The organism is Paenibacillus sp. alder61, from assembly GCF_020179875.1.
In the GTDB taxonomy this organism is placed as follows: Bacteria; Bacillota; Bacilli; order Paenibacillales; family Paenibacillaceae; genus Fontibacillus; species Fontibacillus faecis.
In genome coordinates this window covers 57,672-115,342 of sequence record NZ_JAIUDG010000001.1, presented here as the reverse complement: position 1 = coordinate 115,342, position 57,671 = coordinate 57,672, and the positions used below count along the sequence as shown (strand labels likewise).

The 57,671-nt window shown below is 49.3% G+C and carries 43 protein-coding genes (1 of these 43 only partly in view); 30 read left to right on the top strand and 13 right to left on the bottom strand.

Features of this window, described 5'->3' with window-relative positions; all coding sequences use genetic code 11:
- Positions 1-260: the start of a YqhG family protein gene (locus LBW89_RS00430; protein WP_225038168.1), read on the bottom strand. Its footprint begins 673 nt before the window's first position; the window shows 260 of its 933 coding nt (coding positions 1-260); it begins with the start codon at positions 258-260; the stop codon falls past the left edge of the window.
- Positions 261-266: 6 nt separating this feature from the next.
- The gene (locus LBW89_RS00425) at positions 267-2,048 is read right to left on the bottom strand and encodes a DEAD/DEAH box helicase (protein WP_213505075.1); all 1,782 of its coding nucleotides are present in this window, start codon (positions 2,046-2,048) and stop codon (positions 267-269) included.
- 507 nt (positions 2,049-2,555) lie between these two features.
- On the opposite strand from LBW89_RS00425, the gene LBW89_RS00420 reads away from it, so the two are divergent.
- Positions 2,556-5,219 (top strand): adenosylcobalamin-dependent ribonucleoside-diphosphate reductase, encoded by a 2,664-nt coding sequence (locus tag LBW89_RS00420; protein WP_225038167.1) that lies wholly within the window; start codon positions 2,556-2,558, stop codon positions 5,217-5,219.
- Positions 5,220-5,479: 260 nt separating this feature from the next.
- On the opposite strand, the gene LBW89_RS00415 is transcribed toward LBW89_RS00420, so the two are convergent.
- The gene (locus tag LBW89_RS00415; protein ID WP_225038166.1) at positions 5,480-6,922 is read right to left on the bottom strand and encodes a DHA2 family efflux MFS transporter permease subunit; all 1,443 of its coding nucleotides are present in this window, start codon (positions 6,920-6,922) and stop codon (positions 5,480-5,482) included.
- 244 nt (positions 6,923-7,166) lie between these two features.
- Here LBW89_RS00415 and LBW89_RS00410 point away from each other — a divergent pair, with 244 nt between their 5' ends.
- Entirely contained in the window at positions 7,167-8,063 is an 897-nt protein-coding gene (locus LBW89_RS00410) for a TetR/AcrR family transcriptional regulator (protein ID WP_170287005.1), read from the top strand.
- Between the two features lie 159 nt (positions 8,064-8,222).
- Here the strand turns inward: LBW89_RS00410 and LBW89_RS00405 are convergent, their stop codons facing one another.
- Together LBW89_RS00405 and LBW89_RS00400 are read right to left on the bottom strand one after the other, a co-directional pair.
- Positions 8,223-10,319 carry a methyl-accepting chemotaxis protein gene (locus LBW89_RS00405; protein WP_225038165.1) on the bottom strand — a complete coding sequence of 699 codons (2,097 nt, stop codon included), beginning with the start codon at positions 10,317-10,319 and terminating at the stop codon, positions 8,223-8,225.
- Positions 10,320-10,362: 43 nt separating this feature from the next.
- Positions 10,363-12,879: a GH39 family glycosyl hydrolase gene (locus LBW89_RS00400; protein ID WP_225038164.1), complete on the bottom strand. Its 2,517-nt coding sequence runs from the start codon at positions 12,877-12,879 to the stop codon at positions 10,363-10,365.
- 433 nt (positions 12,880-13,312) lie between these two features.
- Between LBW89_RS00400 and LBW89_RS00395 the strand changes: the two genes are divergently transcribed.
- From LBW89_RS00395 to pgmB, 7 genes are read left to right on the top strand one after another with little or no spacing between them, the layout of a single operon-like run.
- The gene (locus LBW89_RS00395) at positions 13,313-14,833 is read left to right on the top strand and encodes a sugar ABC transporter ATP-binding protein (RefSeq protein WP_225038163.1); all 1,521 of its coding nucleotides are present in this window, start codon (positions 13,313-13,315) and stop codon (positions 14,831-14,833) included.
- Between the two features lie 21 nt (positions 14,834-14,854).
- Positions 14,855-15,808 carry an ABC transporter permease gene (locus tag LBW89_RS00390; RefSeq protein WP_213505068.1) on the top strand — a complete coding sequence of 318 codons (954 nt, stop codon included), beginning with the start codon at positions 14,855-14,857 and terminating at the stop codon, positions 15,806-15,808.
- Between the two features lie 31 nt (positions 15,809-15,839).
- Entirely contained in the window at positions 15,840-16,976 is a 1,137-nt protein-coding gene (locus tag LBW89_RS00385) for a sugar ABC transporter substrate-binding protein (protein WP_225038162.1), read from the top strand.
- 53 nt (positions 16,977-17,029) lie between these two features.
- A complete protein-coding gene (locus tag LBW89_RS00380; RefSeq protein WP_225038161.1) occupies positions 17,030-18,022 on the top strand; it encodes an ABC transporter permease in 993 nt (330 codons plus the stop codon).
- 33 nt (positions 18,023-18,055) lie between these two features.
- Positions 18,056-19,759 (top strand): glycoside hydrolase family 3 protein, encoded by a 1,704-nt coding sequence (locus tag LBW89_RS00375; RefSeq protein WP_225038160.1) that lies wholly within the window; start codon positions 18,056-18,058, stop codon positions 19,757-19,759.
- Positions 19,760-19,774: 15 nt separating this feature from the next.
- On the top strand, positions 19,775-20,653 hold the full coding sequence (locus LBW89_RS00370; RefSeq protein ID WP_148450225.1) for an alpha/beta hydrolase: 879 nt from the start codon (positions 19,775-19,777) through the stop codon (positions 20,651-20,653).
- A gap of 7 nt (positions 20,654-20,660) precedes the next feature.
- Positions 20,661-21,332 carry a beta-phosphoglucomutase gene (gene pgmB, locus LBW89_RS00365; protein WP_225038159.1) on the top strand — a complete coding sequence of 224 codons (672 nt, stop codon included), beginning with the start codon at positions 20,661-20,663 and terminating at the stop codon, positions 21,330-21,332.
- 54 nt (positions 21,333-21,386) lie between these two features.
- On the opposite strand, the gene LBW89_RS00360 is transcribed toward pgmB, so the two are convergent.
- The 3 genes from LBW89_RS00360 to LBW89_RS00350 form a co-directional block, all read right to left on the bottom strand.
- A complete protein-coding gene (locus LBW89_RS00360; RefSeq protein WP_148450223.1) occupies positions 21,387-21,599 on the bottom strand; it encodes a GrpB family protein in 213 nt (70 codons plus the stop codon).
- 109 nt (positions 21,600-21,708) lie between these two features.
- Positions 21,709-22,830, bottom strand: coding sequence for an MFS transporter (locus tag LBW89_RS00355; protein ID WP_412066979.1), 1,122 nt, complete (start codon positions 22,828-22,830; stop codon positions 21,709-21,711).
- Between the two features lie 229 nt (positions 22,831-23,059).
- Positions 23,060-23,980 (bottom strand): LysR family transcriptional regulator, encoded by a 921-nt coding sequence (locus tag LBW89_RS00350; protein WP_148450221.1) that lies wholly within the window; start codon positions 23,978-23,980, stop codon positions 23,060-23,062.
- Between the two features lie 325 nt (positions 23,981-24,305).
- Between LBW89_RS00350 and LBW89_RS00345 the strand changes: the two genes are divergently transcribed.
- From LBW89_RS00345 to LBW89_RS00325, 5 genes are read left to right on the top strand one after another with little or no spacing between them, the layout of a single operon-like run.
- Positions 24,306-25,496, top strand: coding sequence for an acetyl-CoA C-acetyltransferase (locus tag LBW89_RS00345; RefSeq protein ID WP_225038157.1), 1,191 nt, complete (start codon positions 24,306-24,308; stop codon positions 25,494-25,496).
- A complete protein-coding gene (locus LBW89_RS00340) occupies positions 25,493-26,146 on the top strand; it encodes a CoA transferase subunit A (protein WP_148450219.1) in 654 nt (217 codons plus the stop codon). Before LBW89_RS00345 ends, LBW89_RS00340 begins: the two co-directional genes overlap by 4 nt.
- 16 nt (positions 26,147-26,162) lie before the next feature.
- The gene (locus tag LBW89_RS00335; RefSeq protein ID WP_412066978.1) at positions 26,163-26,804 is read left to right on the top strand and encodes a 3-oxoacid CoA-transferase subunit B; all 642 of its coding nucleotides are present in this window, start codon (positions 26,163-26,165) and stop codon (positions 26,802-26,804) included.
- 37 nt (positions 26,805-26,841) lie between these two features.
- Complete coding sequence (locus LBW89_RS00330; protein WP_148450217.1) at positions 26,842-27,618, top strand: 3-hydroxybutyrate dehydrogenase; 777 nt, start codon at positions 26,842-26,844, stop codon at positions 27,616-27,618.
- Between the two features lie 34 nt (positions 27,619-27,652).
- Positions 27,653-28,984, top strand: a complete 1,332-nt coding sequence (locus tag LBW89_RS00325) for a GntP family permease (protein ID WP_148450216.1) — start codon at positions 27,653-27,655, stop codon at positions 28,982-28,984.
- Positions 28,985-29,039: 55 nt separating this feature from the next.
- Here the strand turns inward: LBW89_RS00325 and LBW89_RS00320 are convergent, their stop codons facing one another.
- Positions 29,040-30,395, bottom strand: coding sequence for a TolC family protein (locus LBW89_RS00320; RefSeq protein WP_225038155.1), 1,356 nt, complete (start codon positions 30,393-30,395; stop codon positions 29,040-29,042).
- 226 nt (positions 30,396-30,621) lie between these two features.
- Between LBW89_RS00320 and LBW89_RS00315 the strand changes: the two genes are divergently transcribed.
- The 6 genes from LBW89_RS00315 (at position 30,622) to LBW89_RS00290 (ending at position 38,653) form a co-directional block, all read left to right on the top strand.
- Entirely contained in the window at positions 30,622-32,031 is a 1,410-nt protein-coding gene (locus LBW89_RS00315) for an efflux RND transporter periplasmic adaptor subunit (protein ID WP_225038154.1), read from the top strand.
- Entirely contained in the window at positions 32,028-35,192 is a 3,165-nt protein-coding gene (locus tag LBW89_RS00310; RefSeq protein ID WP_225038153.1) for an efflux RND transporter permease subunit, read from the top strand. The genes LBW89_RS00315 and LBW89_RS00310 overlap by 4 nt, the downstream gene beginning before the upstream one ends.
- 45 nt (positions 35,193-35,237) lie before the next feature.
- Complete coding sequence (locus LBW89_RS27815) at positions 35,238-35,393, top strand: helix-turn-helix domain-containing protein (protein WP_148450212.1); 156 nt, start codon at positions 35,238-35,240, stop codon at positions 35,391-35,393.
- A 109-nt stretch (positions 35,394-35,502) separates the two neighbouring features.
- Positions 35,503-36,714: a sensor histidine kinase gene (locus tag LBW89_RS00300; protein WP_225038152.1), complete on the top strand. Its 1,212-nt coding sequence runs from the start codon at positions 35,503-35,505 to the stop codon at positions 36,712-36,714.
- A gap of 2 nt (positions 36,715-36,716) precedes the next feature.
- Positions 36,717-37,370, top strand: coding sequence for a response regulator (locus tag LBW89_RS00295; protein WP_148450211.1), 654 nt, complete (start codon positions 36,717-36,719; stop codon positions 37,368-37,370).
- Between the two features lie 203 nt (positions 37,371-37,573).
- Complete coding sequence (locus tag LBW89_RS00290) at positions 37,574-38,653, top strand: AI-2E family transporter (RefSeq protein ID WP_318249332.1); 1,080 nt, start codon at positions 37,574-37,576, stop codon at positions 38,651-38,653.
- A gap of 1,084 nt (positions 38,654-39,737) precedes the next feature.
- Here the strand turns inward: LBW89_RS00290 and LBW89_RS00285 are convergent.
- The gene (locus LBW89_RS00285) at positions 39,738-40,493 is read right to left on the bottom strand and encodes an alpha/beta hydrolase family protein (RefSeq protein ID WP_211373246.1); all 756 of its coding nucleotides are present in this window, start codon (positions 40,491-40,493) and stop codon (positions 39,738-39,740) included.
- 188 nt (positions 40,494-40,681) lie between these two features.
- Here LBW89_RS00285 and LBW89_RS00280 point away from each other — a divergent pair, with 188 nt between their 5' ends.
- From LBW89_RS00280 to LBW89_RS00250, 7 genes are all read left to right on the top strand, one after another.
- Complete coding sequence (locus LBW89_RS00280; RefSeq protein WP_148450209.1) at positions 40,682-42,517, top strand: sensor histidine kinase; 1,836 nt, start codon at positions 40,682-40,684, stop codon at positions 42,515-42,517.
- Positions 42,505-44,085: a response regulator gene (locus LBW89_RS00275; protein WP_225038151.1), complete on the top strand. Its 1,581-nt coding sequence runs from the start codon at positions 42,505-42,507 to the stop codon at positions 44,083-44,085. The genes LBW89_RS00280 and LBW89_RS00275 overlap by 13 nt, the downstream gene beginning before the upstream one ends.
- A 116-nt stretch (positions 44,086-44,201) precedes the next feature.
- On the top strand, positions 44,202-45,521 hold the full coding sequence (locus tag LBW89_RS00270; protein WP_148450207.1) for an extracellular solute-binding protein: 1,320 nt from the start codon (positions 44,202-44,204) through the stop codon (positions 45,519-45,521).
- 81 nt (positions 45,522-45,602) lie between these two features.
- Entirely contained in the window at positions 45,603-46,472 is an 870-nt protein-coding gene (locus LBW89_RS00265) for a carbohydrate ABC transporter permease (protein ID WP_225038150.1), read from the top strand.
- A 12-nt stretch (positions 46,473-46,484) separates the two neighbouring features.
- Positions 46,485-47,342, top strand: a complete 858-nt coding sequence (locus LBW89_RS00260) for a carbohydrate ABC transporter permease (RefSeq protein WP_211373245.1) — start codon at positions 46,485-46,487, stop codon at positions 47,340-47,342.
- A gap of 23 nt (positions 47,343-47,365) precedes the next feature.
- Positions 47,366-48,850, top strand: a complete 1,485-nt coding sequence (locus LBW89_RS00255) for an alpha-N-arabinofuranosidase (RefSeq protein ID WP_225038149.1) — start codon at positions 47,366-47,368, stop codon at positions 48,848-48,850.
- 13 nt (positions 48,851-48,863) lie between these two features.
- A complete protein-coding gene (locus LBW89_RS00250; protein ID WP_225038148.1) occupies positions 48,864-49,490 on the top strand; it encodes a polysaccharide deacetylase family protein in 627 nt (208 codons plus the stop codon).
- Positions 49,491-49,561: 71 nt separating this feature from the next.
- On the opposite strand, the gene LBW89_RS00245 is transcribed toward LBW89_RS00250, so the two are convergent.
- Both LBW89_RS00245 and LBW89_RS00240 read right to left on the bottom strand, forming a co-directional pair.
- Positions 49,562-50,440, bottom strand: coding sequence for a carbohydrate ABC transporter permease (locus LBW89_RS00245; RefSeq protein WP_213505043.1), 879 nt, complete (start codon positions 50,438-50,440; stop codon positions 49,562-49,564).
- A 20-nt stretch (positions 50,441-50,460) separates the two neighbouring features.
- Positions 50,461-51,318 carry an ABC transporter permease gene (locus LBW89_RS00240; RefSeq protein ID WP_225038301.1) on the bottom strand — a complete coding sequence of 286 codons (858 nt, stop codon included), beginning with the start codon at positions 51,316-51,318 and terminating at the stop codon, positions 50,461-50,463.
- A gap of 327 nt (positions 51,319-51,645) precedes the next feature.
- Here LBW89_RS00240 and LBW89_RS00235 point away from each other — a divergent pair, with 327 nt between their 5' ends.
- The 3 genes from LBW89_RS00235 (at position 51,646) to LBW89_RS00225 (ending at position 56,794) form a co-directional block, all read left to right on the top strand.
- The gene (locus LBW89_RS00235) at positions 51,646-53,322 is read left to right on the top strand and encodes an extracellular solute-binding protein (RefSeq protein ID WP_148450201.1); all 1,677 of its coding nucleotides are present in this window, start codon (positions 51,646-51,648) and stop codon (positions 53,320-53,322) included.
- A gap of 84 nt (positions 53,323-53,406) precedes the next feature.
- The gene (locus LBW89_RS00230; protein ID WP_225038147.1) at positions 53,407-55,149 is read left to right on the top strand and encodes a histidine kinase; all 1,743 of its coding nucleotides are present in this window, start codon (positions 53,407-53,409) and stop codon (positions 55,147-55,149) included.
- 22 nt (positions 55,150-55,171) lie between these two features.
- On the top strand, positions 55,172-56,794 hold the full coding sequence (locus tag LBW89_RS00225) for a response regulator transcription factor (protein WP_225038146.1): 1,623 nt from the start codon (positions 55,172-55,174) through the stop codon (positions 56,792-56,794).
- 63 nt (positions 56,795-56,857) lie between these two features.
- Here LBW89_RS00225 and LBW89_RS00220 read toward each other — a convergent pair whose 3' ends face one another.
- Positions 56,858-57,568, bottom strand: a complete 711-nt coding sequence (locus tag LBW89_RS00220; protein WP_148450195.1) for a GntR family transcriptional regulator — start codon at positions 57,566-57,568, stop codon at positions 56,858-56,860.
- Positions 57,569-57,671: the final 103 nt, after the last annotated feature.

Sequence of the window (57,671 nt, the reverse complement as noted above, 5' to 3'; positions counted from 1 at the left end):
GCGGTCTCACCCCCTCCGGATTCTTCCTGCGTCTCCCGGTGGCGTTCGGGATCGAATATAAACGAGAAGGTCATCGTCTCCGGTTCGGTCCCTGTCCGTTCAATGAACCCCCAGTAGTACGGCCGGTTGGTCAAATCGCGGTCAGCCCGGGGGGACAGTTTGACGGTAACGTGGTAGGGCGATTTTTCGAGAAACCGGCATTCCGTCGTCTCCAGATAAGTCATCACGAAATCGCGAATCTGTTCCCTGCTCATGGTCATAGTTCTTTAACCTCCCAGCAGCCGCTGAATCGCCGTATTTTTGCCGTCCGCGTCCCCTGCGGCGTCGAGTTCGTGGCGGAGCGAATGGAGCGACTGGCCAAGGGAATCGACCTTGCTGGCGATTTCCTCCTGGCTGCCGGACTCCAGCAAAATTTTATAAAGGCTTTTTTCCAGCGAATCGTTTTTCTCAAAACGCTCCAAAATGACATCGAGCTCGCCGATGACCATTTCGAACATGTTGATCTTTTCGTGCAAAAGATTCAGGATATGCTCCTCGATCGTTCCTTTGGTCGACAGATTGTAGATATGAACGTCGTTTTTTTGTCCGAGCCGGTGTACCCGGCCGATCCGCTGCTCCACGCGCATCGGATTCCAGGGCAGGTCGAAGTTGATCATCTGGTGGCAGAATTGCAGATTAATCCCCTCGCCGCCGGCTTCGGTCGCGATCATGACCTGGGCCCGGCCGCGAAACAGGTCCATCATCCAGTCTTTTTTGCCCCGGTTCATGCCCCCCCGATAGGGAACGGCACTCATGTTCCGGTCGCGGAAATATTTGAGCAGATATTCCTGGGTGGCCCGGTATTCGGTGAACACGATCACCTTGTCGTCCATTTGCCGGATCAGTTCCATCGCTTTTTCGGCTTTGCTGTTGGCCTGGATCTTTTTGATAATGCCGACGAGGTCCCAGATTTTATCGCGCAGCGGCGAATCGGGAGCGAGCTTCTTGGACAGATTGACGAGTGTGACGAACACGGCGTCCCGGCTGCTGCATACCTCCCGCTGCAAAGTCACCAGGGAAAGCATGCTGTTCAGATCCCCGCCCGCTGCATGATATTGGTCTTTGACAAAGGAAGTGACGCCATCGTATAATTCCATTTCTTCGGGTGAGAGATGGACGTCGATATTTTTGACGTTTCGCTTGGTAAACTCAAGCTGTCCGTCTCCCCGCCGGTTGCGGATCATAATTTTGGCGAGCTCGCTTTTGAGCTGGCCCTCGTTCTTGGGGACCCGCTTGTCATAGACGAAATTGGAGGCAAAGTCGGTTTGTCCGCCGAGCTGTCCGGGTTTGAGCAGATTGATCAGGTTGAACAGTTCGCTCATGTCGTTCTGAACCGGAGTCGCCGTGAGGAGCAGGCAGTATTTTTTTCGCAGCTGCAGCATGAATTGATAGTTGGTTGTCTTCTTGTTCTTCAGCTTATGCGCTTCGTCCACAATCACGATGTCGTACTCGTTTCCCAGCAGAATTTCGCGGTGGGGTTCGCGCTTGGCCGTGTCCATAGAGGCGACGACGACGTCGTTTTGCCAGGAATGCGCCTTCTTCTGCGCTACGGCGGGGATGCCGAATTTCTGGTTCAGCTCGCGCACCCACTGCAAAACAAGCGAGGCCGGGACGAGGATGAGCACTTTCCGGACCAGGCCGCGGATCAGATATTCCTTCAGGATGAGGCCCGCTTCGATCGTTTTCCCCAAACCGACTTCGTCCGCCAGGATCGCCCGTCCGCGCATTTCGAACAGCACCTTGCGGGCCGTCTCGGTTTGGTGAGGCAGCGGCGTGACCTCCTGAAGATGCTTCAGGCAGAGCATTTCTTCAAAACTGGTGACGAGCGAAGCCTCTTCGGCCTGGCCGGCGAGGTTGAACAGCTTCCAATCGTCCCATGGGCCGCCTTTGTCCAGTCTTGCTTCCAGGTCTTCGTACCAGCTGCGGTCAAACTCGACCGGTACGCTGCCGGGAACGGCGGTTGTCGCAGGGGCTGCGGAAGTGACGGAACCCGGGGCATGAGGATTCATGATGTAAAACCTCCCTTTGCGTGTCGGCTGACCGGGGCCAGCGTCAGGTGAATGCTCATAGTTAGGAGTAGTATGGACGAAATCGGGTTACTTCATAACTTAACGGCTGAGCAGCCGGTTTTCATGGCGATTTTCATAGGAGGCGGCTCGAAAAAAAGAGGATGGGGGAGGAATTCGGCGATCGGTCGGGCTTGACCCATTTTCTTGGCTAAAATTTCATACTGAAATCCCGTGACAACGAGATATTGTATAGTATAATGGTATTCGCACACAATATGTTGTGATTTTTACATATGATATACCGTTTCTAGCGTGTGCATTTCGGTTATAGGTTGGTAAGAAAAAGTCCGGATTTCGCGTTTTTCAATGGATTTTCGGTGCTTTTTGAAGGCCTGTGGCCGCTATTTTTTTGCGATCATCGACAACGCGCAACTTCGAGCCATGGAACGCGATCGGTTTCTTCGATCCGAAGCTTGCGCCGACCATATTTAGAGGAGGGTGTTTTCTTTGAAAACAGAACAAAAGCAACGCCTGGAAGGGCTCAGCGAAAAAATCTTTTTGGACCGGTATGCCTGGAAGGACGCGGACCCGAGTCATGCCAAGGTAGGCGACGTGGTTCTGGTTCTGACCAAAGACGATCCGAAGTTTCCGACCAAAGAAGTCGGCGAAGTCGTGGCCCGGAACGGCCGGACCGTTACGGTCAAGACGCGCAAGGGCGAACTGGTGGAGTCCGATGTGGAGAAGCTGACGCTGAACATCGAGAAAACGCCCGAAGAAATGTGGGACCGGCTTGCGGGCGCGATGGCTTCGGTCGAGAAAACGCCGGAGCTTCAAGAGGAATGGCGCGAGAAGTTCCGCTATATTCTGGACGACTGGAAGCTGGTGCCGGGAGGACGCATCGCCGCCGGAGCGGGCGCGAGCGACGAGCTGACGCTCTTTAACTGCTATGTCATCCCTTCGCCGAAAGACAGCCGCGGCGGCATCATGGAAACCTTGTCGGAAATGACGGAGATTATGGCGAGAGGCGGCGGCGTAGGCATCAACCTCAGCTCGCTGCGTCCCCGCCGCGCCGTGGTTAAAGGCGTCAACGGATCATCGAGCGGTGCCGTATCCTGGGGCGGACTGTTCAGCTACACAACCGGCCTGATCGAGCAGGGGGGAAGCCGCCGCGGCGCCCTGATGCTGATGATCAACGACTGGCATCCCGATGTGCTTGATTTTATTACCGTCAAACAAACGATGGGCCAAGTGACGAACGCCAACCTGTCGGTATGCGTGAGCAACGCCTTTATGAAAGCCGTCAAGGAAGACCTGGACTGGGAGCTCGTGTTCCCGGACACAACGTATGACGATTACACCGAGGTCTGGGATGGCGATCTGGAGAAATGGAAAGCGGCCGGGCGCAAGGTGGTGCATTTCCGGACCGTGAAAGCCCGCGACATTTGGCATACGATCATCGAGTCGGCGTGGAAATCCGCCGAGCCGGGCGTCGTATTTATGGAATACTACAACCAGATGTCGAACAGCTGGTATTTTAACCCGATCATCTGCACGAATCCGTGCGGTGAGCAAGGGCTGCCGGGTTGGGGCGTATGCAACCTGTCGGCTATGAACCTGTCCAAGTTTTACGATGAAGCGAACCACGATGTCGCTTGGGACGAGCTGGCGACGACGACCCGCTATTCGGTTCGCTTCCTGGATAACGTCATCGATACAACGCCATACCATTTTGAAGAAAACGAGAAGAACCAGAAGAAGGAGCGCCGCGTCGGGCTCGGTACGATGGGGCTTGCCGAACTGATGATCAAGCTGAATATCCGCTACGGCAGCCCGGAATCACTGGAATTCCTCGATAAACTGTACGGCTTCATCGCCAAGGAAGCCTACCTCGCTTCCGCCGAGATTGCGGCGGAGAAGGGTTCCTTCCCGGCATTTGAAGCGGATAAATATCTGCAAAGCGGATTTATGAAGGTGATGACGGAGGTGTATCCGGAAGTCGGGGCAGCCGTCCGCGAAAAAGGCGTCCGCAATGTCACGATCATTACCCAAGCGCCGACGGGCAGCACGGGAACGATGGTCGGAACGTCGACCGGGATCGAGCCGTACTTCGCCTTCAAATACTACCGTCAAAGCCGGCTGGGCTTCGACGAGCAATTCGTGCCGATCGCGCAGGAATGGATGGACGCCCATCCGGGCGAGCCGCTGCCGGACTACTTCGTCACCGCCATGGATTTGTCGGCCGAAGATCATATCCGCGTGCAAGCCGCCATCCAGCGCTGGGTGGACAGCTCGATTTCGAAAACGGCCAACTGTCCGGCCGATTTCACGGTCGAAGAGACGAAGCGGCTGTATGAATTGGCGTTCGACCTCGGCTGCAAAGGCGTGACGATTTACCGCGACGGAAGCCGCGATGTTCAGGTTCTTCAAACGGAGAAAAAAGAAGACAAGGACGCCGCTCCGAAGAATGAGGCAACGGGAGCCGAAGAAGCGGCGACTGCGGTTAAATCCGGGTCCGAAGGCGAGGCCTTGAAAGCGGAAGCGAAGACTTTGAACGGATTGAATCCAAGTCTGGCCGTTTCCGAAGGGACCTCGAAACAGGAGCTGCTCGACAAGCAGTACAAGAAACGTCCGCAGGTGCTGCACGGGGCGACGTACAAAATCAATACGCCGTTCGGCATGGCGTACATTACGATCAACGATCTGGACGGCGTTCCGAGCGAAATCTTCCTGAACGTCGGCAAAGCGGGCTCCGATGTGTTCGCGATGGCGGAAGCGTTGGGCCGCGTGTGCTCCTTGTTCCTGCGTTATGGAGATCACGGCCACAAGGTGGAACTGCTGATCAAGCACCTGAAAGGCATCGGCGGCTCCGGCGCCATCGGGTTCGGCCCGAACCGCGTCGAATCGATCGCGGACGCCGTGGCCAAGGCACTGGAAACCCATGTGCAGAACGGGCCGTACGGGGACCACGATCCCGCTCCGGTAGCGGCCACGCTCGCGCATCATGAAGAGCATGCCGAGCATGCACATGCGGAAGGCGGCTCCGCGTCCCATGCTCATGCCGGCGCGGTTGCCACTTCGCGGGACCTGTGCCCGTCCTGCGGCTCCGCCTCGCTGATCAACATCGAGGGCTGCAAAACCTGCAGCAACTGCGGGTACAGCAAGTGCTCGTAAGGTTTAGAGATAAATAGATATATAGAAGAGAAAGACTAGATATGAAAAAGGTAATATAGGTTGGATTTTGAAAAAGAACCGCCCCCTGTTTTTTCATGGGGCGGTTCTTTTTCTTACGCTCCAAACCTAACGGTCTGATACCAGTGTGTGTTGTCATATTTAGTGATACAACAACCGCCATCCGGAACCCATTGTAAGTTTGGAGAATTTCGTGCATGGGGGTCGATGGGATGGTGGGCGCATGGTAGCGCCGACCCGTTTTAGCTTTCAGCGGCAGGACTGCCTTCGTCTTTTGTATCTTCTTTCTGAGAGATTTTCATCGGTCTAATAAAGAATGACAATACTAAAGCAAAGAATGCCAAAACAGTGGAGAAAGTAAAGGCAGCTGAGACCCCATGAATCATTGGATTGGGAAGTTGTTGCTGAACGGCAGCCGTTGTATTGTTCGTCATAACCGTAACCAGCAAGGCTGCTCCAACAGAAGCGGCCAATTGCGTCAACGTGTTACTCATTGCGGTTCCATGTGGAATCAAATGGTCGGGCAGTTGGTTTAATCCAGCCGTCATGACCGGCATCATCATAAGAGATATTCCGAACATTCGTATGGCGTAAATTACCATCATATAGATGTATGGCGTTGAAGCGGTTATGTTACTGAACAACAACGTCATACCCACTAAGATAACCGAACCAATCACAGCCAACGGTCGTGCTCCAATCTTATCAAAGATCCTCCCGGTAATCGGCGACATAACCCCCATCACAATCGCACCAGGTAACAACAGCAAACCCGATTCAAGCGGCGTAAAGCCTCTAGCCGTTTGTATATAAAGCGGAAGAAAAAGCTCTACGCCGATCATCGTCACCATCACAACCATACCGATGACTAAGGTCAATGAGAAGGTCCGGTTTTTTAACACCTTAAACTCAAGCATCGGTTTTTCAACAGTCCGTTGCCGCCAAATAAACAAACCAATTGCGACCGTACCGACAATTAAAGCCATGACCACTTCTGAACTGCTCCAAGCATGATTACCTGCGCTGCTGAAGCCATACAACAATCCTCCAAATCCAAGGGATGACAAAATAATGGACATGATATCAATTTTAGGATGAGTCACTTTCGTAACATTTTCAAGCATAAACGAAGCAAAAATGATTATTAGTACAGCAATTGGGAAAATCATATAAAAGAGTGCCCGCCATGAAAAGTTCTCAACAACCCAACCGGAAAGTGTCGGTCCAATCGCAGGAGCAAAAGCCATCACCAGTCCCACCATACCCATTGCTGACCCGCGTTGTTTAACAGGAAAAATCATTAAAAAGATCGTTTGCATTAAAGGGAGCATGAGCCCATCACTTACCGCCTGTAGAATCCTACCGAATATTAAAACAGGAAAGTTTGGTGCAGTAGCAGCCATCAATGTCCCGGACGCAAACAGGCACATGGCAGTAATAAATAGTCTTCTTGTTGAAAATGTTTCTATTAGAAAAGCTGAAACCGGAATCAACACCCCAGTGACAAGCATGAACCCGGTCGTTAACCACTGAGCTGTATTAGCGGAAATGGATAGATCCTTCATGATTTGTGGCAAAGCAGTATTGAGGAGCGTCTGATTTAACATGGTAACAAATGCACCTGCAAGCATAACGACCACAAGTATAGTTCGCTTTAACGCAGGAAGAGACTGTTCTTTCTCCATGTTGATTTCCTCCTATTCAGAATGGAATAAATGAACCCATTACAGTGCCCAGCATTATCGATACAGCGATATGAGCTGCGGTTTTCACCGTTTATACTACAAGTATATTTTTGAACCCATAGTCTACTAGGTCTATATTATACTTGAATGAGCAAAAAATCAATCATTAAATATATGAGGAGTATATATTTGAACAGGCAGTATATGGTGTATAATGTTAACAGAAAGGATGAGAATGGTGCAGGTGAAAAAATCCGATATATTAATGACGGCTCTCCGTCTTTTTATTGAACAAGGTTATCATGCCACATCGATCCAGGACATTCTTGACCGAAGCAATATTTCAAGAGGAACTTTTTATAAACACTTTCAAACCAAAGGTGAACTATTTAGGGATGTACTTGTGTATTCCGAAGAAAAAATGTATGTGGATCGGGATCAACTTTTAATCGGACAGGATGAAACGAACAAAGATATCTTTATTCGTCAGTTAGAAGTTATGATGAACTATCGCTTAGAAAAAAAAGTCGATGCATTGCTTATGGACGCTCTAGTTTCCAACGATAGTGAAATTATTGCTTTCTTAAAACAGATCAGGCAGCAATGGGCATATTGGTTCTTCACAAGGATGAAGCAGATTTACCCGGAATATCGGGATTATATTGCGGATGCTACAATTTTTTTAACGGGGATTCTGCATAATGCCAACGAAATAAATAATGTCCAAATCCAACCCAAACCCATGATTGAAATTTGCAATTATTGTTTTAGTCTAGTAGATGAAGTCCTTCCATTACTTAAACATAAGCGTATACGGCTTTTTAATATTGAAGATTTTGAACAGTCTTTACTTAGCATAGGACAAGTAGATTTCCCTTATAATGATCTCATGTTAAGTACTGGGAATTTAAAAAAATTAATTGAGAGGCTTCCTGCAAATAACGATAATAAACAGCACGCCCTTGATTTGTTACAATTTGTACAGAGTGAAGCCATGTCTGAGAATCCGCGGAAAGCCGTAATCTCAAGTTGTTTGAAATCTTTAATGAATATAAAAAGTATTATGAATACGGATGAATTGGTAACTTATATAAATACATTAAAAAAGCTAGGGTTTTATCCTGCAGACCTCAATCCGTGAAGATAGAGCCCGTTTTCCCAGCAGGGGGAGTTTTCCATTTGGTTCGATATTTCGATACTCGCCATACAGGGGGAGGACACGTCAATAACCCAATAAAAACAGAGAAACCCCTGATCCTTAAAATTGATCAGGGGTTTCCGGCATTCTATTGACTAACGTTCATACTTTAAAATGCGCCATCTGATCCGTCAGCTCTTGGACGAGACGGCTTAAATGAGCGGCCGCCGACGAAATCTCCTGCATCGTGGCCAACTGCTGTTCGGATGCCGCAGCTACCTGAGCGGTTTCGTCCGCCGACTTCATCGTGATGCCCGACACGAGGCGGACCGCTTCCGCAACGCGCACGGTACCTTCCGCCATTTCCTCCACCTCGGCCGAAACTTCCTGCGCCCGGACTCCAACCTGTTTCATTTCCTTCATAATAGAAGCAAATAATTGTCCGCTTTCGGTGACGCTCGACAAGCCCTTTTCAACCTCAAGCGCCGTATTGCCGATCAGCGCCGCGGCATGGTCGGTGTCCGTCGTAATTTCAGCGATGCCGGCCTGCACCTGGCCCACGGCAAGCTTCGTTTGTTCCGCCAATTTGCGGATTTCCGCGGCGACGACGGCAAATCCTTTGCCATGTTCACCGGCGCGCGCCGCTTCGACAGAGGCGTTCAAGGACAAAATGTTGGTCTGGATCGAAATGCCCGAGATCAGTCCGATCAGCTTCCCGATTTCCTCGGAGCGCTCACTAAGCCGCTTCATCGCCTCGTTAGACTCAGCCATGGAAAGGGAAATCGCGTTCATTTCCCCGACCGCGCGTTGTACGACCCGGTCCCCTTGCTCGGTTTGACCGATGACATCTTCGGCCGATTCCGACACCGCTTCCGCCGTGGCCGCCACTCTCCGGACGCTCTCGGTCATCTCCCGCATCATTCCGGCCGCCTTGGCCGCCTCTTCGTTCTGCTCGTTTATGCCATCGGCTACATTTTCCATCGATGCGGAGATCGTTTGCGCCGCCAGTGACGTTTGTTCTGCTCCTCCGGTCAGCTCCTCTGAAGTGGCGCTGACGGTGAGGGCGATCTCGGACGTCTGCTGCAGCATTTTCCGCAGATGGGCAGTCGCTTCGTTCAGATGCCCCGCCATCTCTCCGAATTCGTCCCTGGATTGAACGGGCACGGTTTGGGTTAAGTCGCCGTCAGCCATAAACCGCAATGCTTTTACCATCCGTTTGATATTGTTGATCACGATCAGCCGCGCCAAAAACCAAATGCCAAGGCCGAGAAGCAGCAGGGCCAAACATCCGATGAGGATGGATTCGATGCGGTTGTTTGTATACGTTGTTAAAATTTCGGCTTTTGGTATCGCCGTTTGCACATACCAAACCTGGTCGTCGATGATCGGAATCGGCTTAAAGGAGCGGATGACGGCGGCTCCGTCCGGGCCTGCGACTTCATGCGCGAGCTTGCCCTTTTGCACTTCTTCAAACAGCCGTTTGTTCTCTTCCGACGAGACAAAGGGCTTGCCGATTTCTTTGCGATTTTCTCCATTCGCTATGTATAAACCGCCGCCCGAAAGCAAAGAAACGTTTCCGCCAAGCGGGTGTTCTTGCTCCGCGGCTTGTTGGAAGGTATCGAGCAGGAAGGCGCCGCCGACAATCCCGAGGAAGCGTTCGTTTTGGTCCAAAACAGGCAAGACGATCATGGTCAATAGCTCCGATTTTCCGTCCTCGGTCGGGGCGTTATAAGGCTCCATGACAACGGCCCGTTTGGTCGCTTTAGCTTGATCGTACGCGGTGAATGTGTCCAGATCGCCAAACGGCACCGGCATGATGTTTCCATCATCGAAGCGAATCACCAGGGTCGCCATGCGCCCTCCATTGACGGCGAAAAGTGAATCCGCCGTAAAATCGGCGTCCCGTCCGTAGGCGTCGGGCTCCCAGATCGTAAATATGGAGCTGACGGCGTCGTTTTCTTTGAGCAGATTTCCGAGCCGGCGGATCATCCGCTGGCGGTCCGTATCTCCTTGGGACACTTCGTCGTTAAATATGGAACGCATGGAAGCAAGCGAAGCCACCGTGTTCTGAACGATTTTAGCGTTCTCATCCGCATAATTTTGTCCTGTGTTTTGGGCTTCCAGCATGCCCCGGTCCATGCTCACTTTCTTCAATACATTCAAATTCCAAGTAATCAGAACGAAAAAAGCCGCGATTAGAATAACAGAAGATAGGGCGATGAATTTGACAATGACCTTTTGCTTTTTAAACCATTTCATCACGATTGTCCCTCCAGATTTTATGGATTTAGCAGCTTAGGGTTTACGGTTCCAACGTACTCGCCGGCCTTTCCGACACTTCGATCAACCGGATTTCAAAGGGTTGCAGAACCGCATGAACGGTTAACGTCTCGGAAGAGGCGCTAATTTCCTTCTCGATCCTCGGAATCGAAATCCGCTTCAGGTATTCGATATCGCCAAGGGAAAGTTCCGCGGCTTGGCCCAGTTTGAGCGCGTTGTCATAAGCGCTGCCGTAGTCGCGGTTCACGATGGAATGCCTGATTTCGAAGCTCCCGACAAGAGGGGCCAGCTCCAGCCGGAATTCGCGTTTAGCTTTGCCGGGAAAATGCGAATAGCGTTCCTTGTGCGAAATGCTGATCGAAATGCCGTTTGCGTAGATGTCATCGTAATGATGGTAGTTGTACAGCAAAATCTGGTAACGGTTATCTTGTTTGGTAATAAAGTAGCCGTCCCCCCGGTCCACCAGGTAATTCCCCAGCTTGTTCAAGAAGCAAAAGGCGTGGTATGCGGGCTTTTTGATGTTGTTATACGTAAACAATCCCAGGCCGCCATGAAAAACTTGGCTGGGAAGCCGGTTTTCTTCATGCAGATCGGTCAGAAGCCAGTATCCGAACGATTCGAGGCGGTCGTAATTTTCGGCAATGTTCTTGATGACGTACGATGATTTGAAGCAGGTGTCGCTCATCAGGTCTTTATGGGAAACCGTGGAGTTCCATTCGGTTAAATATACCGGCAAAGACGCCAATTCCGCTTCCCGGAGACGGAGCTGCAGCCGGTCGATGAATTGCTTGAATGAATCCGTGACCGGACTAAGATTGAGCTGCTTGTCCATGCTGAGTTGATCGTTCTGGGCGATGAGATCGATATCGTAATAGTGAATCGTGATAAAATCGGGCAGGCAGTCATTGTCTTTGCTAAACGCAAGAAACGAAAACAGCCAATCCTCGCTTTTGTTGTAGGTTGAGAAAGCCGCGGGTCCTCCGAACGAAAGGGAAGCATCGATGTTTTTTACGGTTTCGTACGTATTTTTGTACAGCGAAAAAAACGTTTCGTCCTGTTTGAAGCCGAACAGCAGGTTGGACGAGCTCGGCTCGTTCCATACGCAAAACAGCCAACTGCGGACTTCCTCCATGCCGTACCGTCCGATCAGGTGCAAAGTCAACGCTTCGACCAGCCGGTTCCATTTAGCCATGTCTTTGGGAGGACTGGTGTTCATATTGGTGTAGAACACGGTTTTGGACAGGTCGCTGGCCAGCTTCGCCGGCATAAACGAAAACTGCACAAGCGGCTTCAGGCCGACCGATAATAGAAAATCAAAAGCGCTGTCGATCAGCCGGAAATTAAACAGAGGCCTTCCTTCGGCATCCTCGTCGTATACCATAAGTTCGTCGTCCAACAGACCGTGCATCTTGATGTATTTAAAACCGATTTCCCGCTGCGCGGTACGCAGCGCTTCCTGAACTTCGGCGTATAACACTTCTTTGACGCGGCTGACCCCGATGAAATTTTTGAAACGATGGTTCAGCTTCCCGGTCTGCCTGGTCACGTCGATCCGAAGCGCCGTCGAGAAGCGCTGCAGCACCTTTTCCGGCGGGGCCAAGGAAGGTTGTCCCAGGTTATTTTCGATAAACCGGGAAATTTCTTCATGATAGGAATGCGGCTCGTCCTGATAGTAGTTTACGGATTTTTCCTTGGTCGCCTCGATGCTTCCCGAAACCTCCTCCGCGTGCTTCTTGCGCCAAATGCTGGGGAGTTCCCCGTATTTCTCCCCGAAAGCCGTCACGAAGGACCGTACGTTGGGAAACCCGTTTTTGGCGGCGATTTTGTCGATCGTCAAAGACTCGTTGAGCAGATCGTTAACGGCATAATGCAGCCGCAGATCTTTTAAATAATCGCTAAAGGGCAAACCTAATTTTTTCTTGAAGTATTTTGACAGGTACGGGACGGACAAAAACTCCTGCTTCGCGACTTCCTGCAGGGAAATCGGCTCGCTATAATGGCTGTTGACATAATCCAGGATCCGCCGCAGCCGGTCCATTCCTTCTTTGGGCTGGAGGTCCGCTTCCGGTTCGTCGCTGCTGAAATGGGTGCAGAGCTCATAAATCAGCTCGTACACGAGCGCGGCGTTCTTCAAATCGACGAATTCGGAGGCGTTGATGTTATGCTGCAGGATTTGGGCGACGATTCGCTTGATGTTTCTGAACGAGCCGGGATCGTTCGCTTTGACGGTGTTGCAGTCGAAATACATTTTTTTGATGTCCACGACCACTTCCTTCAGCAGCTCAAGCTTGATCTGCAAGGCGACCATGGTGGCGTCTTCGGAATGCAGCTCATGCACTTCGTTCGAATTGATGAGAATGAGGTCTCCCGCCCCTAGCCGGTAGGAAACGTTGCCCACGTTGATGTCCGCGTCGCCCTTCATGACCACGATAAGCTCTAACGACTGATGCCAATGGCGGCTGACATTGCCGATCCGGTGGAGAAAAAATTTAATGGGAAGCTTCTTGGGAAAGTTGATGATTTCGTGACGAAACTCCAAGACCAAGCACTCCTTGATGGGTGTTTTTTTTAATTCGATTCTAATTTCAGAGTGTACTAAATATTAATGTAATCCACAATACTAAAGAGTGAAATGTTGGAAAATGACGATTTAGGTTAAAAATATACTCTAATCAGGATAATTATCATAGTTATTTTTTAACCTTGGCTGTGTTAAAATGTTTGGTTTCGAATCCACGCCGGACATAGGATCATGGCTGATGAACGCTCTTGGTGAAGAGCGTTTTTTTGTTTTATTGGGCTGCTAAAAGGTGGATTTTTTAACTTTACGGTCCTTTTTCCGGACGCTGACGATAATTATTGGTTAAATATTTGCCCTGATGAAGATAAAAGAAACAGTTATAGTTGATCATCAATCATGTTACACTGGGGCAGCGGTAAGAAAGCGATATCAAGGATTAAGGAAGGTAGACATGGACAAACCCGTATTTTTGGAAACCAGGAGCATCGTGAAGAGATTCAATGAGGTGACGGCGGTGAACCAAGTCAGCATGAAGATTTACCGCGGCGAAATCCGGGGGCTAATCGGAGAAAACGGTTCCGGGAAGTCGACGATATCCGCCATGATCAGCGGTCTGCTTCCGAAAACGGAAGGGGACATGTATGTCGAAGGTCAACCGTATGCTCCCAAAGATCCGCTGAACGCCCGAGCCAAGAAAATCGCCATGATCGTGCAAGAGACCGGAACCATCGGTCAGTTATCCATTGCTGAAAATATTTTTCTGGGGGATGAAGGCCGGTTTGCCCGGAACGGGATCATCGACCGCAAGCTAATGCATCAGGAAGCGAAAAAATCGCTCGCTCTTGTCGATTTCGGTGAGGTGGACGTATCGCAGCCGGCCCTGACGCTGAACTTTGAGCAGCGCAAGCTGATCGAAATCGCGAGAGCTTTGTATTACGAGCCGGAATTGTTCATTGTGGATGAAACGACCACCGCATTGTCGCATGACGGGAGGCTGCTGATTCATCGGCTGATGCGCAAATTGCGCGACCAAAACAAAGCGGTCCTGTTCATCTCCCACGATCTCCCTGAGCTTATGGACGTTTGCGACGCGCTGACCGTAATGCGGGACGGCGATTTGATTACGACGATCGACCGCTCCGAGTTCGAAGAAAATTTCATCAAGCAATCGATGGTCGGCAGAGTCATTGAAGGGGATTATTACAGAAGCGATATCAGCGCTTCGCGCGGGGAACAGGCGATGATCCGCGTGAACGGCGTCGATACCTCTTTGCTTCGTGATATTCATTTCGAACTTTACCAAGGGGAGATCTTGGGCATCGGCGGCTTGTCGGGCAGCGGGATGCATGAGGTGGGGAAAGTTATTTTCGGCGAGATCAAGCCGCAGCGGGGGGAAGTGATCGTCTACGGAGAGAACGGCGACGGGACTTTGCTTCCGCACAAGGTGAAAAACGTGCAAACCGCGATCGCGAACCGTGTCGGTTACGTGTCCAAGGACCGGGATCGGGAAACCTTGATCATGGAAGCTTCGATCAAAGAAAACCTCGTGCTTTCCGCGCTCGGGAAGCTGGGCAAGTTCGGCCTTATTCTGCCCGGAGCGGAAAAAAAATTCGCCCGGAGGCAAATCGAGGAGCTAAACATTAAAGCAAGCGGAATGAATCAACGGGTGGGGGAACTGTCGGGCGGAAACAAGCAAAAGGTTTCCTTCGGCAAATGGATTGGAAACGACTCCAAAATTCTTATACTCGACAGCCCTACGCGCGGCGTCGACGTCGGCGTGAAGACGACGATGTACCAGCTGCTCTATTCGCTGAAACAGCAAGGATACGCTATTCTGATCATCTCGGAGGAGCTTCCGGAATTGATCGGAATGAGCGACCGGATTTTGGTCATGAAGGACGGGAAAATCAACAAGGAATTCCGGCGTGACCAAAATTTAAACGAATCCATGCTGATCGACTACATGATATAGGCAAGGCGGTGAGAACGAATTATGAAACTATTTATAAAAAGGCATCAAAATGCGCTGATCCAATATGCCGGCCTTGTGCTCGTATTACTGTTGTTTACATTCATGACGGACGGGGCGCTGTTGTCCGACTTCAATGTCCGGACGATTCTCAAACAACTCGTCGTACTGTTCACGATCTCGGTCGGCATGGTGTTTGTTTTTTCCCATGGCGGGATGGATATATCGGTAGGGGCGGTTCTCGCACTAAGCTCAATGGCCGCCATTTACACGATGAACGCGGGAGCTCCTTTGGCGGTTGGGGTTCTTGTGGCGGTGTTGGTATCCGTGGCCTGTTATTTGGTCAATGTGCTGATCGCCAATCAGTTTGGCCTCATGGCCGTGATATCCTCGCTTGCGGTAATGTTCGTGGCCAGGGGGATCGTAACATATCGGGTTTCGACCTCAGCCAGCAAAATCGCTTTGGCCGATAGCGGGGCGCTGAAAGAGTTGGGGCGGAACATGCCGCTGATTATCGCCATCATTGTGCTTGTGGGGGCGGCCGGTTTTGTGCTGTTTCATTTGACCAAAATCGGCAAGCAAAACAAAGCCATCGGCGACAATCCGCTGGCGGCTTCACAAAGCGGCGTACGGGTGAAAAGAATGAAAGTGATCGCCTATCTTCTGGCTGGCATTTTGGTCGGCTGCGCATCGATCCTTTCCTTGTCCCGATCGGCGGTCATCAGCGAAAACACGGGGATGGGTCTGGAAATGGACGTGATTGTTGCGCTGATCCTCGGGGGAATGGCGCTCAATGGGGGCAGCCGCTCCAGAATGAGCTCCGCGTTTGTCGGCAGCATTACGTTTGTGGTGCTGAACAACGGTTTGGTTATGGTGGGCGTTGCGCCCGAAGTGGTGTCTCTAATTAAAGGGATGATATTTCTGATCGTCGTGTTTCTGCTGCTTCGGAGACCCAACGGCGAAGTTATGCCAAGATAAACAAATCAAACAGAGAAAAGGGGTAAAACGAATGAAAACTAAAAAGTGGCTGTTCTCTTTGACCGCGCTCATTTTGCTGTTCGGGGTCGTTCTGGCGGGTTGCGGTGGAAGCGGCGGCGGAGAGGGCGATGCGAGCGGTAATCCCAAAGGCGGGTACACCATCGGAGTCATGCTTTACAACTACACGGATATCCAAGGCCAGCAAATCAAAGCCTACAGTTCTTATCTGGAAAAAAATTTCAACGTCAAATTTAATTTCGCCACGGTTGGGTCCAGTGAAGAGGATCATATCACCGGGCTGGAAAACCTGTTGGCCTCCGGCGTCGACGCCGTGATCAGCGGTTACGATACCGCTCTGGAGCAAAGCGTCAGTCTGGCTGAGGAAGCCGGCGTATATTATGCGGTCGCCCTTGGCGAGACCGACGAAAATGTAACGAGCGATTATTTTGTGGGAGGGATCAAGCAATTCGGCGAAAACCCGGAGGAACTGGGCGCCAAATATGCCGAACAGGCCTATGCTTCCGGCGTAAAACATATCGGGGTCACCTCGTTCCCGGAATTCGCTTTTACGGACGCTCCCGCCATTATCAAGGGCTTTACGGACAAAATGAAAGAGCTTGACACGAAGGGCGAGGTCACGGTCTATCCGACCGAATTCCACTCGTTCGCTCCGGACAACGCGGCGGATGCCGTAACCAAGATTATTTCCGATCACCCTGAGGTGGACGCAATTTTCGGACTCGGCTCCGGCATGGATTTTGTGTATCCGGCGATTCTCAACAGCACGAAGCCCGATATCCGCCTGTTGGCTCTTGGCTATAACGACTCGACGGAGGCGGGGCTCGAAAACGGCAAAATCGTGATGGCCGGAACGAATAATTACGGCGAAATCCTCGCCAATTCGTTTGCGCAAATCTACGATCGCTTGAACGGGAAAACATACCCCGACCGGAAACCGAACGGCTACGTCAATTACGTTACCTTCACTACGCCGGCGGAAATCCAGGATTTCAAAAACTATGTTATCCCGGAGGACAAATCGAAAGGCGCGGTGACGGCCGAAGAACTGAAAGAAGTGATGCTGTCCTACAACGACGGCGCGACCTGGGAGTCGCTGCAAAAACTGACGAACCGGACGCTTGAGGAAATCAAGGCGGCCAGAAATTAAACCGTGCTTGCCTGGGTAAGAAGCTTGACGGCGAGCCGTAATGGAGTGAAATTATGCAAGTCTTGATGTTGAAACGGGCAATTAACCTGCTCAAAACGTTCCTGTTTCCGATCGCGGTTTATGCCATCATCCTGATTGTGACGCTTTTGATGAACAAGACCGGGTATGTTTCTTCCGGCGCGTTTGACCGGATCATTCGGGGCAGCGTGCTGACGACGATCACGGCTTACGCCATCGCGCTGCCTCTTTCCGGGGGAAGATGGGATTTCGCCCCCGGAATCATCATCATCCTTGCCGGCATTATCGGAAGCAATTTGACGATTGATCTGGGATTGGGGCCGGTCATGCTGCTGGCGGTTACCGTCGCCGTTGCGGTTCTCCTCAGTCTGATTGAAGGCCTTCTGTATTTATGGATTCGGGTACCGACCATTATCGTATCGCTTGGCGTGGTCATGATGTACGAGGCCTTATCCGGCGTCGTTTACGGGGGCTCGGGGACGCAGCTTTATATGCATGCGGGCCTGACCGTCTTCGCAAGGTCCCCCTGGATCTATATTTTGCTCGCGGTGATTATGGTGCTGTTTTACTATTTGCTGAGCCACACTAAATTCGGCTACGATACAAGGTCGTTGGCCGCCAATCCACGGCTGGCCGTCAATATGGGAGTCAAGGAGAAAAAGAACATTTTTCTAACCTATCTGGTGGTTGGCGCGTTATTGGGAGCCGCCGCCGTCATCAACGCTTCCACCGTGTTGGTATCGCCGGCTGGTAATTTAAGTTCTACGGCTTTGATGTTCTCCTCCATGGGGCCGGTTCTGGTCGGACTGTATCTGGCGCAATTTACGAATTTGCCTTTGGGTATTTTTGCGGGAGCCCTCGGCATGAACGCTTTATCCTACGGGATGGTTGTGCTGGGGATCGACAGTTCCATGCAGACCGTCATTGTCGGTGTGTTTATCGTCGGATTCATGGCGTATACCTCCAACCAGGAGCGGATCCGGGTCTATTTAAACCGGAGGAGAGCGGGGAACAAGGCGCAGGCCTAGTAATAAACATGCGGAGAGGAAAGAAAGAAATTTATGGACATCAATCTGCTGCGGAAAAAACCGTTTCATTTGCAGGACGAGGATTTGGAATGGGTAAAATCGACCTTTGAGAGTCTGACGAAGGACGAAAAGATCGGCCAATTGTTTTTTATGGTCGGCTATAAACAGGACGAGCCGTTTTTGAAAAGACTGGCCGGGGAAATCGGCGTTGGCGGACTCATGTGCCGTTCGATGAATAAAGAGAGCGTGATGGCCACCGTTTCCGCCTTGCAGTCGAACGCCAAAATCCCGCTGCTGATCGCCGCCAATCTGGAAGCGGGCGGTCAGGGGATTACGAAGGACGGGACGAAAGTCGGCTCCAATATGGCGATCGCCGCCACGGACGATCCCGAGCTCGCCTATCAATTGGGACGGTTGTGCGCGCTTGAAGGAAAAAGCGTCGGGGCCAACTATGCGTTTGCGCCCGTCGTCGACATCGATTATAACTTTCGCAATCCGATCACCAATACTCGAACCTTCGGCAGCGACCCGGAGCGGGTCAAGCGCATGGGCGCGGCGTATGTCAAAGGGGCGCAGGAACAGGACGTGGCCGCCTCCATCAAGCATTTTCCAGGGGACGGCGTGGACGAAAGGGATCAGCATCTCGTCACCTCCGTCAACACCTTTTCGCCGGACGAGTGGGATCGTACCTTCGGGGACGTGTACCGCCATCTGATCGACGAAGGCGCGAAAACGGTGATGGTCGGGCATATCGCGCTGCCCGAATATTCGAAGAAGCTGGATCCGTCGCTCAAGGATGAAGAGATTCTTCCGGCTTCGCTGGCCAAAGAGCTTTTAAACGGTCTGCTTCGAGAGCGGCTTGGCTTCAACGGCCTGATCTTGACCGATGCGACCACGATGGCGGGCATGAATATACCGATGCCGAGAAACGAATTGGTTCCAAGATCGATCGAAAACGGGTGTGACATGTTTCTGTTCACCAAAAACTTGGACGAGGACGTCGCTTTCATGAAGCAGGGCTTGGAAAACGGCCTGCTGTCGACGGAAAGACTGGACGAGGCCGTATTGCGCATCCTCGGGCTCAAGGCATCGTTATCTTTGCATAAGAAGAACAACATCCCTTCCCCGCAAACGGCGGAAACGGTGTTGAGACAGGAACGGCACTTGAACATCGCCGAACAGGTCGCGGACCGGTCCATCACGCTTGTGAAGGAAGAACAAGGCGTGCTTCCCATCAGCAGCGATCGTTACAAACGGGTGCTAGTTTACGATATCGAAAGCGAGGCGAACGCGCTCGGTTACCAAAAAACGAGCGGGCTGGCGGCTTCTTTTATACCGCTGCTTGAGGCCGAAGGTTTTGCGGTTACCCGGTTTGAGCCGAGCGGCATCTACGAAGGGCTGCAGGGCTCGTTCGGGGAAATGCGGGAACAGTACGATTTGATCATCTATCTGTGCAATTTGGCGACCAAGTCGAATCAGACCACCGTCCGGATCGAATGGATCAATCCGATGGGGGTGAACGTCCCCATTTACATGGAGTCCATTCCGACCATTTTTATTTCGACGGAGAATCCGTATCATTTGCTGGATGTGCCGCGGGTCAAAACCTATATCAACACGTACGGAGTCAACGATTTTACCTTGCCTATGCTGGTGCGTAAACTGACGGGGCGGTCGGAATTCAAAGGCATAAGCCCCGCGGATCCGTTCTGCGGCAAATGGGATACCCGATTATAGAAAGAAGGAACTCATGTGATTCATGAAACGATAAAGTTATTCGAACACTCTTCGGCAACCTTGACGACGTACGTACAGGAAGACGGAGAGTTCGACCGTAAAAATTTGATCCGCCCGGCCATTTTGATTTGTCCGGGAGGCGGATATGCCCTGATCTCCCAAAATGAAGGCGAGCCCGTAGCGCTTGCGTTTGCGAGAATGGGCTACCATGCGTTCGTGCTGAATTATTCCGTCAAGATCGACAATCCGTTTCCGACGGCGCTGCGCGAACTGGCCAAAGCGATGTCGATCATTCGGGAACGGGCCGCGGAATGGCTGGTGAATGCGGACGACATCACCGTGGCCGGTTTTTCCGCCGGCGGCAATTTGGCCTTAAGCTTGGGGGTCTACTACAAGGATGCGTTAATTACCGAAGAGATCGGGCTTACCTCGGAACAGATCAAGCCGAACCAGTTGGTCCTCGGTTATCCGGCCGTCACTTTGGAAGCTCGTGCGACGGAAACCCCGGCCTTTGTCATCGAACTGATGGAAAAGGGGCTGATGCCGGATTTTCGCGGTCCGAACATACGGGAAATTTTGATGGGCAAAGAAAATTTGACGGAAGAGGAAGAACGGTCGCTTAATCTCCTGCAATATGTTAACGGGGATACACCGCGTACCTTTATCTGGGGAACCTACGAAGACAGCGTCATTCCGCCGACCGACCTCCTTGGACTGGCTGGGAAGCTGTTTGAGCATCAGGTGCCCTGCGAACTTCACATGTTCGAAAAAGGGCCGCACGGCATGTCGCTGGGCGATGCTTCCGTGAAACCGGAGGAGCAGGTCAAAGCATTAAGCCTCGGGGCGTGGGTGGAACTGAGCGCCAAATGGCTCGAGCAAGGAAGGGAGCGTTGAGGACACCATGCAGCCGAAAGCATTCATTTTTGATCTGGACGGCGTCATCACGGATACGGCGGAATTTCATTACCTGGCCTGGAAGCAAATCGGCGCGGAGCTTGGCATCGAGGTGGACCGCGAATTAAACGAGCGGTTAAAGGGCGTAAGCCGCATGGAATCGCTGGAGCGGATCCTCGCGGCCGCTTCCCGGCCTTTAAGCTTGTCCGAAGGCGAAAAGGAGCGGTGGGCGGCCCAAAAAAATGCAGTTTATGGGCAACTGATCGAAACGATTCGTCCCAGTGATGTGTTGCCGGGAATTGAAGGGCTGCTGAAGGATATCCGGGAAGCGAATCTGTTGCTGGCCCTCGGATCGGCAAGCCGGAACGCGAAATTTGTTCTGGAGAGACTTGGACTTCTCTCGGCGTTTGACTATATCGTCGACGCCGGCCAAATCCGCTACGGCAAACCGCATCCCGAAACCTTTGTCAACGCCGCCGAGCACTTCGGTGTTCCTTGCGAAGCCTGTATCGGCGTCGAGGACTCCGAGGCCGGCATTGAAGCGATCAATGGCGCCGGCATGTTTTCGGTCGGCATCGGATCGCCGGATTCCTTGCGCCAAGCGAAGTATTTGGTTTCCGATACCTCGCGGCTCACGCTTGACGGGATTATGGAAGCTTACCGCAAGAATGCAGTATGAACGATGGCTTTCCGGTTGAAAGAGTAGGAAAGTGAAGAGGGCGGGCGGTTTTATTTAAGGAAATCGCCCGGAGACCCCTGAAGATCTCACGTGGTTTTTACCGTTGATATACGACATTGGCTTTGCTTCCAATCCTGGGACGGACGTGCTGCCGATGTGGTGAATGGCGGCCAATTGCTCGCCGAAGATAAGCCGCAGTTTGTTTGCTTCTTCCTCATACATCCAAACCCATTGCTTGTTGTATGGCGTTACTTCAACTTTTCTCATAACCATCCTCCCAACATTTAGCTGCTTTAGCATGAGCCGGTACCCATTATATTACCATATTTAGTTAGCTTACGTTTGGCTTCGCTTGCTCCGCCGCAGTTGACGGACGCTACGCGCTGCGAGTAAGCGAAAAGACTGTGCAGCCAAGTGCGGCCAGAGCCAGAAGACCGCCGACCCAGAAATTGTCGGCCACCGAGCTCGTTTCGATGACGACGCCGCCAATCAACGAGCCGCACGCGATACCAAGGTGCATGATGGACGAGTTTAAACTAAGTTGAATATCGGCTTCCCCTGGCGCATTCTGGATCAGGTACATTTGCTGAGCCGGAGAGATGGCCCAACTGAGCGCACTCCAGACCATAACGGCAGCCAGAAACAGATAAAATGAGAGTTTTGCCGCGAAGGGAAGCATGAACATGGAGCAGGCGAAGCATGCCGTAATGAAGATAAGCGACCGCTTTGTACCCCAACGGTCGGAAATCCAGCCGCCCAAACCGCCGCCAGCTACGGCCGCGATACCGAACAGGAAGTAGACGAGACTGAGGGTTCCGGGACTGACCGGAAAGAGCGATTGTACGTAGGGTGCCAAGTAAGCGTACAAGGTTAAATGTCCCATCAACAACAGAAACGAGATGAGTTGGCCGCTGACGATTTTGACGTTCTTGAGCGAAGCAAGCTGCTTGCGCAGGGGAACGGCTTTTTCCGGAGGTGACTTGTGAAGAAATATGGAGATGACCACGATCGCTAAAGCGCTCAAGCCGGCAATCAGTAGAAACGGCGCTCGCCAACCGTACGCGTTGCCGATCGTCATTCCAATCGGAACGCCCAGAACGAGCGAGCCGCTGATGCCGATATAAATGATGCCGATCGCCCGCCCCCTGTACGAAGGAGGGACAAACCGGGAAGCGAGCGTGATGGACAGGACGATGATGAGGGCTCCGCTCATGGCGGACAACGCGCGAGCGGATAAAATCAGGGCGTAATTGGAGCTGAAGGCAACCAGCATGTTGGACAAGAGGAATAAGCCTAAACTGGCAAGATATAACGTTTTTCGTTCCATCTTGGCGGTCAGGTTGATGAGGATTGGAGCCGATAAGGCAAACGCGATGGAATACAAGGTAATAAACTGACCCGTGGCGCTGACGGAAATGTGCAGATCCGTCGCAATCAACTCCAGTATGCCTCCTACGATAAGCTCGGCTGTACCCACGACAAAGGTGACAGCGGCCATCAAGACGATACGGAAATTCAAATGGACACCTCCTGTACTTATATCGATAAAATATTGCGAAAATCCTGAAAGAGCAAGTCGGGTGGAATAAGACCACGACTTACACGCTAATCAAAAGATGCATCGACAAGGGGGATATTAAACTCATATGAGGCTACGGCGGTCGCGTATACTGGCGGAGCTATTTGTGGATGAAAATGAAAACACAGGACGGGGGGGATTTTCACTCCTAAAGCGACATAAAACCATGGTCACCATTTTTACCGAAATGCTCAATGATGATTTTCTTCACATGTCTTTCTACATGACTGTACCGGTCCTTTTTAGGTTGGCAAAGAATGACCTTCCAAGTGATCGGATGATGAAAGGGAACCTCGATAATGTCAGAGATATTGAAAAAATCGCGAACGGGAGAAGGCAAAATAGTGATGAATTTAGAATGTTTGGTTACTTGTAAAAGGAAGTCCCAAGACGCTGACATAATGGAAATTCGCGGCTGAATGTTTTCTTTTTTAAATTGCTCCAGCAATTTGTGATGAATCATAAAAGTTGAATTAAAGATGGCCAAGTGTTCGTCATTTAGTTGATTCCAATACATTTTCTCGTTTTGTGCCAAAGGATGGCTAGAGCTCATAAAGGCGGTCAGTTCATCTTCTTGCAGTAGATGTTCATTCATGGTGCTAGGATCGATATTGGTCGGTTGCAGTAAAATAGCAAAATCCAACTCTTTTAAGGTCAGCATTCTCCGCAATTCATAGGCCCCGGCTTCGATGATTTCAAATTTTATATCCGGATTTGTCGTGAGCATCTCGGATAGTAAATCTGCAAAAACAATACCCAGTATAAGCGGAGGGATCCCGATGACTATTTTTCCCTTGAATTGAAAAGAGTCTTCGCGCAGTTCGGCCAGCATATTCTGGTAATTCTGCACAAGGATTTTTGCATTTTCAAAAAACCTTTCCCCCGCAGGTGTTAAGTTTTGTAATCTTCCCTTGTAGCGTTCGAATAGGTGGACATTTTCTTCTTCCTCAAAATTCCGAATTAATAAGCTGAGAGATGGCTGCGAAACACATAAATTTTTTGCGGCAATCGACAGATTGCAGCTGGAATTTACGATTTCAATAAAATACTCTAAATGTTTAATATCCATTATGAGATTCCTCACTTATGTTGTGAAATTCATCACGAGTTTATCGATAAAAATAGTTTTTAAAGCGCTTACTTCTTGAAAATAGCAAATTTCACTTGGTTTGTCCACAACGTCAGCCTACCAATTTTCCGGCCGTGTTCTTTTTCCGCTCAGCAGCAACGATAATCCAATAGTATTAATTTAATTTACAGCTTATATAAAAAATTGGTTTTAGACAGCGAATTGTAAGCGGTTTATTGTTAGTCGTGTAAGCGTTTGGGATCACATGTGAATCTTATTACACGGTGTTTTTATCAGTAATCCGGGAAAGAAAGCGGGGAAGCGTATGAATGAAGTTGTGATTGTGTCGGCGGTTAGAACCGCGGTGGGCTCTTTTGGGGGAGCGTTTAAAGATGTACCGGCTGTTGCATTAGGAACAGCTGCTGTAAAGGGGGCATTGGACAAAATTAATTTAGCCCCGGCGGAAGTAGATGAGGTTATTTTAGGTAATGTTTTGCAGGCCGGTTTAGGGCAAAATGTCGCAAGACAGATATCCATGCAAGCCGGGATTCCGCTGGAAGTACCATCATACACCATCAATCAGGTTTGCGGTTCGGGGCTCAAGGCGGTTCAACTTGCGGCTCAAGCCATCCTGGCTGGCCAAGCGGAGGTTGTAGTTGCCGGCGGAGCGGAGAACATGAGTCAGGCGCCTTATCTGCTGCCGACAACTCGCTGGGGACAAAGAATGGGGGATGGGTCCATCATTGATTCGATGGTTCATGATGGATTAACGGATGCTTTTAATCAATATCATATGGGCATTACGGCTGAAAATATCGCTGAAAAATACAATATTACAAGAGAAATGCAAGATGAATTGGCCGCAGCAAGCCAGAATAAAGCTGAGAAAGCAATGAAAGACGGGAAATTTAAAGAGGAAATTATCCCGGTTGAGGTTCCGCAGCGAAAAGGCGCGCCGGTGGTGGTAGACACGGATGAATATCCGCGAGTGGGCGTAACGGCTGAAAGCTTGGCTGGATTAAAATCGGCATTTAAAAAGGATGGCACGGTTACGGCGGCGAATGCTTCAGGTTTAAACGATGGCGCGGCGATATTGATTGTGATGAGCAAGAATAAAGCGCAACGTTTAGGTTTAGCGCCGCTTGTAACGATTAAAGCTGCTGAAAGCACAGGGGTTGCCCCGGAACTCATGGGGACAGGGCCCATTCCGGCAACGAAAAAAGCACTGGAAAAAGCGGGATTAACGATAAAAGATCTGGATTTGGTCGAAGCCAATGAAGCTTTTGCGGCCCAAGCATTAAGTGTCGTAAATGAGCTGGGAATCGACATGAACATTGTCAATGTGAACGGCGGGGCCATTGCGTTAGGACATCCGATCGGTGCCAGCGGTGCACGCATATTGGTGACATTGATTCATGAAATGGAGAAAAGAAAGGTTCAAAACGGTTTGGCGACGCTATGTATCGGCGGCGGGCAAGGTATTGCCATGATTGTGGAGAGAGAGGTCAGAGGATGAATAAAGTAGTGGCTTTAGAAGAGGCGATCGCTCAGATCAAAGACGGAGATGTCGTGATGGTCGGCGGGTTTATGGCTAACGGGACGCCTGAAAAATTGATGGATGCCCTTGTTGCAGCCAACATCAAAGATATTACTTTGATCTGTAATGATACAGGATTTGTCGATAAAGGTTCAGGCAAGCTGGTGGGCAATAAGCAATGCAAGAAAATCATTGCCTCACATATTGGAACCAATAAAGAAACAGGCAGACAGATGACGGAGGGAGAGACGGAAGTGCAGCTTATTCCGCAAGGAACGCTGGTGGAGCAAATTCGTGCGGGCGGCTATGGTCTAGGGGGCATTTTGACAGCTACGGGAATAGGCACGTTGGTTGAAGAAGGCAAAGACAAAATTGTAGTCGATGGCAAAGAGTATCTATTAGAGAAACCCATTACCGCGGATGTTGCTCTTCTTTACGCCGCTAAAGCGGATAGAGCCGGGAATATCGTCTATAAAGGCTCGGCGAACAATTTTAACCATGTTATGGCAAGTGCGGCCAAGACAACGATTGTTGAAGCGGGAGAAATCGTGGAAATAGGTGAAATCGACCCTAATGAAGTGGTTACGCCGAATATCTTCATAAACTACATTGTTGATGGAGGCAAGTGAAATGGATAAGGTAGAGCTGCAAAATAAGATTGCCAAACGTGTGGCCCAGGAATTGAAGGACGGGGAGCTGGTTAACTTAGGAATCGGCTTACCCACCAAAGTAGCTAACTTTGTTCCGGAAGGGATTCACGTTATGTTCCATTCGGAAAACGGATTTGTCGGATTGGGACCGGCACAAGGAGACGAAGTAACCGATCCAACGATTGTAAATGCCGGCGGACAATATGTAACCATTCATCCGGGGGGCTGCTTTTTCGACAGTGCCACTTCTTTCGGAATTATCCGCGGCGGGCATGTGGATTTAACGGTTTTGGGAGCGCTTCAAGTTGATGAACGGGGGAATATCGCCAACTATTTGATCCCCGGAAAAATGGTGCCGGGAATGGGGGGCGCTATGGACTTGTTAACGGGAGCGAAAAAGGTCATTGTAGCTATGGAGCACACTACGAAAGGAAAAGCTAAAATATTGCGGGAATGCACTTTGCCGCTGACGGCAAAGAATGCGGTGGATTTAATCATTACCGAAATGGCGGTGATTGAAGTTACTCCGGAAGGATTGCTTCTTAAAGAAATAAATTCCGCTTACACGTTGGAAGAGGTATTAGCGGCAACAGAGGCCAAGCTGATGATCAGCGAGGAATTAAAAGAATTAGCTTAGGGTCCAATAAATTTAAAATAGATTCGGAGGAAATAAAATGGTAGATAATAAAGTAGTTTTTGTAACGGGCGCGGCAAGCGGGATTGGAAAACAAATCGGCGAAACCTTTTTGAAGCAAGGTGCAAAAGTTGTGTTTTCGGATATTAACGATGAAAGTCTACAAAAAATGATTAGTGAATTGAAAAATGAAGGGTTCGATTGCCACGGAATCAAATGCGATGTAACCAACGAAGACGAAATCAATGCAGCGATTGACGAATCCGTGGAAAAGTATGGGCGTTTGGATGTTTTGATCAACAATGCCGGTTTGCAGCACGTATCCATGATTGAGGATTTCCCTACAAATAAATTTGAATTTATGTTGAAAGTGATGTTGGTAGCCCCGTTTATTGCCACAAAAAGAGCTTTCCCCATCATGAAAAAACAAGGATTCGGACGCATTATCAATATGGCATCGATCAACGGTGTCATTGGCTTTGCCGGAAAATCAGCATATAACTCCGCTAAACATGGGGTTATTGGTTTGACAAAAGTAGCGGCTTTGGAGGCGGCAAACTCAGGTGTAACCGTAAATGCGATTTGTCCGGGATATGTGGATACACCGCTTGTAAGAGGTCAATTCGAGGATTTATCTAAAACTCGCAATATCCCACTAGAGAATGTGTTAGAGAGTGTTCTTTATCCCTTGGTTCCGCAAAAGCGTCTGATTGATGTTCAAGAAATTGCGGATTATGCCGTGTTCTTGGCAAGTGAGCAGGCAAGAGGAATTACAGGTCAAGCCTGTCTAATAGATGGTGGCTATACCGCACAGTAAATTCCCTTCTTTTATCTAATCCGGAGGAGATTAAATGGAAATTGTAGGCTCAATAGGAATTATACTGGGAGTCATTGCCATTATCTATTTTGCATTAAAAGAAATTCATATTACCGTGGCTGCTCCGTTAGCGACATTAATAGTAGTTCTCTTCAATGAAATGGACATCATCCCCACGATGCTGGGTTCGGAAAGCGGCAATTTCATGGGGGCGCTTGGAAATTATATTGTGAAGTTTTTTGCAATTTTCCTGCTTGGCGCTGTTTTGGCTAAATACATGGAAGAGAGCGGAGCGACTGTCTCCATTGCCGACTTTATTTTGAAGAAATTCGGCACTAACAACCCTTATAGAGTACTTGTGGCCATCTTCATTGTTGCCGCTATATTAACTTACGGAGGGATTAGCCTTTTTGTTGTCATGTTTGCCGTCATACCACTGGCGCGCACATTGTTTAAAAAGCTGGATATCGCCTGGAACTTAATTCAAATTCCAGTATGGCTGGGCATCGGAACTATTACAATGACCATTCTACCGGGAACCCCGGCTATTCAGAATGTCATTCCCATTCCATTTCTAGGAACCTCTTTAGTGGCAGCGGCTATTCCAAGCATAGTGGGGGCTATAGGTTGTACCGCATTTGGCCTCTGTTATATGAAGTACTGTTTGAACAAGAGTTTAAAAGCCGGGGAAACTTATGCAACTTATGCCGACGATGAAAATGAAAGCAATGAAGAACGCGAATTGCCCGGTTTTATGGTAAGCGTTTTACCCCTCGCCACATTAATTATTATCGCTGTTTTGGGCAGTACTTTCGGAAATGCTTTTGTTCGCCAGAATGTAATTTATGTGGCGTTAATGGTAGGTATTTTGTTGGCAGTGGCGCTGTTTCACAAACATCTTCCAGACAAAATCCGTACGTTGAGTATTGGGGCGAGCGGCTCCATTGCCCCTATCTTTGCTACGGCTTCGGCCGTGGCTTTTGGTTCCGTGTTGATGGTCGCACCGGGGTTTAAATTATTTTCCGATTTAATCACTTCGATCCCGGGCGATCCCTTAATCAGTCTGACAGTATTAACGGCCTGTATATCGGCGATCACAGGATCTTCTTCCGGGACCTTGGGAATCGTGATGCCCAATTTCGCCCAATTTTATCTTGATGCCGGCATCCAGCCGGAATTAATTCACCGTGTAGCTGCGATCGCTTCAAATATTACCACACTTGTTCCACAAAGCGGCGTTCTCTTAACGTTTCTGGCATTGACCAAATTAAACCACAAAAATGGATTTAAGGAAGCGTTCATCACGGTGACGGGCGGGTGTACGATTGCGATCGTGATTGTGATTGGATTGGGGAAAATAATGTGAGTTAAAAAGAACCGGTCCCGTGTGTTTTACATGGGGCGGTTCTTTTGCGTTTAGCCTACATAATAAACCCGTCCTCCAGCGCGTTAACGGCACGTTGTGCGACATAGAGCTGTAGTCTGGCTAGTTCCAACTTAGCCTCTTGTTGGGTCAGACTGAAACTGGATTTTTCATAATCGTGACGCGATACAAGCGCATTGTTATAACGAACTGTTATATGCTGAACATCCAGTTGCGCGTTACTCAAGTCTTTTAACGCGTTTTGATAAGCCTGATAGGCCGTTTCCTGATTGCTGTAGAGCTGGTCGATTTTTTTATTGAGATCGATGCGTGTTTTCTCCGCTTGCTGCTCGGCGATCCGAACATTTGTCTCGAGATAATCCTCCTGGTCTTCATTCGCTGCGTCGGTGTGACTTTTTTGCTGTTCAGCCAATATAATGGAGTTCCATTGTCTTTTCATTTCAAATGATTTCTCCAAAATTCGCTCCCGGTTCATTGGGGTGACGGGCTGCGGGGAGAATTCGTTCAAATCCCCAAGCTCGATGTCCGGGTCGTAAGCCACGCCTAGGTCCAAGCAGAGCTGTGCCAGGGCAAGACGGTACTTGTTTCTTAATTGAGTTAGCTGCTGCTCCTGTTTCTCGACCTCTCTTTGCGCTTCGGTGACTTTTTCCGCCGATGTCATCCCCTGTTCCTGCATCAACTCGGCCCGCTTCACATCCGTTTTTAGAACATCCAGATAGGCTTCGTTCATGCTTACCTGCTTTTTAAGCGTCAGCAATTCCACGTACTGAGAAGTCATTTGCAATCGAATGCCTATGCGGGCTTCCTCCAGATCGAGCAATGTATTGGCCTGTTCAATATTGATCTGTTTTAGAGAAAGGATCAACTGGTCACGCTGGCCCTGCAATTGTTTGTTCATAGCGTCGGTGATGCTGCCGATTCCGCTGATCAACCGATTGACCACGGCGTTGGTTTCCAGCATCGGATATAGGGACGGAAGCAGCTCCTCGGGAAAGTCCTCATACTTTTTTTGGATTTCCTCCAGGGATTCCGGCAAAGTGTAGGAGCCCCCCGTTCCGCCGGAAGCGGATTCATCCAGCTTCTTCTTTTGTTTATTTAGATTTCCTTCATTTTCTTTAAGTGCGGTTATTTTAAAAGTCAGCAGCTTGTAATTTAAAGAATAATCCAGCGCAAGTTTCAAAACCGTATCCAGATCCAAGCGCTTTAACGGCGCCAAAGTACCCGAATCGATAAAGTGCTCCTTTAATACCCCGCTGTTTGTAGCCTCCTTCCCTGAACGAATGGAATTATCGTTTTCGTTATTGTCCGCATAGGCTGAAACCGGCCCAGCCGCTAAAAGGGCCATGCTCAGCAAGGAAGACATCATTACCGACAAACTTCGCTTCATAGCCATTCTACCTTTCCTCTCAAACCCGCAAGGGGTTGGTGTTTGTTTTGCCTTCCATGCTATCATCCATAAATTCATCCGCGCAATTTGTACTTTCGTACATGTCATTTTGCCCTTAGGTACATGTACTAAAGCACGATTTTATTTGAGGATGGAACACCTATAATAAGCCGCAGGGAACATGAAGGCAAAAAAAATCATCAGCAAAAACGGATCAGGAGGGAATCACTAGATGAAAGGACGCTGGACGGCGACATTATGTTCATTACTAATTATTATGATTCTGGCGGCGTGCGGTTCGAATAAAGAGAAGGCTGCCCAGGGAGAGGATAGCACTTCCGCCGTACATGTTATTACGGTCAAGAAGGAGCCGTTAAGTACGGTGTACAATTTATCCGGTACTTTGAGGCCAAATCAGGAGGCCAGCATCTCTTTTCAAGCCGCCGGCGAAATCCAAAAAACACTGGTGGAGGAAGGAGACAAGGTAAAAGCTGGGCAGGTATTGGCTGTTGTTGATAACGCGAATGCGCAGCTGCAGTTAAGACAAGCCCAAAGCGGCGTGAAGCAAGCCGTAGGTCAATTAAACGCCGCGAAAGCGGGAGTTGCTGCCGCGGAGGCTCAAGTGGATGCGGCGGCCGCCCAGTTGGAGACAGCGGAAGCCAACTTGGCTACCGTAAAGAAAGGAGCGTCCGCACAAAAGCTTGCCCAGGCCCAAAATGCCGTTACCCAGGCTCAAAACGCCTATGATAAATTAAAGACGGATGCGGACCGGTATTTGAATCTATATTCCAATGGACTCATATCGCTGGATGAATACGAGAAATTTCAAGTCCAATTTAAGGATGCGGAAACCGCACTCGATAACTCGAAACAGTCGTTATCCGAGTTGACCGAGGGAGCGACACCGGAGCAGAGTAGGACGGCTAATGCGGCGGTAAGCCAAGCCAAAGCCGGAAAAGTCTCGGCAGAGGCCGCAGTTTCTCAAGCAAGAGGGTCATTGGCACAAGCGCAAGCAGCTTATGACCAGGCGGTCGCCAAGCAGCAACAAGCCGAATTAGCTCTATCCCAAACCAAACTGATCGCGCCTGTCGGCGGAGTCATATTGGAGAAAAAGGCGGTTGTAGGACAAACGGTTTCTGCCGGAGCTGAAGGTTTTATGATAGGTTCTATTGATACGTTAAAGGTCACAATTCCTGTTCCCAGCGATCAGGCTTCGGCTTGGAAAGCAGGTCAGTCTATTACATTGGAACAGAACGGAGTTACGTTGCAGGGTACCGTAAACCGGATTTCCCCGGTAACCAATCAGGGAACGGGAACTATAAGTGTGGAGGTCAATGTCCCTAATCCCAAGCATGACTGGATCCCTGGGCAAGTGGTCCGTGCCGGAAGGTCGGTTTCGGAGCAGGAAGGTATCTTCGTTCCAGTCGGAGCGGTGATCAGCAACGGTCAGGAGCCGTATGTGTTCAGATATATTAACGGCAAGGCCGTGAAGACTATCGTTAAATTAGGCGCTCATCTAAGCGAAGACAATCGCCAAAGTATCGTATCGGGGCTGAAAGAAGGAGATGTTGTTGTCAGCTCCGGGGCGGAAAGCTTGTTTGACGGGGACGCTATAGCGATCTTGGAGGAAAACGCCAAATGATCGAGTACTCCGTTAAAAAACGCAAAATCACATTGCTGCTGTTTGTAATGTTCATTGTCTTTGGAATATTTAGCGCTACCCGGCTCCCGCGTCAAGATATGCCGGATGTGGTGATTAAAAACGCGGTAGTTACGACGGTTTTTCCCGGAGCGACCCCGGAGCGGGTGGAGCAGTCTGTAACAAAGGTGTTGGAACAGGCCATTAAAAAGGTGGAGACCATTGAAAAAATAGAATCTACCAGTTCGAGCGGTGTTTCGAACATTACAGTTACCGCTTATCCCGACGCGGATGCCAAAGCGACTTGGGATGAATTGCGGAAAGCGGTGGAAGATGCTTCAGCGGACTTACCGGACGGTATTATACAGCCCATGGTTAATGACGATCTGTTCTCTTCTTTTATCGGCTCCTACGTTATTTATGCGGATAAGATAGATTCGCTATATGCCTTAAACGATCAGATGATCGATTGGCGGGATAAAATACGCCAAGTTGGCGGTGTCGCGGATGTTCAGATCAGCGGAATTCCGGAAAAGGAAATACGCATTCAAATCGATTTGCAGAAACTGGAGCAATACGGCATTGCCTGGGAGCAGATTGTACAGGCCGTTAAGAATATGAACAACCGCACTCCACTGGGAGCGCTGGAATTTCAATCGCGCAGCTACGAATTGGTCGTTCCCGACATGAAACAGGCCGAAGAGCTGAATGAAGTACTGATTTCCAGAAGCGAGACCGGGTTTCCTATATATTTGAAAGATGTGGGTCAAGTTCAAATGGCGGATAAAGCCCCAACTTATCTGGCGTATTACAACGGAAAACCAGCCATATCGATCAATGTCTCCGCGCAGACCGGTTCCGATGTTCCGAAAATGGATAAGCTGATTTCGGCCAAGCTGGATGAACTTAAAGAAAGCTTGCCAAGCAACGTGCATTTCAGTCACGCTTTCGGCCAAGAAGAAGTGGTCAGCGAAATGTTCGGCGAGCTCATCCGTGAAATGTTGATCGCGATCGCTTCCGTCATTCTGATCTGTACACTGGGGCTCAATCTGGTGACATCACTGGTTGTGGCCATGGCCATACCGATATCGATCGCAGTAGGTATGATCGTTATGCCATTCACCGGCATTTCCCTGAATGAAATTTCCATCGTCGGTCTGATCATCGTGCTGGGCATACTTGTCGATGATGCGGTGGTCGTGAACGATAATATCGAACGCCGGCTTCACGTCTTGGGAGAAAGCCCCGACGTTGCGGCGATTAAAGGCGCGAAGGAAGTATCGGTGTCCATTCTGACCGCTACATTATCGACGATTTTCGCTTTTGCGCCGTTATTGTTCTTGACGGGGGATATCGGCTCTTTCGTCAAACCGATCCCAATCGTGATTTCCTGCTCCATGCTCGCCTCCATGATTATGTCGCTGACCATAATTCCGATTTTCCGTCAGTGGCATGAGAAGCGCCGGAGAAGAAAACAGGCGGCCAAGAACAACCTGATTCATAAAGAAACTGAAGGCGACTCAAAGAGCGAACCCTGGGAACAAAAACCCGCCGGTTTGCTTGGTAAACAAATCCAGGCTGCGACCCAGTGGTATTCCGGCACATTGATTCCGAAGGTGCTAAAGCGACCGAAGTTATTCGCGACTGTTGGACTTCTCATCGGTACGGCCTCGTTCGGGTTGGCACTAATTACACCGATCGATTTGTTTCCCGAGGCCGAGGAGCCGCATGTCAGCATTAATGTTGAGATGCCTGTTGGCACAACCTTCCAAGAAACTCAACGGATGGTGGGCGCTATCACCAAGTGGGTAGAAAAACAGCCTGAGACGGAGTTCATTAGTGTTGGTATTGGCGGCAAGGCACCAACCATTTATTCCGATATTACCAATGCTCTTGCCTCAGCGACTAATATCGGTCAAATAACGGTTATCGGTAAGTCGGATAGCTTTAAATTGGATAAGACGGTACCGGCTTGGGAGGCGGAGTTAACGAAACGGTTCCCGGGAGCGACCATCGCCATGCATGTTCCCCGCCTTGGCATACCGGTCGGCCCAGCGGTCTCCATCCGAATAGCCGGTGATGAACTGGATACGCTGCAAAAGCTGTCCCAACAGGTCAAGGAAAAAATAGCCAAAATCGATGGCGCAACCGGCATCAAAGATAACTTCGGTAATCAAAGCTATACTTTGGAATTCGAAATGAAGAAGCCGGCTATGGACGAGTATATGATCGATTACAACACGCTGACTCAGACGTTGCGTCTTATGGGGGACGGGCTGGATATCGGGGACTTTGATACCGGAAAACAGATCGTTGACCTTAATTTACACGTTTCAAATCGGGAAGCGAGTCCTAACCAGTTATTCCAGCAAATTTACATTACCAATAAACAAGGAGTGCAAGTGCCCTTAGCGCAGTTGGCTGAAATGAAAACGTCATTCACGACTCAAAAAATCCAACATTATAACCTTGAGCGTATGGTGACGGTGGAAGCGAACGCGGTAGGGAAGACGGCAACGGAACTAACCGCCGAGGTCCGCAGTATGCTGAAGGATCTGCCTATGCCGGAAGGATACACCCTCCAATTTGGTGGTGAAACATCAGAGCAGTCGGATATCTTCGGGGATTTGGCAACGCTGTTCATTGTAGTTATCTTTTTAATCTTTATTTTGATCACGGTCCAGTTTTATTCCTTGTCGGCCCCGATTATAGTCATGACTACAGTGTACTTGGCGGCCGCCGGCGGAATCATCGGTATCTTTGTCTCCGGTTCTTCCATTGGCTTCATGAGTATGATGGGGATTATTTCGCTCGCCGGAATCGTCGTGCGAAACGGGATTGTCCTGATCGAATTTATCGAGGAATCAAGACGCGAAGGCATCGGATTGTATGAGTCGGTCATCGCAGCCACAGGTGCGCGTTTCCGCCCGATTGTACTCACTTCGTTTACGGCCATGATCGGGATGCTGCCCCTGGCGATCGCCGGCAGCATATTGTTCAGACCGATGGCTTACACTATTATATTCGGCTTAATGTTCTCGACGGTGTTAACGTTGTTCGTGGTGCCTTCGATATACATGGTGGTAGCCGGGTGGAAAGACAAGCGCCTGATGCGCAAACATAAGCCCGATCAGCCGGTCTCGTCCGGCACCGTCTCTACGTAGTCAAAGCCCCACCCGTTAGCGGGCGGGGCTTTGTAAGTCACGACAATGTTTCTGTCGAAGACACAAAGGAAGGAGATTGACGTGATCAAGGATAAACCAGGGATTATTCTAGAGAACGCGCTGCGACTTTTTGGAGAGAAAGGTTATGAGTCTACTACGGTCGATGAAATTGCGGTTTCTATTAGATATGGAGCGTCCTGATACGCTGATTCCGGAACAAATAGCCTGGGGCTGCCTTTCGTGCGAGTAGTGCGGTAAGATTATAACAAGTGTGAAAACCGCTTATAATAAGGCCGTGGGAGGCAATCGGGTGAAGACGTTAGAAACAGACGAAAACAAGGGTATGGCTAAATTCGAAACAACAGACAATATACTAATCTCTCGACTTCCGATTCTACTGTGGATTTCATTGGTTTATGTGGCCACTATCATAATGCAGAACTTTATAGATCTGCTTCTGCTGAATAGCTTGATTTTTACATTCACCTTTATTGTACACGCCCTCCTTCATTGGCATTCACACCGCATCATGAGCACAAAAGCTTGGTTGTATTTTATCGTTCAGGGAGGGCTCATATTTATAAGTGCTTTGTTGGTGCCGGACAGCTCTCCAGCAGTCCTAATTGGTTTTCTCCCTATGCTGGTCGGTCAAAGCATCGGGTTCTACTATAAAAAAGAGAATATACTTCTTGTGGTGCTGTATTGCGTTTTCTTGTTCTTCTATGCTCTCTTATATTTAGGCGACCGCCATGATCTTGTTCTATTGATAGCTTTGTTTATATTGATGGTAATTCTTGTCGGGGCATATGCTTTGCTGTTTTTTCAGCAGGTCAACGCCAGGGTACGAACACAACTATATCTAAAAGATTTGGAAAACGCACATCGAAAGGTTGAGGAGTTGACGCTCATGAATGAACGACAGCGTATGGCTCGCGATCTTCATGATACGTTGGCCCAAGGTTTGGCCGGTTTGATCATGCAACTCGAGGCTGCAGATGCCTTCATATCTCAAGGGAACACCCCGAGGTCCCAGGAGATCATTCAAGGGTCCATGAGCCAGGCTCGAAGAACATTAGCCGACGCAAGGCGCGCTATTGATAATTTGCGCATCAAATCAGTTGAAGGAATGAGCTTTTATGAAGCGCTAACCTACGAAATTCGGCGCTTTATTGAGGCTACCGGCATTGAGGTTGATGAAGATGTGCAGGTATCCAGTCGTTTATCCCGAACCCTGATGGAGCAGAGCATGCACATCATTAGCGAGTGTTTGACGAATGTGGCGAAACATGCCCAAGCTGACAAAGTGTGGATCTCCATCCTCGAACGAAACGGCAGGGTTCATATCGAGATCAGGGACAATGGAAAAGGCTTTAATACAGAACTCATTGGCAAACAACCGGGTCACTATGGCATACTGGGTATACAAGAACGCGCAAGGTTGATTGAGGGGGAAATCAAAATATCGAGTTTGCCGAAAGGGACGCAAGTTTTTTTGGAATTTCCCGTTCATAAAGGAGCCTAGACATGAATCCGTATAAAGTACTGATTGTAGATGATCATTCCATCGTTCGTGAAGGCTTGAAGCTGATTCTCGAAACAGACGAACGATTTGCCATCATCGGTGAGGCGGAAAACGGCCGGATTGCATTGCAACTACTAGAAGAGCTTGATCCTGATGTCATCCTGATGGATTTGAATATGCCGGTAATGAGTGGACTGGAAGCCATGAAAGTCTTGAAAGATCATCCAAAACAGGTTCCGGTCATTATTTTAACGACCTACAATGAAGATGAGCTTATGGTTAGCGGACTGGCTTTAGGTGCTAAAGGCTATTTGCTTAAGGACACCAATCGCGAAAACTTGTTTCGTACCATTGAATCGGCGGTGCGTGGCGAGGCGCTTCTTCAGGCCGATATTTTGGCGAAGGTGTTTGAAGCGAAAAATCGAGAAGAGGCTGTTGGCCACAGAGAGATAGATGAACCTTCGCTGACGGAGCGAGAAATTTTGATTCTTCAATTCGTAGCCAGAGGATATAAAAGTAAAGAAATCGCCTCTGATATGGGGATTTCTGAACGCACGGTAAAGGCTCACCTGACTAATATCTATAATAAGCTTGGCGTGGATTCGCGATCTCAAGCCGTCGCGATAGCCATGGAACGTGGGATTATACTTATGTAACCACTAGAGAATTTTCAGATGTTTAATCCTGGTTCCTAGTCTTAGGTGATGCTGGCCAGACAATATAAACCTGTTAAGGTTTCAAATCTGTTCGTACATCAGGGTATAGCCTTATGTACGATTTTAATTTTGGGTCCATTCGATTATATAATGTAGGTATAGCTATTGTATTCCGATCATTCGAAAGTTAGGTGCTGATGAGAATGAAGCTTTTGGAAAGATGGACGCGCATCGCGAAATTCATTTTGATTTTGCTGGCTATCGTCTACGTATTTTCTTTGGTAAGGCCCTTTTTTCTCCCGATGCAGGCTGTGATTGGAGCCATTTTGATTCCGATCCTGCTGGCCGGTTTTTTTTACTATTTGCTTCGTCCGGTCGTCCTTTACATGGAGCGGCATAAGGTCAAGCGGTCTTTGGCGATACTGATCCTTTATGTCATCATGGTCATTTTGGCCATCGGATTTATTGCCGGGCTATGGCCGCTATTGCAAGCCCAACTGTTCAATTTGGTGGAGAACATTCCCCAATTCGTGAATCTGCTGGATGCTCAACTGAGAGAGTGGGGAGAAACGCCTTTCCTTTCGTCCATCATTCCTTCCGATTCCGGTTTGGCCGCTAATTTTTCGGAGTACCTGAGCAAGGGGATTTCCTTTTTAACGAATTATATTACCGGTTTCGTCTCTTTCCTGTCCCAATTCGCCATTGTGTTGTTTACTTTCCCGATCCTGCTCTATTATATGTTGAAAGAAGGATATCGTTTCAAACGTAGTCTGGTCAAGCTCTCTCCAATGCGTTATCGGAAAGAGGTGTTTCGCGCGACCAGGGACATGGACAAGGCGCTGAATGACTATATTATCGGCCGGGTCATCGTGAATGCGGCTCTTGGCGTTCTGATGTTTATCGGCTTCTTGGCGATCGGGCTGCCTTATGCTCTACTGTTGACGACGATTGCGGTCATTTTGAATTTTATCCCCTTGTTCGGGGCAATTATATCCGCCATTCCCATCGTCATCATCGGTTTGATTCAGTCCCCGTCGATGGGCATTTGGGCATTGGTCATTATTTTACTGTCGCAGCAGATTCAGGATAATGTCATATCTCCTTATGTTTTCGGAAAAAAATTGGACATCCATCCGGTTACCACGATTCTACTCGTATTGGGAAGCGGTAACTGGTTTGGCATCATTGGCATGTTGGTCGTGATTCCGGTGTACATGTTGTTGAAAATCGCTTGGAAGCGGCTGTACAAGTTGTTCTTTAGAGCCCATTGGGAAGCTTTATAGCTCAGGAGGGCAACGGCCACCTAATCTATGGAAAAGGCAATATTGATTAGACCGGATGATGTTCAAAAGAACCGCCCCTGTTTTTTTACAGGGAGCGGTTCTTTGTGTTTAAATGTTTTATCACGGCAAGCCGAAAAAACATAGTGTGCAGATCAAATTCTTTAACCGCCCTGAGAACCAGTCGTTCAGCAAAGGTGTGGAAACATAAGTTTTTCAAATACTAAGAAAAATATAATTCAACATATATTATTATGAATAGGATTGACGTTATGAATAAACCTGAAAGAAATAAAAAAATGTAAATGCGGCAGCGGGAAAAAATATAAATTTTGCTGTTTACGACAGGATGTTGACACACAGAACCAACGCTCCGATATATAAATGAATTACTGAAGCAAACTGAAGCAAGAGCGCTACCAGAGGAAATGAAATTGGATTTGGAAATCGAAATAGACATGTCGTATGATGAGGCTGTCAGCAAACATAGAGATTGGTTGATCTGGCGTAATGGAAGTAGCTTTTCATAAGAGTGGTAAGTCGAAAGACTTCTGGAACGTTAAGTCGATGCAGGAGTCTCTGTCTTTTTGATGCCAAACAATACTATATTTGATTGTTTCAGATTAATTAGCATATAGGGGGGAATCAAAATCTTATGGACAAAAATCACTTTTCTTTTTCCGCATTACAGGCGGAAAACAATAACACAAAAACAAAAACAAGAGTCCATTTCATCACAACACTAGTTTTTTGAACCATGGATTTCTCCCTTTATTGAGTATGATATAAATTCTACTTTAGATAGGTTGACTAAAGAATGGCGTTGGGCGTCGAAATCTACAACATTAACGGGAAAATATCCTGTTAATTTACCGTTCTTGGCTTCTCGATGAACTTTAGCTGGAAAAGTTCCATCTATTTCGCGACCTTATTGCCGAAATACACCATTTCAGGCGAATTAACGGGAGATTTTCCAGCTAATTAACCTCTGCAGCCGCATACGTACCCAATTAACGGGAAGAATTCCCTTTAATTCAAACCAAACCCATAGTTGCAGGTTAAGAGTGTGCTGAGAACCCTTTTTACCTTACATATTCCCCTTCACAAATTCCAATGTCATCTCCGCTACGCGCTTATTTCCGGCCTCCGAAAAACCATGCCCCTCTCCCTGGAAGACCTCCAAGTGGATATGCGGATAGTGTTCCAGCGTTTTCTTGCTGTATTCATGAGAAACCACCGAATCCTGATCCCCATGAAAGATGAGAATGTTTCGGTCAAATGTTCCCATATGCTCGAAAACATCGTAACCATGGATGCTCTCAAAAAAAGTTCGCCCGAGGGTCATCCCCCAATGTTCATGCGTATCCGGGATACTCTCAAGTGTCGGAAATCTCTTACTCCAGTCATCGGCGATACAGAAGGCAGGGAACAGTAACAGCATTCCCTTTATATCATCCTTACGTTCTTCCGCCGCCAGTGCCGATACCAAACCGCCCTGGCTTGCGCCAAACAAGAATATGTTGTCGGTATCCACGTTGTCCCACTTTTGAACATGGTCGATGACAGCGCATACATCTTCTTTTTCCGTAAATAACGTCATCTCTGACGTCTTTAGGCCACTCTTTGAATTCACGGATCCGCCGCAAAAATCAAAGCAATAGGCTCCGATTCCATTTGACGCCAGATACTCGCTGAGCATAATAAAATCCGCGTACGTTCCATTATACCCATGGCTGAAAATAACGACAGGGCACTTTCTCCCTTGCTTCGGCATATAGGAAACCCCGTAGATCTCCCGGCCATGATGTTCCATCGTCACAACGTTTTTCACGTACTCGTTCAAATTGAAACCTCCCTTCTTTTTCCATGATAAATCAACAACGATTACACCGCCATACGAAAATCCGCAAGAGCCCAACCGGAAGATCAGTCCATCGCATCGTTTCCGGAAAACGATTTTTCATTGTCTGAAACAAAGGGCTGTAGCTATAATGGAATTTAATTGTTACGTCATAAAGGGGGAGGCAAAACGTGATCGAGAGGATCAAGAGGAACCATTTCATTTACGGCAGGCCGAAAAAACTAGCTTTTAAAATACCGTTCGCCTATTTTCTGGTCATTTTGTTTACGGTCGGGTTTAGCTACCTGGTATTAAACCATATATCTACGAATTCGGCACAAAAGAAACTCAATGAGGCGTCCTTGCAAACGATCACTTCCATCCGGACGAACGTCGATTTAATGATTGGCAACGTAAACAACTATTCTAAAATGATATTTTCCGATCCTAATCTGCAAAAGTTACTTAGGCAAGGGGACGTGTATTCCAACTTGCAAACCCAGTCCAAAGTCAGCGCGTACTTGTACAATTTAATGCAAGCGGTTCCAATCATTGATTCGGTATATATCTATGACAACTCGGGCCATCGTTTTTCCGTCGGTACCCAAGAACTTCCGACTTTCATGGAAGCGAAAATTGAGGATGCTCCTTGGTATGAACAGGTTGTGCGCAATAGAGGACGGTATATCCTGGCACTAAACCAAGGCCAGTCCTTTTCGGAGGAAACGTCCGGGAACAAGGGCGACGGCAATATCGTATCTTTTATCCGATTGATTCGGGATATCGATAATACCTCTCCCCTTGGGGTTCTGGTCATGAACATCAAGGATGAAGCGTTTGTGCAGGCGTATTCTAGTCTGCTGGATCAAAATTCCTTGGACATTACGATTTTGGATGAAAACAATCGGACCATCGTAGCCGACTCCGCCGATGAACCGAAAGGAGCGGTGTATCAAGAGATTTTGACCGCCAATAAAGCCAAATTGGAACAATTGTTTCAGCAAAGTGATTCCGGATTCCTGTCCGCGAACATCGGTTCACAGAAATATACGGTTACCTATCTTGCGGGCGGGGAGTCTAACTGGAAATTCGTGAGTATTTCGCCGCACAGTACCTTTCAGGAGAGAAATAAATCGCTGGTGCTTCTGGCGCTGGTTTTGCTTATTGTCAATGGAGCTATCTTTTTTGTGAGTTCCTTCGTGATCTCACGCAGCATTATCAAACCGATTCAAAAGCTGCTACGGTCGATGAACAAAGCCCCTAGCGGAAATTTTATGAAAGTGAACACAGAGCAGAACAGCTATGAATTCGAACAGTTGTATAACGGATACAACCATATGATTGAACAGATTGACCAACTTCTGAAGCGCATGATCGAAGAGCAGAAGACGATCCGCAAGGCCGAATTGAATACGCTGCAATCGCAAATCAAACCTCATTTTCTGTATAACACGCTGGACTCTATCAACTCGTTGGCGTTGTCCGGGCTAAACGACCAGGTATGCTACCTGATCGAGGCGTTGGGGAGTTATTACCGCATGAGCGTCAGCAAAGGAAAAGACGTGATCACGGTGGGCGAAGAAATCGAGATGGTTCGTAATTACTTAAAGATCCAGAAGGTGCGTTACCACGATGTGTTCGAGGCGCAATTCGAGGTGGACGAAGCTTGCTGCCAGTCCCCGATTCCCAAACTGGTCTTGCAGCCGTTGGCGGAAAATTCGCTGTATCACGGCATACGCCCCAAAGGAACGAAAGGAATCATCCGCATTAGCGCGAGAAGTGTGGATGGCACCGTGAGCATAACTATTTCCGACGATGGTGTGGGGATGTCGCGAGAAGAGATCGAACAAATTTTGCAAACGGAAAGAAAAGGGGAGATCAAGAGCTTTGGATTATGGGGAACCATGGAGCGCTTGCGCATATTTTACGGGGACAAGGATTGTATCACTGTGGACAGCGAACCGGGAAAAGGAACGACGATTACGTTAATTATACCGAATGGAGCAGATGCATTATGGGACAGTTAAAAGTTTTGATTGTGGACGACGAATATCTGATCCGGAATCTGCTTAAAATGCGCATCGACTGGGAGCAGCAAGGCATGACGATTATCGGCGAAGCTTCCCATGCGCAGGAAGCGCTCGATCTGGTGGAGCAGCGGCGGCCGGATATTATTTTTACGGATATCTACATGCCGAATATCAATGGGATCGAGTTTAGCCGGAGGGTGTTGGAAAAATACCCGAAGATGAAAATCGTGGTCGTTACGGGTCATGACGAGTTTGAATATGCGCAGCAGAGCATCAAAATCGGCGTTGTCGATTTCCTCCTCAAACCGATTCGGGCCGCGGACCTGCTGCATGTAACCGACAAGCTCAAGCGGAAATTGAATGAGGAACGTACGCGTGACAACGAATTGAAGCGGCTAAAGGAGGAGCTGGAGCGGAATCTCCCTTATCTAAGGGAGAAATTTTTATTCCAGTGGATACAGGGGTCGCTGTCCCTGGAAGAGATCCTGGATAAGGCGAATTATTTCAACCTGCCCATGCTTCTTTGCGGCGAAGTCTATCAACTCGCGGTTGTGGAAATCGCTCCGGCATCCGAGAAGCACACCGAGGAACAGTTGATTTTATTGGGGATGGAAGGCAAGAACAACATAGAGGCGTTTTATCGGGATAACGACCGGGTTCTCATTTTGTCGGACACCCGCAACCAATTTGTGCTTGTTTCCTTTAACGAGGAGACGGATCTCGTGAGCGACGGCGAATCGCTGATTACCAGGCTGCTTGAATCCTTCCCCTGCCTGGTAAACATCGGGGTGGGGCGCAAGCGCGAAAATCTGCAAGAAGTCCACCTGGGATACCAGGAGGCATGTCGTGCGATTCGATACAAGGCGTTCGCGGGAAACAATCAGGTCGTTTGTTTTGAAGATATGGTCGACAGTGGGGAGCAGCCTTATCAGTCAAATCCGGAACTACTCCAGCAGCTGCAATTTTATGTCAGCGTGGGTTCGTCCGAACGCGCGGCGGAGATGCTGCCCCGCATATTTGATGTTTCTTTTTCCGGTGTAGCGCAGTTTCGTTTGGCGGCGATGGATGTGATTGCCGTATGCCAGCGCGCGGCGATGGAACAACAGATCGAGGAGGAACACGCGTTGAATAAAGAAACGCTGGTCTCGATCATCACCGCGGACAATTTGCCCGAATTAACCACTATTTTGGAGCGATACGTCCTTAGCACCTCGAGAACCATTTTCTCGAAAAAACAAGCCAAGGAAGGCAACCTGATCGGTCAAGTCAAAGCGTATCTTGAAAATAACATGAGCGACCCTCAGGTGGGGTTGGCAAGTACCGCCGCGGCGTTCTTCGTCAGTCCCGGCCATTTGGGACGGCTGATGAAGAAAGAAACGGGCCAGACCTTTGTGGAGTATTTGACCCAACTGCGAATGAAACGGGCCGAAAATTTATTGAAAACGACGGATCTAAAAGGGTATGAGATTGGCGAACAAGTCGGCATCCCCGATCCGCACTATTTCAGCGTCCTGTTCAAGAAAACGACCGGCAGGTCGATGAATGAATACCGAAGTGTGAAATGAGTACCAAGAGATGCTCGAATATTACAAGGGGATGTGCGTATTTTGAATGGAGTATATCTGGCGGCTTCCCTAAAATTAACCATAGATGCATCAAACTTTATCAGGGAGGTCAAAAGATGAAAGCGTTACTAAAAAAATCGATGAGCATTGTATTGGCGTTGGGGCTTGCAGGCAGTTTGGCTGCATGTTCGTCCGAATCTTCCGGAGGGAAATCTTCAGGCGAAAGTGGAAGCGGTTCCATTAAGCTGACCCTATGGGATCAATCCGTAGGCAATACGGACCCGTCGGCCAAATTGCTGCCGCAAATCGTCGAGAAGTGGAACAGCGAGCATCCCGATATCCAAGTCGAACGGACAGGTACGACCGGCGAACAGTATAAGACCAAAATCAAAACATCGCTTGCCGCCGGCGAAGCGCCCGACATTTTTTACGGTATGGGCGGCGGCAGTTTTATGCAGCCTTATATCGAATCCGGAAACGTGCTCGATATCTCCGGCTATCTGACGGATGAAATCAAGTCGAGAATGGCGCCGGGTATGTTAGAAGCCATCGAAACGGACGGGAAAATCTATACCCTTCCGGTGTTCACGCATATCGCCAACCTTTATGTAAATACCGAATTGTTTGAAAAAGCGGGAGCGAAAATCCCGACGACATATACGGAACTGCTCGATGCGGTAGAGAAATTGAAGGCGGCGGGCATTACTCCGGCACTCATCGGCGAGAAAGACCGCTGGCCGGGCATGTATTGGTACGACATGATTGCGATGCGCCAAGCCGGACGCGACGCCGTAATCGAGGCGTTTAAGGATCCTTCCAAATGGGATTCGCCGGACTTTGTGGCGGCAGCGACCAAATTGCAGGAGTTGGCAAAAGCGGGCGCATTCAACAGCAGCATGCTGAGCATGAGCTACGATGAAATGCTGGGCGCGTTCAATGCGGGCAGTGGCGCTATGATGTTCCAGGCCAACTGGGTAAATGCCGGGATTGAAGATCCGTCGGCGGCGACGAAAGGAAAGGTTCAAGTTATTCCTTTCCCGGTCTTTGAAGACGGTAAGGGCAAAGCCAGCGAAATTTTCGGCGTAGCCGTTGACGGGAACTATATCAACAGCACGACGAAGCATCCGAAGGAAGCGGCCGAGTTCCTGATTTATTTGAGTGAGCAGCTTGGTACCCAAGGTTATTTGGCCGGTGCCGGACTTCCAACCTGGAACACGGAAGGGCTGGATACGTCAAGCCTTTCCTCGCTTGATAAATCGGCTGCCGAAATTTTGAAAACGGCCACATCGTTCACTTCATGGTGGGATAACATTCTACCCGCCGAGTCTGCGGAAACGCATAAAAATCTGATTGCCCTGCTTTTGGCAGGTGACATTACGCCTGAAGAATTCTGCAAACAGATGGCACAACTTGAGCCGACGGAACTAAGTCTTTAATCCTTGTCCCAGAATGAATAAATCCAAACAAGATGCGGCCAGGGTGCATCCCTGACCGCATCTTTGAGGGGAGAACCGACGATGAATTCAGTTTTTTCGAATAAAACAGCTATTGCCATATTTGTTCTTCCTACTCTTCTGATCTTTTGTTCGATTGTATTAATTCCGATTTTCGTCTCGAGCTATTATAGTGTATTGGATTGGAACGGCGTCGGTAAAGGCACCTTTATTGGACTGGAAAATTACGTGGATATGTTTACGGATTCAAGGGCCTTGCATTCCATCAGAAACTCTTTGCTGTTTGCGGCGGCCTCCATTTTCATCCAATTGCCCCTGTCCCTTTTGCTGGCTTTAATCCTGGCATCCACCGTGAAGGGGGAAGGTTTTTACCGTACGGTGTATTTTATCCCGGTGTTGATCTCCACCGTAGTGATCGCGCAGTTATGGTCCAAAATCTATAATGCCGATTATGGTCTTCTGAACACGTTGCTCGAGAACATCGGTCTTTCGGAATGGGCCCAAGACTGGCTCGGACAGAAGAAAACCGCGCTGGTCGCCTCTTTTATTCCGACCTTATGGCAGTACATCGGTTACCATATGCTGCTGATGTATGCCGGAGCAAAGTCGATTTCGCAGGACATTTTCGAAGCGGCCAAAATCGACGGGGCTTCCCGAGTCCGGACGGCGTTCGCCATTACCATCCCGCTTATGAAGCCCATTCTCAAGGTCTGCCTCGTGTTTTCCGTCATCGGCGCATTTAAAGTATTCGACCTGATTTACGTGTTGACGGGCGGCGGCCCCTTGTTCGCCACCGAAGTGCCGAGCACCTTAATGTACACGACGATTTTCAATACGTACAAATATGGATACGGCAGTGCGATATCCGTTTTTATCATTCTGGAATGTTTGATAGTTACGGTCCTCATCAATAAATTTTTCAAGACGGAATAGGGGGGGAGTTCAGTGAGTAGCGTAGAAACCATGCTGCCTAAAAAAACGCATTTTATAGGGAGGATTCTGCTGCAATTGTTTTTAGCCATCGTGGCGATCATTCAAATCTATCCCCTGATTTGGCTTATGTTTTTCTCCCTTAAAGACAATAGCGAGATTTTCAGCGGGGATGTCGCGGGATTTCCCAAAAAATTTCTCTGGAGCAATTACGCCAAGGCTCTGGAGGACGGCAATGTATTGACTTACTTTAATAACAGCGTGTTGGTGACCGCCGCCTCCATTATCCTCGTTTTGATTCTATCCTCGATGACAGGATACGCGATTACGAGAATGAACTGGAAGCTCAGCAATACAACGATGACGGTCATCCTTCTTGGCATGATGGTACCGATTCACGCGGCGTTGCTGCCGTTATTTATGGTGCTGAAGAACCTGCACTTGTTGAATACCTACTGGTCATTGATTATTCCATACGTAGCGTTCGGGATCCCCATGGCGGTGTTCATTCTGGGCAGTTTCTTCAAGGGAATTCCGCGAGAAATGGAAGAATCCGCAGTCATTGACGGCTGCGGCATCTATAAAACCTTCTTTCACATTATTCTGCCGTTGATTCGCCCGGCAATTGCTACAGTTGCGATCTTTACCTTCCTGTCCTGCTGGAACGAGTTGATGTTTGCGGTGACCTTTATTAATGATGCGCACTACCAGACGCTAACGGTGGGCATGATGTCGATGGTCGGCACCTATATTACGCAGTGGGGGATTATCGGTGCCGGGCTCATGATCACGACCGTTCCCACGATCGCGATTTATTTGCTGCTGAACAAGCAGGTACAGAAAAGTATGATTGCGGGCGCAGTTAAAGGATAAATGAACGGAAGGGAGAATTTAGGATGAAAGCGACAATAACGATTAACGCCGATCAGTCGGTCGGCAAAATCAGCCGCCATATTTACGGGCACTTCGCCGAGCATCTCGGCCGCTGTATTTACGAAGGGATCTGGGTCGGCGAGGATTCGCCGATTCCGCACACCCGCGGCATCCGGAACGATGTGCTGGAAGCGCTTCGCAATTTGAATATCCCCGTTCTGCGCTGGCCGGGCGGGTGTTTTGCCGACGAATACCACTGGAAGGACGGCATCGGTCCGCGGGAGCGGCGCAAACGCATGGTCAATACGCACTGGGGCGGCGTCGTGGAGAACAACCACTTTGGTACCCATGAATTTTTCGATCTTTGCGAGCTGCTGAATACGGAGCCGTACATCTGCGGAAACGTCGGCAGCGGCACCGTTCAGGAGATGCAGGAATGGGTCGAGTATATGACCTTCGACGGCGAATCGCCGATGGCCGACTGGCGTAAAGCGAACGGGCGGGACAAGCCGTGGAAGTTGAAATACTTCGGCGTCGGTAACGAAAACTGGGGCTGCGGCGGCAACATGCGGGCGGAATATTACGCCGACGAATACCGCCGGTTCCAGACGTATGTCCGCAATTACGGCGAGAATCGCATCTACAAGATCGCCGGCGGGGCCAACGTGGACGATTACCACTGGACGGAGACGCTGATGCGAGAAGTCGGCGCTTACATGGACGGCCTTAGCCTGCACAATTACACGGTGCCCGGAGGGTTTGAAGTCAAGCGTCCGGCGCTCGGATTCGATGAAGCGGAATGGTTCGAAACGATGCGGCTGACCCTGCATATGGACGAGTTGATTAGACGCCATTCGGCGATCATGGACCAGTACGATCCGAAGAAACGCGTCGGCCTGATCGTTGACGAGTGGGGCACCTGGTTCCAGGTGGAGCCGGGCACCAACCCCGGGTTCCTGTACCAGCAAAACTCGCTGAGAGATGCGCTTGTGGCCGGCCTGCATTTTCATATATTTCATCGTCATTGCGATCGCGTCCATATGGCGAATATCGCGCAGACGGTGAACGTCCTGCAGGCGATGATCCTGACGGAAGGCGCCAAGATAGTATTGACGCCGACTTATCACGTATTTGAGATGTTCAAAGTACACCAGGATGCGGAGGCTTTGGCGCTTCATCTGGAGACCAGCGAGTATGAATTGGACGGTGGGTCGATTCCGCAAGTCAGCGCGTCGGCATCCAAGCGCCCGGACGGCACGATCGACATCAGCCTGTGCAATGTCGATCCGCATCGCGAGGCCGCCGTATCGCTTTTGCTGCGCGGACTGGGGAAAGTCGAGAATGTTGCGGGCCGGGTGCTGTCGCATGCCGACATGAACGCGCACAATACGTTCGAGCAGCCGGAGACGGTAAAACCGCGGGCGTTTGACGGAATCGCGAACGTAAGTGAGGACGGCTTGACGGCAACGCTGCCGCCGATGTCCGTCGTCATCCTGTCATTTTCCTAAGGGAGGGAATGCTATGGGCGAAATCGCATTGGTCCATCAAGTTTCAACCGAAGAAAAGGCCGTCGCCTTTACGTTTGACGATGGACCGCATCCGTTGTATACCAAACAACTGCTGGACATTTTCCGTAAGGTTAACGGAAAAGCCACCTTCTTCATGATCGGCCAGGAGATCGAGGCGTTCGAGGATATCGCCAAGGAAGTTCATGCCGCCGGGCATGAAATCGCCAATCATACTTATTCGCATCCTGACTTGACCAAGATCACGCCCGAGGAAGCGGGGGAGGAAATCAAACGGACGGATGAGATCATTCGCCGGGTGACGGGGCAGTCCCCCATGAATTTCAGGCCACCGTATTTTGCCGTGAATGAGGAAGTTCTTTCGCTTGCCGCGAAGTTCGGGTACCGCTCGATCGGGTGTGTTAACGGCGGGGCCAAGGATTGGGAGCAGCCCGGCGTCGATTTTATCCTGGAGCGGACAAGGGCGGCCTGCAAGAAAGGCAGTATATTTATATTTCATGACGGGTACGGCGAACGGGAGCAAACGATCGAGGCGGTCCGGGTTATGGTCGGCGAGCTGGCGGCTGACGGTTATCGGTTTTTGACCGTCAGCGAGCTGCTTGGGCTCGTGGATCGAGCATGAATAACAGTAAAAAGATGACCCCTGAATTGGTATCGGGGGTCATCTTTTTTTTTGACGCATAGCATGCAGCTCTATTCTTTAACCGCCCCCAGGACAATCCCTTTGACAAAGTACTTTTGGAGAAAAGGATAGATTAGCAGGACCGGTACGGCGCCGATAAATATTTGGGCGGCCTTGACCGTGCGCTGGGAGATGTTCTCCAGCATTTTCGGGTCCACATTCATTTTGCTCATATCCTGCTGCACGAGAATCGTCTGCAGGAAGGTCGCAAGCGGATACTTCTTGTAGTCCGACATATAGAGCAGGCCCGAGAACCAGTCGTTCCACTGGCCGACCAAGGTGAAAAGAGACAAGGTGGCGATCGCCGGCATGGAAAGCGGCAGGTAAATACGGAACAGGGTTGTGAGGTGACCGGCTCCGTCGATCAAGGAAGCCTCTTCGAGTTCCTTCGGGACACCCCGGAAGAAGTTCAGCAGCAGGATCATGTTCCATACGCTGACCAGTCCCGGAATGATCAAAGCCCAGATGGTGTTCATCAAGTGGATTTTTTGAATCAGGATGTACATGGGGACCATGCCCCCGGAGAACAACATCGTGAACACGAAGAACCAGGAGTACAGGTTTCTTCCGCGAAAGACTCTTTCATCCTTGGACAGAGCGTAGGCGGCCAGGAATACGACTAACATGCTGAGGGATGTTCCCACAACGACTCTCTCCACGGAAATGATCAAGGATTGAATAAAGTTTTCATTGCCCAGTGTTTTTTCATAAGCGTCGAGAGTGAAGTCGACCGGCCATAAGCCGACCCGATTTGCGCTCGCCGCGGCTTTTCCGCTGAAAGAAACGGCCAGAACGTGAATCAGGGGAATGACGCAAAGCAGGGACAGGAGCGCCAGGAAAACATGGTTAAATACATTGAATATGCGATAGGCTAGCGTTTTGTGATACATACATCCTCACCTCCGGGATTTTAAAAAATTCGGTAATTGGCATATTTGTAAGCCAAGCGATAGGCGGTAATAATCATGACCGCGCCGATGACGGATTTGAACAAGCCGACGGCCGTTCCGAAGCTCATTTCTCCGTTCAAGATGGCCATGCGGTAGACGAAAGTATCGATGATATCGCCTTTGTCGTAGACGAGCGGATTATACAGGTTGAAAATCTGGTCAAAGCCCGCATTCAGAATGTTGCCCAGTGCGAGCGTTCCGACGACGATCGTAATCGGCAATAGGGCCGGAATTGTAATGTGTAGGGTTTGCTTCCAGCGTGAAGCTCCGTCGATTTCCGCCGCTTCATAGAGCGACGGGTTTATGCCCGACAGGGCGGCCAGGTATACGATCGTGGAGAAACCGAACTCCTTCCATATATCTGAAACCACAATCGTGACCCGGAACCAGTTCCCATCTCCCAAAAAGAAAATCGGCTTAATCCCCAACACACCGAGTGCCTGATTCACCAGGCCGCCTTCAGGGGACAGAAGATCAATCAGAATCCCTCCCAAGATCACCCATGACAGGAAATGAGGAAGATAGACCATCGTTTGCACGACCCGTTTGAAAGCTATTTTTCGGATTTCATTGAGCAGGATCGCAAATAGAATCGGGATAATCATCCCTATCGTGATTTTGAGGACGGAAATAATAAGCGTGTTTATAATAACCTGGATACTGTCTTCCCTCTCGAACATGAATCTGAAATGTTCCAGGCCAACCCAGGGAGAGCCGGAAAAACCAAGCCAAGGTTTGAAATCCTGGAAGGCCATAATCACGCCGAACATGGGAATATAAGAAAAAATAATCGTTAAAATCACTGCCGGCAGCAGCATGAAATGAAAGATATAACCGCTTTTACTGCGCTTTGTACGCGAACCCGAAACGTCCGTACGCCGGGGATTTTGCGTTGCCGATTCACTAACAGACGCCATAATCATTCTCCTCTCAACTTGTCAGGCTTACGCTTGTGGCCTTATTATACTTGAGTGCAAAAAGGCGAGATATGGCAACCTGTTTACCCGAAGGGCACGAATTTTACAAAGAGGGGCGAAATCTAAAAATCGTTCCATCCAGGTAAAAAAGCAGCCATTTTAAGATCATGGGAGCTCATCTACAATAAACGTTGTATTTACAAGATTTCCTTACAGGGGGATGAAAAAATGAAAGCGATTAAACAGTGTGCGGCGGTCTTGTTGACATCGGCATTGACCTTCACGCTGGTTAGCGGTTGCTCCGGAGGCAAAAACAACGGAAGCGAAGCGTCTAACCCGCCGGCTCAGGAAACGTTGAAGCTGGTCAATGGAAAGTACGATCCGCCGGTAACGATTACCACCATTCGCGGCGTAAATCCGGATGTGACGTTCAAGAACGGCGAGACGATTGAAAACAACGTGCATACCCGGTGGGCGGAAGAAAGGCTCGGGATCAAGATCAAATACAATTGGACGGTGACGAACACAAACGATGCGTTCGCCACCAAGCTTCGCCTGGCGCTGGCTTCCGATGAAGAAATGCCGGATATTATCGCCATGCGCGAGGATTCGGATATTCTGGATGCGCTCCTTGACTCCGGCAAGTTTATGGAGGTCGGAGAATTGTTCGACAAATATGCCTCCGAAACCTGGAAAAATGCCATGAATGAGGATCCGACAGTATGGTATCGTTATATGAAGGACGGCAAAAAATACGGCATTCCTATTTTGGACTACGCTTATAATTCGGATCCGGTGCTGTGGATTCGCGAAGATTGGATGAAAAAACTCAATCTCCAGGCGCCGAAAACGATCGAAGATGTCGAGAAGATCATGGACGCCTTCGTCAATCAAGATCCCGACGGAAACGGTCAAAAAGATACCTGGGGACTGACGCTTGGAACGAAGAACGCGTTTAACACATGGATGTCCGATGTCAGTTGGCTCTTCGGCGCTTACGGCGCCATGCCGAACCAATGGAATCTGAACAGCGAAGGGAATCTGGAATTTGGCTCCGTTCAGCCCGGCGTCAAGGAAGGGCTCGTTAAGCTCAAAGAATGGAAAGAGAAAGGGTACATTCCAACGGAGTTTTCGCTTTGGGATGAAAGCAAGGCAACCGAGGCGTTTGTATCCGGAAAAGCGGGGATGATCGCCGGCCCGCACTGGATGGTTGCGTGGCCGCTTGGAGATTTGAGCAAAAACGTCAAGGGTGCGGAGTTTAAGGCCTACCCGCTGCCAACTGGCCCTGACGGCAAAGGCGGCCGCCACACCACTTTCGTCCGGAACGGAGTAGTCCTGATCAACAAAAATATGAAACATCCGGAAGTCTTTTTCACGTATCAAAACTACTGGTTTGACAATTACGCCGAGCGGAAGGCCGGCAGCGAGTTTGAATTCGGAACATTCCAAGGCTACGACTACGATTTCGTGGACGGCAAATGGGTGGATGAAGCGAAGGTGCCGGGCGGCGGCGCTCCAGCGTACAAATATACCCTCACCTTTGACGGAGCCCGGATTCCCTCTTTGAACATGAAGACGATGTCCAAATTGGCCAATGGCGAGCCGCCGACGACTCCGTTCGAGAAGATCATTGCGGAAGGCACGCCGAAGACGATGCTCGATGCGGCCAAAATCGTGATGGATCAAAAGGATTTGGCCGTACCGAATATGTTCCAAACGCGCCAAACGCCAACGATGAAGAAGAGACAGGAATATCTCGGCAAGCTGGAGAAGGACGTGTTCTCGAAGATTATCTACGGCAAAGTCGGCCCCGAACAATTCGACAAATTCGTAGAGGAATGGAAATCGTCCGGCGGAGACGACATGACCAAAGAGGTAAACGAATGGTACCAGTCGGTGAAGTAAATACCGAAAGAGCTTTTAACCATAGGGCTGAAACCGCCCTATGGTTTCCTTTATTCTCGCGGTCGAGAGGAGAAACGGCACGGCATGACTAGCAAATGGAATTTCTTCAATAAATTTATTCTCTTGTTTTTCCTCTTTCTGATCCCCATCGTGTATTTGTATTCCAACAGCCACCGCAATACGATGGCATTGCTGAAGGAGCAAATAACGAACTACAACTTGAACCAACTGTCTTTTCTGGTGAATGAAATCGACACGAATGCCGGGAAGCTCGCCACTTTTCCCATTATGTTAAACCAGGACCCCGATATCCGGGAGTTTCAAAGCTACTTTCTGTCCAGCAAGCTGCTGGACCTTGATCAAATCGACATGATCCAGCGGGTGGAAACAAAGCTGGTGCTTCAGAGCACTTCCAGCGTTTGGCCTAATGAATTGAGCTTGTATTCGACAAGCCTCGATCTGCTCATCTCGACCAATACGATGAATAATAAACAGGCATTTCTTAAAGAAGTGATGACGCACGGTCAAGGTTGGAATTTTATCGACAAAGGCAAAAAAAGAGCGGTCTTCTCCTACACCTTGTTCGACCCTTTTCATAAGGCGGGCGGCACCGAGGAGACGGATTTTATTTTGGAAATGCAATTTCCGGCTTCCAATATTGAACATTTGCTGAATCGCTACAAGGTTGAGGACGGGAATCAGGATCCCTTTTTCTATAGCCCGTCTTCCGGAAGTGATTCAATTCTATATAACGGCTCGTCGGATCGGGGCAAGGTTCGGGCGCTGATCGCGGACATTTCCATCCCACAAAACCGGGAGAAAGGCGAGCTGACACATACACTGGACGATAAGAAATACAAAGTTTTTTACGTGAAGTCCAAGCAGCTGGGCTGGTATTTGGTCGATTACATCCCGGAAGCGGAAGTGCTGGGGCCCATCATCAAGAATCGGGATATCTTCTATAGCTCTACCGGGCTGCTGATGTTGTTGGTGATCGTGGCGATCACTTTTATATACCGGCAGGTGAAGCTGCCGATTCAGCAGTTGGTCTATGCGGTGAACCGGATCAAGAACGGGGACTTCTCCTATCGGATCTCGATTCGCCCCAAGAGCGAATTTCGTTTTTTGCTCGAGCGTTACAACTATATGGCCATGCAGATTGAACAGTTGATCGAGAATGTATACAAGGAGAAAATCCATTCCAGAGAGGCTGTTCTAAAGCAATTGCAATCTCAGATTAACCCGCATTTTTTATACAATTGTCTCGCGTACATCAACAGCATGGCTAAGCTGCAGGACCACGACGCCGTTATCGCGATGTCCTACCATTTAAGCAAATATTACCGGAAGACCACACGAGTCGAGAACCAGACGATCCCGTTGCAAGAGGAGCTGGACTTAGTACACAGTTACCTGGAGATCTACAAGCTGCGGATGAACAGGCTGGAGTATCGGATAGATATTCCCGATGCTATGCGGCGGTTATCGATTCCAAGGCTTATCCTTCAACCTGTCGTGGAAAATGCCATTATTCACGGAATTGAGCAGAAGAAAAATTCCTCCATGCTCCGGATAAGAGGGGAAATTGAGGGCGGAATCTGCCTGATTCATGTCGAGGAGGATGGATTCGGTCTGACTGACGACGAGATGGAGCGGCTTGCCGAAAAGTTAAGGGCTCCGCTGAACGAAGAGATGGGCTGCGGTCTGTGGAATGTGCATCAGCGTCTGATTATCAAATACGGAGAAAGCAGCGGGCTCAGCTTCTCGCGTTCGGAACTGGGAGGTCTTCACGTTGTAATCAGATGGGACGAGCCTGGCGAAAGTTAATTTACAGCAGGAGGAGTTACGTATGTATTGCGTGTTGATTGTCGACGATGAGGAGCATTTGGTGGAGAGTCTGGCGGAAACGACGGATTGGAGCAGGATGTCCGTATCGACCGTGCACAAGGCTTATTCGGGAGAGCAAGCGCTGGACATTATGAAATCGTCCCAGGTCGATATCGTCATTACGGATATCAAAATGCCGGAGATGACGGGAATCGAATTGATCGAAATTATTCACGAGAGATGGAAAAAGGTCAAGTGCATCTTGCTGACCGGGTACTCGGATTTCAATTTCGCCAAACAGGCGATTAAATTCAAAGCCACGGATTACTTGCTGAAGCCGGTCGAGACCGAGGAACTGGAGGCTTCCGTCACGCAAATTATCGCCGGTTTGCGAGAGGAATGGGGGAGAATCGCCTCCTATCAACAAGCGGTTTCCGCCATCAAAGAGAATCTTCCGCTCTTGAAAAGCAACCTGCTGCATGACTTGCTGCAAGGGAAGAAAATCGACTTGCCGTCGTTGGAGGAAAAGATGGCCCTTCTCGAAATGCCTTTTTCCACGGGGGATTCGCTCGCTCTGCTGCTGATCCGGATGGAGGGGACCTTCGTCGAATATGATTACCATACGCTTTCCCTCATGGAATATGCGGTCGGAAATATCGCGGCGGAGGTTTTTGCCGACCGGTTCTGGATTTGGATCGGAAAAGACCCGCACGACTACTTGACGATGCTGGTCAAGCCGAAGTATACACCGGACGCACAAGACAAGAACACGTTACTGGAACTCAAGGCAGGGGAATTGCAGCGCAGTGTGCAACTGTATTTGAAAGGCAGGATATCCGTTCTGGTCAGCTCCTGGTTCGGTTTCCCCGACGAACTCACCGCCACTTACCGGAACAGCATCGGGACCTTGAGACAGCTGGCCGGCAGCGAGGATGAACTGGTCATCACCATGAATTCGCTCACGTTTGCGGAGTCGAGCATCGTGGAGCGCTTGTATGAGCCGCCGCTGCTGACCGTATTGCTGGAGTCGGCGCGCTGGGACGCTTTTCGGGAGAAGGTCAGCCGGGTGATCGATGAGCTTGAGACCCGCTGGTCCGATTCCTATGAGCATATCATGGAGGCGTATTTCGTGATATCCGGGGCTTTTACCTATATTGTGCACAAGAACGGCTGGCGTTTTTTTGAGTTGATGGGCAATGATCACCGCATCCTGGATACGAGCCGAATGACTACGGTGAAGGCGCTGCGGGAGTGGACCTATAGGGTGCTGGATAAAATTATCGAGGAGAGCGAGAAGGGCCGGAAGGACAACCGGCAAATGTTGATCGGTAAAATTCAGGCGTTCATCCAGGAACACTTATACGCCGACCTCACTTCCCACATGATTGCGGAGTGCGTCAATCTGAATCCCGCCTACGTATCGAGGGTGTACAAGCTGGAAACCGGGGAGAGCATCACGGAGTATATTTTCCGGTTGAAAATGGAGGAAGCGGCCTATCTGCTAAAGTACTCGGACAAAAAAATCTACGAAATTTCAGGTGAGCTGCGGTATCAAAATCCGCAGTATTTCAGCAAGCTGTTCCGAAGACAGTACAATATGTCTCCTCAGGAGTACCGCGATGCGATGCATCGTTGTAGTAGTTGAAGCGGTATGGCCCGAAGGGATATATATGAAAATGCCAACCAGATACGGTTGGCATTTTTGGCGTTAAACGATCAGTTCAAACCGGTCTCCTAAGATCAACTGCTTGGAGCGATGGATTTTTTTGCCGTCCGGGCTGCTGACGGTACTTCGGATACATAACAAAGGATGGCCCTCCTCGATATTCAAGTAAGTGGCCACATCGAAGGAAGCGTATTCCAGGACGATGTATTTACGGGAAATGCCAAAGGTAATATTGTGTTTATTCCTTAAGAGCTCGTACAGTGATTTATGATTTAAATCCTCGTGCAGCAAAAAGGAGTAGGACGAAGGAAGACGGGTGTATTCCACGGATACGGGGACATCGTCGGCATATCTGATTCTTTCGATGTTAATGATTTTATCCCCGGGCTGTAAACCCAAGTGCTCTTGATCCGCGGTAGTAGCCTCTTCAATCACGCATTTGATGACTTTGGCGCCGGGCACTTTATTTTGCAGTCTGCAAGTATCGCTAAATCCAATCGTCTCCGTGACGTTCTTCCTGATCTTCTCTTTCGTAATAAATGTGCCTTTTCCGGGAATGCGCACCAAATACCCTTCAGAGGTGAGGGAGTCAAGAGCGGCGCGGACGGTGACGCGGCTCACGTTGTTGGTTTCGCTTAATTCCAATTCCGTCGGGAGTTTGTCCCCCGGTTTCAGCGTGCCGTTATGAATGGAGTCCAAAATTTTGTCCTGCAGCTGCTTATATAACGGTGCGGATTCCGTATGATCGACCATGGTTTTACCTCCAAAAAAACTTTGTATTATATTGTTATGTTACCTTACTTCTATATTATAACAATATGTACAGACTGTGTACAAAAAAAACAGCGAACCACAC

Coding starts and splice junctions, on each gene's coding strand:
- LBW89_RS00425 (WP_213505075.1), bottom strand. CDS start 2,048: ATGAATCCTCATGCCCCGGGTTCCGTCACTTCCGCAGCCCCTGCGACA.
- LBW89_RS00415 (WP_225038166.1), bottom strand. CDS start 6,922: ATGGAGAAAGAACAGTCTCTTCCTGCGTTAAAGCGAACTATACTTGTG.
- LBW89_RS00405 (WP_225038165.1), bottom strand. CDS start 10,319: ATGAAATGGTTTAAAAAGCAAAAGGTCATTGTCAAATTCATCGCCCTA.
- LBW89_RS00395 (WP_225038163.1), top strand. CDS start 13,313: ATGGACAAACCCGTATTTTTGGAAACCAGGAGCATCGTGAAGAGATTC.
- LBW89_RS00390 (WP_213505068.1), top strand. CDS start 14,855: ATGAAACTATTTATAAAAAGGCATCAAAATGCGCTGATCCAATATGCC.
- LBW89_RS00385 (WP_225038162.1), top strand. CDS start 15,840: ATGAAAACTAAAAAGTGGCTGTTCTCTTTGACCGCGCTCATTTTGCTG.
- LBW89_RS00380 (WP_225038161.1), top strand. CDS start 17,030: ATGCAAGTCTTGATGTTGAAACGGGCAATTAACCTGCTCAAAACGTTC.
- LBW89_RS00375 (WP_225038160.1), top strand. CDS start 18,056: ATGGACATCAATCTGCTGCGGAAAAAACCGTTTCATTTGCAGGACGAG.
- pgmB (WP_225038159.1), top strand. CDS start 20,661: ATGCAGCCGAAAGCATTCATTTTTGATCTGGACGGCGTCATCACGGAT.
- LBW89_RS00360 (WP_148450223.1), bottom strand. CDS start 21,599: ATGAGAAAAGTTGAAGTAACGCCATACAACAAGCAATGGGTTTGGATG.
- LBW89_RS00355 (WP_412066979.1), bottom strand. CDS start 22,830: ATGGCCGCTGTCACCTTTGTCGTGGGTACAGCCGAGCTTATCGTAGGA.
- LBW89_RS00350 (WP_148450221.1), bottom strand. CDS start 23,980: ATGGATATTAAACATTTAGAGTATTTTATTGAAATCGTAAATTCCAGC.
- LBW89_RS00345 (WP_225038157.1), top strand. CDS start 24,306: ATGAATGAAGTTGTGATTGTGTCGGCGGTTAGAACCGCGGTGGGCTCT.
- LBW89_RS00340 (WP_148450219.1), top strand. CDS start 25,493: ATGAATAAAGTAGTGGCTTTAGAAGAGGCGATCGCTCAGATCAAAGAC.
- LBW89_RS00330 (WP_148450217.1), top strand. CDS start 26,842: ATGGTAGATAATAAAGTAGTTTTTGTAACGGGCGCGGCAAGCGGGATT.
- LBW89_RS00325 (WP_148450216.1), top strand. CDS start 27,653: ATGGAAATTGTAGGCTCAATAGGAATTATACTGGGAGTCATTGCCATT.
- LBW89_RS00320 (WP_225038155.1), bottom strand. CDS start 30,395: ATGGCTATGAAGCGAAGTTTGTCGGTAATGATGTCTTCCTTGCTGAGC.
- LBW89_RS00315 (WP_225038154.1), top strand. CDS start 30,622: ATGAAAGGACGCTGGACGGCGACATTATGTTCATTACTAATTATTATG.
- LBW89_RS00310 (WP_225038153.1), top strand. CDS start 32,028: ATGATCGAGTACTCCGTTAAAAAACGCAAAATCACATTGCTGCTGTTT.
- LBW89_RS27815 (WP_148450212.1), top strand. CDS start 35,238: ATGTTTCTGTCGAAGACACAAAGGAAGGAGATTGACGTGATCAAGGAT.
- LBW89_RS00295 (WP_148450211.1), top strand. CDS start 36,717: ATGAATCCGTATAAAGTACTGATTGTAGATGATCATTCCATCGTTCGT.
- LBW89_RS00290 (WP_318249332.1), top strand. CDS start 37,574: ATGAAGCTTTTGGAAAGATGGACGCGCATCGCGAAATTCATTTTGATT.
- LBW89_RS00275 (WP_225038151.1), top strand. CDS start 42,505: ATGGGACAGTTAAAAGTTTTGATTGTGGACGACGAATATCTGATCCGG.
- LBW89_RS00270 (WP_148450207.1), top strand. CDS start 44,202: ATGAAAGCGTTACTAAAAAAATCGATGAGCATTGTATTGGCGTTGGGG.
- LBW89_RS00265 (WP_225038150.1), top strand. CDS start 45,603: ATGAATTCAGTTTTTTCGAATAAAACAGCTATTGCCATATTTGTTCTT.
- LBW89_RS00255 (WP_225038149.1), top strand. CDS start 47,366: ATGAAAGCGACAATAACGATTAACGCCGATCAGTCGGTCGGCAAAATC.
- LBW89_RS00250 (WP_225038148.1), top strand. CDS start 48,864: ATGGGCGAAATCGCATTGGTCCATCAAGTTTCAACCGAAGAAAAGGCC.
- LBW89_RS00245 (WP_213505043.1), bottom strand. CDS start 50,440: ATGTATCACAAAACGCTAGCCTATCGCATATTCAATGTATTTAACCAT.
- LBW89_RS00240 (WP_225038301.1), bottom strand. CDS start 51,318: ATGCTGCTGCCGGCAGTGATTTTAACGATTATTTTTTCTTATATTCCC.
- LBW89_RS00235 (WP_148450201.1), top strand. CDS start 51,646: ATGAAAGCGATTAAACAGTGTGCGGCGGTCTTGTTGACATCGGCATTG.
- LBW89_RS00230 (WP_225038147.1), top strand. CDS start 53,407: ATGACTAGCAAATGGAATTTCTTCAATAAATTTATTCTCTTGTTTTTC.
- LBW89_RS00225 (WP_225038146.1), top strand. CDS start 55,172: ATGTATTGCGTGTTGATTGTCGACGATGAGGAGCATTTGGTGGAGAGT.
- LBW89_RS00220 (WP_148450195.1), bottom strand. CDS start 57,568: ATGGTCGATCATACGGAATCCGCACCGTTATATAAGCAGCTGCAGGAC.